Here is a 57,671-nt window from a genome sequence, read left to right on the forward strand (position 1 = left end):
TATTACTGTAGCAATTCTAGGTACAGTGATTGTGTTTGCATTATTGCAGTATTTCCTAAATCCGAGCATGAGATACGGTGCCGGATATAATATGGGTATCAATAGTGGCATGGGATATAGTGTGGGAATCAATGGTAGTATGGGATATGGTATGGGCAGTTTAAATCCTATGCTAGGAGTGGCAGCACTTTTACCACTTTTAATTCAGATATTATCTTTTGTTCTTGTGGTAGCACTTATACTTGCAGTTGTTGCTTATTTAAAGAAACAATATGATGCGGGTATATTTAATTCTCAAAGGTCAGTAAATAATGAAGTGAATACAAGTTCTCCAATTCTTATCAGCGAGGATAATAAAGAAGAGTAAGGGAGAATTTAACCATGAAATTTAGGTTTGACTTTATTATGCACTGGTTGTGGGCTATAGTATTTTCAATATTAGCATTAAGTGGTCTTGCAATGGTAGGCGCAAGATATGGCTGGATTATGAATTATGACATAGCTTCGGCAGACTTAATCCATCGGATCTTTGCAGCAATATTTATACTGCTGACATTCATATCTATAGCTTATGAAGTTATGCGTGGGTTAAAGAATGATGAGAGCAGACTAGCTTGGTTTATTATCGGAAAAAAAGGTTATCAGCTTTTTACCTTTATAACAACACTTATCTTCATTATTACAGGCGTCATTATATGGGTATGTATGGATACGAATAAGCAAGCAGCTGCATTTGCCATGTATATTCATGAAAAGTTAACCTATATCGTGGTTGCAAGCGTGATATGGCATATTTATGAGAAATCCCATGCACTGGTAATATCTAAAAAGTCTAAAGCTAACTCTAAAACCAAAAAATTAAATCAAAGTAAACAGTTAACAAAGTAAAGGAGATGAGGAGATGCTACAAAAGCCGTGGGTAAAATTCATGATATGGTTTGTTTCAACTTCCTTCTTCTTTATGGGGGCTGGGATTATTATTTCGGTCTTAGGGCCACCGCCTACAGAAGGGCAGATTATGCAGTATATGTCAGGAATGATGGATGCTATGCATAGTTCTCTTATGGGACTTTCAATGTCTATAGAGGAGGATGCACAGTTAAAGCAACTCATTTTAAATGCTGCATCAGTAACTAGCCCATTAATTTTATTAAGTGTTGTTTCAGGGCTTTACGTAAGGCTTACAAGGAGGAAGAAACATGAATAAGAAAAAGCTACCATTTATTCAGTTGGCAGTAATATTTGGATCAATAACTTTAATGGTCTTACTTTATTCATGGGCAAGCAGTCCAAATACTGCATCAAACTCTAGTATGATGGAACAAAGTATGGGAAATATGATGAAAATGCATCTTAAAAATGTAACTGTAGCTGACCTTGTAAAGCCACAAAATGGACAAATAGAAATTTCACAAGGTGGGAATAGTATAGCCGGTCATCATAATGCACAATATGGTTTTCTTAAAACCATGCACTATTTAACCACAGCTACTATTGTCATACTGTTACCATTTATCATAGCTGGAACAGTATTTCTAGGGATTATTTGGCTAAAATAGTTGGAAATGGAGGTGAGATAGTGCAATTATTAGGTAATGTTGGATCTTTATATATGGTTTTTCTTATCTTACTCCTCATCTTGGGGTTAGGAATGTTAGGAATGGGATTCGTTAATTATATTGTAAATCCTAAAAATACAAAAAACAAAAAAAATATATTAATAAATGGAGGTACTTCTATGCAAAGTAATGGATGGTTAAAACTTGCTTTATTTTCTTTCGTAGGAATAATTATTTCAGGAGTAGTATTACAATTTATGACTCCGGCACCAAATACAACAGGATATCATGGAACACAGCAGTCAATGCCAATGCAGCAACAGTCAATGCCAATGCAGCAGCAATCGATGCCAATGCAACAAGGTACTATGGGCAGCATGAGTGTGATGGGCAGCGGTCAGATGGATTTCAACATAGTTATTAACCGTTTAGATCAAATGCAAATGCAAATCAATCAAATGCAGCAAATGATGAATAATGGTATGGGAAATATGCCAATGCAATCAATGCCACAAGGTAGTATGCCAATGCAACCAATGCCACAAGGTAGTATGCCAATGCAATCAATGCCAGCAGATCCAGCAGCTGGAATGTCTGGCGGATCAGGCGGCGGAATGGGAATGGGCATGATGGGCGGAATGATGTAATCTAAGCATTATTATTAAAGGGATTGATAGAGAGAAATAGAATGTTAAATATATTTAAGTATAGAAAGTAATTCAGTAAGAGAAGTGGCCAATGTGACTGCTTCTCTTACTTTTGATACTATTACAAATCCTATTAAATTATTTAATATTATGTAGGAACAAGAAAAAGAAAGGTTAATCAGTGCTGCGCGTTTAATTAGCAGATACTAGATTAACCCTAAAAAATTAATACTTTTAAAATTGAAAATTAGTGAGACATATTTTCACATTCTGAAGCACAGCGATTGCATATATCTGCACATTTCTGGCAATGTTCTTGAGGAAATTTAGCACATTCTTCACCACATGCTCGGCATATTTCGGCACATAATGAACAGAGTTGATGTGAAAACTCACTGTCTCTAGCCATAAATTGTGCTGATAAAATACAGATATCAGCACAGTCTCTGTCAAGTTGAATACACTTGGCCATCATTTTAGGGTCAGGTTCACGTAAGCAAGATGTTGCACAAAATTCGCAGACTTGAGCACATTCTAAACATACATCAATACATTTTTGATACTTTTCATTTGAAGTTAAATTTAAATTCATAAGCATACTGGTAAATCTCCTTTATGTCGCATATTTTAGTTCATAAATATTATGGCCTATATAATACTTTTTATTCGTAAGCTCTAAAGCATCTATACTTTAAGTACCTTTATATAAAATTATGAATTATTTATTGATAGACAATAAAAATAACTAAAAATTAAATATCGAAAGGAAGATAGAAAATGACTAAATCTAAACTTATAAAATTTATGGCAAGTTCAGCAATATTCACCTTAGCTTTTACAGGTTGTGCGAATGCACCAAATAATAATGTAAAGCAGCCTGATACGGTTCAAGTACAAGAACAAACACAAGAGACACAAGTACAGGAGACACCAGCACCAACTCCTGCAGAAGTAAAATTAACTTATTATTATACTGCAAATGAAAGTGGCAGTATTTCAAAAATAGATAGTATCACTAATAAAGTTATAGATACTATACAGGTTGATGGATCTCCTCATAATATACAGATTTCATCAGATGGGCAGATAGTTGCTTTTACAGTAGCTGAAAAAATGACTGAAGAAGAAGAAAAAGATGAAAATATGGAAATGAATATGGATATGAAAGGTGAAGTATTCTTTTATGATACCAATACAAGAGATCTCGTTAAGCAAATGGAACTTGGCAAACATCCAGCTTATATAGTATTTACGGAGGATGGTAAGTATGTACTAGTAACGGATAGTAAAGATAATAATGTATCTATCCTTGATGCAAAAACATATGAGGTCCTTAATACTATAGCAGTTGGTAAAGGTCCAAACGGATTCCGAATATCTAAAGATAGTAAGTTTGCATATATTGCCAATATGGAAGAAGATACAGTAAGTGTTATTGATATTGAAAATAGCAAAGAAATTAAAAAGATAACTGTAGGAGAGACTCCTGTAACAACAGCAATAACAAGTGATGGTAAGACTTTACTGGTAACTGTTAGTTCAGAAAATGTATTAGCAGTTATAAATTTAGCCACAGATGCTATAGAAAAAATTGCAGTAGGAACTAACCCTGCTCAAGTTTATTTGCAATCCGATGATCAATATGCTTTTGTAGCAAATCAAGGTACAAAGGAGAGTCCATCAAATACTGTTTCGAAGATAGATATGGGAACTAAGACTGTTATAGCTACTACTGAAACCGGTAAAGGTGCACATGGGGTTGTAGTAACTAATGATAATAAATACGTATATGTAACAAATAAATATGAAAATACTATCAGTGTAATTGATAATACAACAGGTCAAGTCATTAGCACTGTACAAGTAGATGAGGGGCCAAATGGAATAAGTTATAGAGAATAAAAAAGTGGCATTAGCCACTTTTTTTATAATCCTTTTTTGTTGGTTTTTTGGGGATGTCATTTGTAAATATGATAAGTCATATAAGATGACCACAGTTAGAGATGATTAGAAGTTTAAGGTAAGAATTTTAATTGAAAAGAGGGTGTAGCGGTCTATGAGAATAAAATCATTAATGGGATACTTTTCTATATACAGTCTAATTGCATTTGTAATAACAGGGATCTTATTATCATGGGTTATTTCAAATCATATAAAAAATGATCGCCTTAATAGTTTTAAGGGCATTGCCAATATTATAGTAAATAGCACAATTAAAGATACCTTAAATGAATCAGATTATAAAGATGCAATAAAGGGTGCAAACAAAATACATATTCTCAATGATTTAGAATATGTAATAGATTATTATAAGCTTAAATCTGTAAGTATTATAAACAGAGAAAATATTACAATTCTATCTAGTGATAATTTATTAATAGAAAAAGAAATTACTGATACAGATATTATTAAACAAGTCATAAAGGGCCAAATCGTTAGTACAAAACCATATAAGTTTGAAACTTTATCTGCTGATACAGATGTAAGTGAAGTTTTTGATATATATGCTCCTATTAAGTATAAGGGTAAAAATGTTGGTGTTTTTAGAATGATTGTACCTTATAAAGAAATCAGTATGCATACTGATATGTTAATTTCGATCATATCTAAAACTCAATTCTTCGGCTTATTTATATTATTTTTTCTGCTGCTGAGAATTATACATAGTGCATCAAAGACATTAGTAAATCAGAATAAGGAACTAAATGAAAAGAAAATTAAGCTTGAAGAATCCTATAAGAGGCTTAATAAATCTTATCTTAATACAGTTATCTCACTTTCTAATGCAGTTGATGCAAGAGATCCCTATACAGCAGGTCATTCAACAAGAGTAGCAAAAATATCACTTGAAATAGGGGGCGTCTTGGGATTTTCAGAAGATAGACTTAAGGCCTTAGAATATTCGGCGCTATTTCATGATATAGGGAAGATAGGAATTCCTGATTATATACTAAATAAAAAAGATAAGCTTACGGATAAAGAGTATGAAATTATAAAAAAACATCCAGATATAGGTGTCAACATACTACAAACAATTGATTTTATGGCTGGTAACCTAAGTATAATACGACATCATCATGAAAGATATTCAGGAGGAGGATACCCAATGGGGCTAAGTGGTAAAGAAATCCCTTTAGAGGCAAGAATTATTGCAATTGCTGATACATATGACGCTATGACTTCCGACCGGCCTTATAGAAAAGGACTTCCAGAAGAAGCAGCACTAAATGAAATCATAAAAAATAAAGAAATACAATTTGATGGTAAGTTAGTAGATGCCTTTATAGTAGCAAAGTCTAAACTTAGCTTACATAAGGATTAAAAATACTTTTATCCATAAGAAATCCATAAATGTATGGTATATTTATATTATCAACACACTAAAGAATAATTAAAAAATAAATAGTATATCTATATCGTTTAAATCATTTAATAGGAGGGATTTTAATGTATTCAGGTAGAAATAATAACCAAGATCAGGATAAAGATAAAAAACTCAAGGGGCATAGTCCTTTGAAACATATAGGCATGATGGGCGCTTGTTGCTTACTTCCTATAATAATAGTAGGTATTTTACCACTATTAAAGATTAATAATTTAGGAACTAATACACTAATAGTAGGAATATCCTCTTTGATTTGTCCAATAATGATGGTCGTTATGATGATAGGAATGTTTAGGAGTGGAAAAGATCATAGTTGTTGCTCACATAATAAAAAGGAAGAAGTTAGTGAAGATAATAAGTAAATTAATAGATGATAAAAAATAAGGAGGAATGCCTATGTCAAAGAGAATACTATTTAAAAGTATCAAATGTGAACATTGTGTGGATCACATAAAAAAAGCTTTAGAAAAACTAAAAGGGGTCATGAAAGTTGAAGTAGATTTACAGACACAATCAGCTCTTGCTATAGGCCTTTCGAGTAATGAAGAAATAAAGGAAGCAATAGAAGAAGCTGGATATAATGTGGTAAGTATAAGTAGGATATAATAAACTGGATTTGTATTGAGCTCCTAAATTTGGGAGTAATATAAATACACCTGATGTGTTGACTAACAGGCAGAAATGCCTATATAAACACAAGGGTGTATTTTTATTTCAATCCATTAAAAATCCATACAGTTTAGGTATGATTATACCATATTAAAACATATAGAAATAAAGCTTAAATAAAACTAATGGGGAGTAAATATTATGGATATTAATTCTAAAAAAATACTTATAGTTGAAGATGAAGAAAAAATAGTTGAGTTTATAGAATCCTACCTGCTTAACAGTGGTTATGAAGTATATAAGGCGCTTAGAGGTTACGATGCACTCAAGCTGTTTAATAGCCAAAATATTGATCTTATCCTACTAGATTTAATGCTTCCAGATATCGGTGGTGAACAAATATGCAGGGAAATAAGAAAAACATCTCAAGTTCCTATTATCATGTTAACTGCTAAATCTCAGGAAGAGAGCATTCTTAATGGGCTTGATATCGGAGCGGATGATTATATCACTAAACCTTTTAGTCCACGGCAGATGATCGCTCGAGTTAAAGCACTGCTTAGAAGAAGCAGCGTAGAAAATGGAAATCCAGATGTTTTACTATTCAGCAATGGAGACTTAATTATAAATGTAGATGATTATACTGTGGAGAAAGCCCATGAATTTGTAAATTTAACGCCTTGCGAATTTAAGATATTACTTACTTTAGCTAAACGTCCAAACAAAGTTTTTACAAGAGAAGAACTTATCAATGTTGCATTTGAGGGGGATTATTTTGGCTATGATAGAACAATTGATTCTCATATTAAGAACTTGCGCTCAAAAATAGAGACTGATTCGAAAGATTGTAAATACATTTTAACTGTTCGTGGTATTGGGTATAAGTTTGGAGGTGATTAAAGTGAGATATTCTTTAAGAAGTAAGTTAACTCTCTCATATATACTTATTGTTGTTATTGTTGTTGGACTCATTAGTTTAGTAGCCAATATCTATATTAAAACACAGTTCCAAAGTTATGTTATTAATAGACAAGAAAAACAAACCAATGAAGTAATTGACCTTATAAACATGCAGTACGAAGAAGATAAGGTATGGGATACAACCTATCTAGAAAGAATTGGGATGAATGCTTTGCAAAATGGCATCATTATTGAGGTTTTAGATGAAGAGAGCCAACTTGTGTGGTCTGCATCTGAACATAATAATGGTTTATGCGAACAGATGATAGTTAGTATGCGAAACAATATGTATAGCTACTCGACTAATTGGAAGGGAGAATATCAGGAAAAATCATATGACCTGATCCTCAATGATATAAAGATTGGAACACTTGTAACAGGATATGTTGGTCCTTATTACTTTAATGATGAAGAATTAGTTTTTATTAAAGCATTTAATACCCTTTTTATTATCATCGGGATTGGATCATTAATTTTAGTGTTTATACTAGGGTTAATAATTTCCTTAAGAATAAGTAAGCCACTTAACAAAATAGCAAAAAAAGCATCATTGTTATCTGAGGGAAAATATAAAGAAAAGTTAAAAGATGTTTCTAACACTAAAGAAATTGATGTACTAATAGAAACCATTAATAATTTGTCTGAAGCTTTAGAGAATAAGGAAAAATTGCAGAAGCAACTTACACAAGATGTGGCACATGAACTAAGAACACCATTAACCTCTGTACAAGGTCATATGGAAGCTATGATTGATGGTATATGGGAGATGACTAAAGAACGACTTACAAGTTGTTATGATGAAATTATTAGAATGAGACGCTTAATTGGTAGTATCGAAGATTTATCAGGAATTGAGAATGAAAATGTACTCATCCATAAAGAAGATTTTGATATTTCAAAGCTTATTACTAGATTATTGAATAACTATGAAAATGAGTTTTTTACTAAGCATATTAGGGTGAAATATAATCCAAAAGAGGTTTCTATCTATGCTGATCAAGATAAGATGAGTCAAGTAGTTAATAACCTTATAACAAATGCTTTAAAGTATTCAGATAATAACGGGGAAATTTCAATTGATATAGCCAATCACCAAAAAACGACAGAAATAAGGATCAAAGATACAGGGATAGGTATAGATGAATTGGATCTACCACATATATTTGAACGTTTCTATAGGGTAGATAAGTCAAGAAATCAAAAAACAGGCGGAGTAGGAGTAGGGCTTACTATTACCAAAGCAATTATTGAAGCGCATGGGGGAACAGTAACTGTCAATAGCAAGATAAATGAAGGAACAGAATTTGTAGTTAAAATCCCGAGAAAGATTAATGTTCAATTTAATCCTATGTTTAATTTCTAAACAAATAACTTCTAAAAGTTTAAATAAAGTGTTTGTTTAACTAGATAATAGTATTCTAAGTTTCACGTTTAAGTCTTTTAAATAAGGGAGTGAATAATACATGAGTAATCAAAAAATAATGATATTGACATTTATTGCAATGATTGTTGTTGCTTTTGCAACAATGGTAGCTTATAAAAACAAACAAAGGATGTCTGCTCAAGAAGTGTCAGCAGTGCAGGAACAAATTGCTTCATCGGAAAGTATGGACATGGAACAACCTAAACAAAATGCAGATAATATTCTTGATAATGCAGAAAATATCATTCAGCCAAAAGATGGGCAGCCTATTAAAAGGTTCACTCTGAATGCCATGGAGGCTAATCTACAAGTTAAAGATAATCTAAACATTATGACGTGGACTTACAATGGAACAGTGCCTGGTCAAGAAATTCGTGTTAAGCAGGGAGATTTTGTTGAAGTTGAACTAAGAAATAATCTTAAAGAGCCTGTAACTATTCATTGGCATGGTTATCCTCTAAAATCTTCTATGGATGGGGTACCAGGTTTGAATCAAGATGCTGTGAGACCAGGAGAGACTTTTACCTATGCTTTTTCGGCTGATGTTGCTGGGACTTATTGGTATCATTCTCATCAAGAAAGTTCTAAGCAAGTTGACAAAGGGCTATATGGTGTTTTAGTTGTAGAACCAGAGAATTGGGTGAAACCTGATAGGGACTATACACTTATATTGGATGAGTGGATGGAAAATCCAGAAGAAGGAATGGATGCAATGAATGGTATGAAGATGTCTAGTGAAACTACTAAGGATCTTGTAATGGAAGAAGAGGAAATGATGTCTTCTATGTACAATATTTATACTGTTAATGGAAAATCATCTAGCCTAATTACTCCTTTAGAAGTTAAGAAAGGTGAACTCGTAAGGTTAAGATTTTTAAATGCAGGTTATCGAGAGCATGGCATTCATATACCTAATCAAGAGATAAAGATTGTTAGTACAGATGGGCAAGATATCACTAATGCTGGCATAATCAAGGATAAGATTATCATGATTGCTCCAGGTGAGAGATACGATATTGAATTTGTTGTTAAGACTGATGAAAATTTTGTTATTGATACACATGACGATAATAAGTATAGTGACCAAATTAAAATTCCAGTTAATATCATTGATGGAAATGGTAGATACTTAGAAGAGTTAAACAATGCTGAGTTTCAGATATTTGATTTTGCAAGCTATGGAAGCGGAGGCAATGCACGATTTACCTTAGAAGAGACATATGACATTGATTACCGTGTTGATCTAAATACTGATACAAGTAATGATGAGCTAAAGTATACAATAAACGGAAAGGTATTCATGGAACTTCCGCCATTGAAAATAAAGACTAATGATACTATTAAGATGACCTATGTTAACAATAGTAAAGTAGATCATCCAATGCATCTGCATGGACATTTTTTTCAAGTGCTTTCTAAAAATGGAGCGCCTTTAACAGGAGCTGTCATTATGAAGGATACACTAATGATAAAGCCCGGAGAAGAGTATGTGGTTGCATTCGAGGCAGATAATCCAGGAGATTGGGTACAGCATTGCCATGAACTGCATCATGCCGCAGCTGGAATGATGCAGCGTATAGAGTATGCAGACTTTACATCTAATTACACACCAGATCCAAGCGCAACATTTAATAAGCCGGAATAGATAGATGAATTAATACGTCAGAAAGGATCCTATAATGATCGGAATAACTAAATTGTTATGCGGAAGTGAGAACTTTGGTGATAGCCTTCGGTATACTCATGGAGCAAAAGATGAAAAATATGGTGTAAGCAGAGGTAAGGGGCCGGTAGTTGTATGGAATTGCACCAATACATGTAATTTAAGCTGTAAGCATTGTTACGCTGATTCAAAGCATTGTCAGTTTGAAGAAGAATTAGATACTAAAGCAGCTAAAGCACTTATTGATGATTTAGCAAGCTTTAAGGTCCCAGTACTACTTATTTCAGGGGGAGAACCTCTATTACGAAAAGATATATTTGAACTCTTAAAATATACAAGGGAAAATAACATACGAAGTACAGTTTCAACTAACGGCACTTTAATAGATAAAGAAGTAGCAAAAGACTTAAAACAAAATGGCGTGAGTTATGTAGGTATTAGTTTAGACGGCATAGGTATTAGAAATGATGCATTTAGAGGAGTGCACGGCAGTTTTGATAAAGCAGCAACCGGTATTAGAAATTGTTTAGATATTGGGCAAAAGGTAGGGCTAAGATTTACGATTAATCGCAGTAACTATGATCAATTAGAGGATGTTTTTTATTTTATAAAAGAAGAGGGTATACCTAGAGTATGCTTTTATCACTTAGCTTATTCTGGAAGAGCAAGCCAGATGATTGAAGAAGATATCACGCATGAAGAAAAGCGGCTGGCAATGGATTTAATTATGAAAAAAGCAATCGAATTCGGAAAAAAAGTTGAGATTTTGACAGTAGACAATCATGCAGATGCAGCCTATTTATATCTTAAGGTTAAGGAGAATCATCCAGAAATTGCTGATAGAGTCTCTAAGTTGCTGCATATGAACGGAGGTAATAGGTCAGGAATGGCCTTTGCAAATATCGATTTTAAAGGTAATGTTCATCCAGACCAATTTACCCAGCACCATACTTTTGGAAATATTAGAGAGAAAAAGTTTAGTGAGATATGGAAAAATCCTACAAGTTCTCTTGCATTAGAATTAAGAGATAGGAAACCATTATTAACAGGAAGGTGCAGCCTATGTAAATGGCTCAGCATTTGCAATGGCAACCTGCGTGTAAGAGCAGAAGCCGTAACAGGTGACTTTTGGGCATCTGACCCTGCGTGCTACTTGACAAATGAAGAGATTGGGGGATTGCCATTTTGATTATATCATGGAATACTACAAATAAATGCAATATGAGCTGTAAACACTGTTATAGAGATGCTGGAGAAGTATACGATAAAGAATTAAATACGCATGAAGCCAAGGAACTTATTGAAGAGATTGCAAAAGCAGGTTTTAAAATCATGATATTTTCTGGCGGAGAGCCTTTGCTTCGGTCGGATATATTTGAGTTAGCAGAACATGCGGTTAAGTATAAGTTGAGGCCTGTACTTGGCAGCAATGGAACCTTAGTCACTAAAGAAATAGCTTACAAACTTAAAGCAGCTGGTGTAATGGGAATCGGTATTAGTTTAGACAGTATGGATGGGGCTAAACACAATACTTTTAGAGGTTTAAAAAATGCTTACGAAGATACACTTCAAGGCATTCATAATTGTAAGGCTGCTGGTTTAAGCTTTCAAATCCATACTACGGTTATGGACTGGAATTATAATGAAATCCTTAACATCACAGATTTTGCGGCTAGGGTAGGGGCAGTTGCACATCATATTTTTTTCTTAGTCCCTACTGGTCGCGCAGTTAATATAAAGGATGAATTTTTAAATGCCAAGCAGTATGAAGAGTTACTTACCGATATTGTGCTCAAACAAAAAGAAGTGAATATAGAAGTAAAACCTACCTGTGCACCACAATTTATGAGAATAGCGTCGCAGCAAGGCGTTAAGGTTAGATTTTCGAAAGGATGTTTAGCAGGTATTAGCTATTGCATTATTAATCCTAAAGGTGATGTGCAGCCTTGTGCATATTTAGATAAGCCTATTGATAATATAAGACACACGCCTTTTAGTGAGATTTGGAGAAACAATCCTATACTTAAAGAGCTGCGAACTTCAGATTATAAAGGGAAATGTGGGCTCTGTATATATAAGCATTCATGTGGTGGCTGTCGTGCCAGAGCAGCGTTCTATAATGAGGGAGACTATATGGAAGAAGAAACATTATGCGTGTTTAATGGAGGGATGGACTAAGATGGAAGATAATGCTAGAAGGTTACTAAACAAGCTGCAAATAGATTTCCCTTTAGAATCCAGACCCTTTTTAACTATAGCTAAAGAGCTAGATATGACAGAAGATGAGGTTATCCTTCTTATTAACCAACTAAAAAATAAAGGCTACATTCGTAGATTAGGTGGGGTTTTTGATTCTAAGCGTTTGGGCTACTCAAGTACTTTATGCGCTATGGAGGTACCCGAAGATCGAATTGAAGAAGTAGCGTGTATGATTAACAGCTATCAAGGAGTTACCCATAATTATTTAAGAAGTCATGGCTATAATATGTGGTTTACTTTAACTGCCTTAGATATAAATTCAATTAGGGATATTGTAGATGAGATAAAGTATAAAACTAAGATAAATCATGTAATGGTTTTAAGTGCTGTTAATACCTTTAAAATTCGAGTGAACTTTAATATAAAGGGAGAATAAATATATGAAAAATATATTAGAAAGGGCTATTGTCCGAAGGCTTCAAGAAGATTTGCCTTTGGTACCAGAGCCTTATAAATATATAGCAGATGAATTAGGTATTTCAGAACAAGAATTATTAGATAAGTTAAAAGAGATGCAAGATAAGAAATACTTACGGAGAATAGGATGTATCCTGCATCATCGCGCAGCAGGGTTTAAAGCTAATGCAATGGTTGTATGGGAAGTACCAAAGGATAGCATATTTGAAGTAACTGATATAATAACCTCATTCCCACAAGTTAGTCATTGTTATGAGAGAGAAACATTACCCGACTGGTCATATAACATTTATTCCATGATTCATGCTGAAACCTTTGAAAAGTGTGAGGCTATTATTGTACAAATTATAAGTAAAGTATCCATCTATAAATATGAAGTACTCTATAGTACGAAAGAACTTAAAAAGAGTAGTATGAAGTACTTTGCTGAAGCAAAATATAACTTTTAATAAACAAAAATACGCATAAGCATGGAAGATGAAAGAGGGGGTGTCACAAAATCAGTTTCTAACTAGTTTTGTAACGCCCCCAATTCATCAACCTAGTAAACTTGACATTGAATTTCTTTTTTCCTTAACTGAAGGGACGTTTGAGGGTTCTTGTATCATAACGGGTACTATTTCGGATTGTATAGTAACAGGTGTTACTTTAGGGGGTGCTGTATCTTTTGGTACATCATGCGGTGCTGCTATTATCAATAAATCTTTTAAAGCTGTTGCAACGTCGGGATATAGTGCCATCATGTCAGGATTTTCTCTAAACATTTGAGCAATTAATGTGTTTTTTATATATTGACCGCGGGATGTCATGCGATGTTTATTTAAATGATTGTATAGTGCGACTTCTATTGGGGAGGTCTTCTTAAATGTTAACGGTATTTGCTTCGGCTCATCTAATTTTTCCATTCAATCTGGTCTCCTAATTTTTCAAATCCTTTCACATTTAAAAACATATTATCATTGAATACTTGCATTTTGTATTCAGAGTGTTGCTTTAAATATTGAGTAACATAAGGCTTTAATAAATCAAGTCCGCCACCAAGAACATATATAGGGGTTGTCAATCCCTCATATTGTTGGGTTAGAGTTTTAAATATTTCCTCAACGTATGGTATAAAGTGGGTGATGCGATAGGGTTCAAGATCAATCTTACCTTGTGAGTTTTGGAGATGATCGTTTACTAACTTTCTATACATCTGTGTTGTGGTAAGATTAAGACGATAGTCTGCGTTAACTGCGCTTGTTATATCTGCAACTAAATTTAAAATACCTTTTGGTATACTACCTCCTTTAACATATAAACCATCTTGGAACAGTGCCATATTACCTGATAAACCACCAACGTCTAAAAGTATGTATTCAATCTGTGGGACATCCTCGGGTATTGCCAAACTTGCCCCTGCACATTCAGGTGCAACTTTAACTTCTTTTACAATAATGTGCCTGTCTGCTCCACCAATTTTAAAAGTGAAGTTCCCCTCTAACTTCTCAATTAACTCGTCCCTATTTGAAACTTGGTTAATTGGCAACCCAACCACTACGTTGATGACTTTTAAATTTTCAGGTACTGTTTTACCCAATGCGTATAGAAATAGGGGTAATACTTCTTTTCGACTCTTACTAAATTCAGTGTCAAACTCACCCTTTTCTATATAATACTTTATGCCCTTGTATTCTATAGTTTTATCAATCCCGCCCGTTGTACCGTCCTTTTTGGGTGTGCATGTTGCTCTGAAAATTGTTTTATTGCTTGTCTTTACGTTGAAATTACCTAAGTCGATCGCTATATGTGCCACTTGTCATTCTCCTTTTCATATGTATTTTTGCTTATATAAAAATAACATATTTTTCCAATTATGTCAATGCGAGTTTATATGTGTTCGTATATAAACATATATGAAAAATCTTATTTTTATATGTTTACGCATACGTTTTCTATTGAGATATCCTGTGTTTTACCAGGAGATGTACATATATGTTAATATAAGCTAGTATGAATTAATACGTTTTTATACGAGAGCTCGCACACTCATTTTTACGATGAGGGCTATTGATGCCAACCTATTTTAGCAATATTTTTCAGTCGCTATACGGTAGCGCAGACAATAAGAATTAATCCATAAGAAATGTATAGGGTTATGGGAAGAATGGGTATATAATAGATACAACGAAAGTTTAAAGTGTTATATAGAGAAGAGGATTTAATATGTCAATAAATTACAATCAAAAGATACCTAAAGATGTACTAGAAATTATAGTTGCTATCGAAAAAGCAGGTTATGAAGCATACATTGTAGGGGGCTGCGTAAGGGATATGCTTATGCATAGAGAACCTCATGATTTTGATATTACAACTTCTGCAAAACCAGAAGCTATCAAAAATATATTTAAGAGAACTTATGATACAGGAATTAAGCATGGTACTGTGACAGTCATTTTAAGCCATGAACATTATGAAGTTACAACCTATCGTATTGAAGGGGAATATAAGGATTTTAGAAGACCAGAAGAAGTGAGTTTTGTAGAGGATATTACTTTAGATTTATCAAGAAGAGATTTTACGATGAATGCCATAGCCTATCATCCAGTAAGGGGCTTTATAGATCCTTATAAAGGGATAGAAGATATAAAGCGTAAATGTATCCGCTCAGTCAGGGATGCGAGTGAGCGCTTCACAGAAGATGCACTTAGAATACTTCGTGCGATTCGATTTTCAGCACAGCTGCAATTTGAGATAGAAGAAAGTACACTAAAGGGCATATCAGAATGTAAAGATTTGCTTATGCATATTAGTAAAGAACGTATCCGCGATGAATTCATTAAGATAGGTATCTCACCTAGCCCAAGCCATATTCATAAACTCTATGAGTTAAAGCTGCTTCAATATATTGTTCCAGAATTTATAGGTGCATATCAGACACCTCAAAATCATCCTCATCATATCTATAATGTAGCCGAGCATACAATAGTTGCTATGGAGCATACTCCGCCGGATGTGTTTTTAAGACTAACACTCTTTTTACATGATATAGGTAAGATAAATACACGGACTACAGATAAAAAAGGCATAGATCATTTTTATAATCATGCAGAAGAATCTGTTAAGATCCTCAAAAAGGTATTGAAAGACCTGAGGCTGGATAACCATACAATAAGGGATATGTCCTTGTTGGTAGAATACCATGATTATCATCTAAGGAACAAAATATCTAAAATTAGTATCAAAAAGCTACTTAGTATTATGGGGCCAGATTTATTTGATCAGCTTATGATCGTACAATTTGCGGATGTAAAGGCACAAAATCCGCAGAAGTTAGCACCTAAATTAGAAATGATTGAGCAGCAAAAGGCTATTAAAGAAGAGATTCTTAAGAATGGAGAATGCTATAATAAAGCAATGCTCACCATTACGGGACAAGATCTTATAGAGGGTGGTATTCCTAGAGGAGAAGTTATAGGGAGACTGTTAGAAAAGGCGCTTGATTATGTGATTAGAAAACCGGAAGCTAATAAAAAGAGTGGGCTGATTGCATATTGTCTGGAGCAGTATGAGAAGAAAAAGAAGTGATATGAAGATAGATAATGAGCCTCTAGGGCCGCAGGGGAATTTTAAAATTCCTCTGCGGCCCTAATTCAAATGACATATAACCTCAACTACTTATCATACATATGCGCATCAATAATAACCCCATTATCAATCGAGATAATCCGATCCGCCACTTTCTTCGCAAATTCCATATCATGGGTAATAATAAGCATCGACATGCCCTTACCGCTTAAACTCTTAATCACCTTCGCCACCTCATCCGTTAAAGCAGGATCAAGTGCAGAAGTAGGCTCATCAAAACACATAAGCTTAGGTTCAAGTGCAAGCGCCCGTCCTATGGCAACCCTTTGCTTTTGCCCCCCAGAGAGTTCAAAAGGATAGCTGTTTTCCTTATCAGCAAGCCCTAAAAAGTTTAAAATTTCCCGAGCTTTTGGGATAGCTTGTTCTTTGGTCATCCCCAAAACTTTAAGTGGTGCCTCTATAATGTTTTCTAAAACAGACATATGAGGAAACAGGTTAAAACCTTGAAAAACCATCCCAATCATTTTGCGAATTTCTTTAAGTTCAGCTTTATTTGCATAAACACCGTTATGCACTAAGTATTTGCCCTCTATAGCAATTGTCCCAGCGTCACATTTTTCAAGACAATTAATGCTTCTTAGAAGTGTAGTCTTACCCCCGCCAGATGGTCCTACTATAACTAAGATTTCACCTTTTAATAGCTCTAAGTCTACTCCTTTTAATACCTGTATATTGCCAAAGCTTTTGCGTAAACCTTCTATTTTTAGCATAAAACCCTCTCCTTACTTATAGTAGTCATACTTCGTTTCAATATGCGTCATGAACTTAGACAGAACATAAGTTAATACAAGGTATACAAAGGCGATGATGACTAAAGGAAGCAGCGTTGCATCTCTGTTAGAGGCTATCTTACCAACTTTTAGGAGTTCATCGAGTCCTAAGATATACACAAGAGCCGTATCTTTAACTAATGTTACTACCTCATTGCCAACAGGCGGCAATACACGTTTGAGAGCCTGTGGAAATATAATTCTAAAAAAGGTATCTTTACGGGATAAACCAAGTACTTCAGCCCCTTCGTATTGACCGCCGTCAATAGAATGAATACCCGCTCTAAAAATCTCGGCAAAATACGCCGCATAATTAAGTGAAAAAGCAAAAAGAGCAGCAGGAAGCCTGCCAAACTTAATACCAATCAGCGGAAGTCCAAAGTAAATAAATACAATCTGTAATAAAAGAGGAGTGCCTCTCATTATTAGTATATAGAGCCCAGTAAGTTTATTGAGAATTTTAAACTTAGATAACCGACCCAGTGCAACAATAACGCCGAGTGGGATAGAAACGATTAAAGTAAGTCCAAAGATCTGTAAGGTTACGAGTAACCCATGTAAAACTTGAGGCATAAGCATACTAACGTATTCTAAAAAATGCATCATACTGTCCAATCTAACTCCTCCTTATATAGGTTTTGGTCATAGAGAAAGGGCAACTGGAGAATACTAAGATCTCCTTGCGGCCCCATTTTGTTTATTTAAAATATCTATAGCTTATTATGTTCTAAATCTCTATGTAGATTAATTAGTAATATCTTCAGCAAACCATTTTTCAGAGATTGCTGCAAGTGTACCATCTGCTTTTAGCTCGCCGTAGGCTGCATTAAATGCATCTACCATCTTTTGATCATCTTTTCTCATACCCACGCCGTACTCTTCATCACCAAAGTTTTCTTCAAGTACTGCGAACTTTTCTTCACCTTTTAAGGCAATGTAGTATCTAAGTAAGATTTCATCAGCTACAACAGCATCTATCCTGCCAGCTTCAAGATCCATTAAGGCTTGGTTATTATCTTCAAAAGTAACGGCTTTACCACCTTTAAAAGAGTTATAAAGATCTGCTTCTTTTTCCATAGCAGTAACAGCACTAGATTGATTTTGTGCCCCTACGTTTTTATCTGCTAAATCAGCCTTAGTCTTGATAGCAGAGTCAGCTAAAGTAACTATAACTTGCTTGTTATTTAAATAAGGAATAGAGAAGCTTACTTTTTCTTTTCTTTCATCCGTAATCGTATAACCATTCCATATAAAATCAATGTTACCAGAGCTTAACTCAGTTTCTTTCATAGACCAGTCTATCGGTTGAAGCTTAATTTCTTTCCCAAGTTTTTCGCCGAAAGCTTTTGCAAGGTCTACGTCAAAACCAACAATTTCACCTTTTTCGTCTCTAAAACCCATAGGTGCAAAAGAATCATCAAGTCCAACAATCCAAACATTCTTGTCAAGAGTACTTTCACCAGATGTTTCAGTTTTATTATTAACATTACTAGTATTTTGGCCACCGCAGCCAGTAAATCCAAGAGCAAGAACTCCGGATAATGATAAAAGCAAAGCTTTTTTAATTAAATTTTTCATAATATAGATCCTCCGATATAAAAAATATTTACTAATGTAGCACATAACTAGTTTAGCTCGCTAAAGCGATAAAGTCAATACTTTTTTTATGTTATCTATTTTATTATTCAGAGAGTATATTTGGAGGAAATTCTGTTTCAATATTTTCAATCTTTAAGAGCGATAAATCAAAATAGGGAATAGTAACAATACTGTTTGACCCATTAACTACAATGTAACATATGTTTTCTTCTTTTATAACATTACCTATAACAGCAGTTAGTACTTCTCCAGATTTTAATGTGATTTCAGCCGAGAGAGTAGGTGTATCAAATCCATATGCCCTAAGAAGATTAGGGGAAGCTATGTCTGTAATAAAATTTTTAACTTTGCAAATCTCAAAAAAATCAATGAGATTATTTAAAACCTCGGTATCTAATCCTTCAGACTCAAATAAAGTTGTTTGATCAGCTTGAGTGGGAAGAAGCGTATAAGTGTTCTCTTTATAAGTTAGAGTTATGTAATCTATATCTTTCTTATCAAAGTTTAAAAGGTGCTTGTCGCGCCATATGGCAAGGTCAGTATTTATGTTATTAAACGCCGACTTTGGCATAGTATAAATAGTATGTGCCATAGGTGAATAGACATAATAGTTAGATGGATCAGCAAGTGTTCCACGCATGAGCTCGTAAGTATGATTATCCTTGGTATAAAGTGTAATACGCCCCGAAAAGTCATCTATACCATAATTTTTTAAATTAACGGGGTCAATGTCAATGACCTCAGTTAAAGATGGTTGCTTAAAATTTAAAAGAATACTATAGATTAAAGAATGATCTGCTCTTGCAGCAAGAGGCTGCGATAACTCCCAATCATCTGCAATTCTTAGCACTTCTATTTGATGGCCCGATTCACTAAATTGGATCTTATTAATATTTACTGAAGACTCAGACCATAATATAGGGGGCAGGCTGGTCGGAGCAGCAAATGAACGAGAATCTTGGCGCTTTTGATAAAAAATTAATCCTGTTAAAGATATGAAAAAAAATAAGATAGGGACTAACCATCCTTTACGTTTCATGTGTTCACCTCTGTAGTCTAAGTAGTTTTATACAACATGAGTATTATACCATATGTGACAACATATGGAAGTGCAAATTATTAGGAGGTCAGTAAAAAATAAAACTAAAATAGATATTTTTTCACTGTATATATCATATAAATAAAAAGACGAGAATTAACTGAATGCGTATTTAAAATGATTATTGCATGAAAAGGGGGGAGAAAGTGAGACCATTAAATAAAGAGATTATATCTCAATATGATATAAGTGTAAGAAAATACCAATATATACGAAGTGCCTATTATTTAGAAACGAATAAAGGTAAATTCTTATTAAGAAAAGTAGATCTGCCTAAAGATCAAATCATATTTGATTATGAGGTAGATACACATCTAAAACATAGTAATTTTAAAAGTATAAATGCCATATATACTACGAAAAAACGAGTCCCCTATGCTGTTTTTGGAGAACAGTGTTATATCATGCAAGGTTACATAGAAGGTGAAGAAACTGATTTTAAGAACTTTGAAGATCTCAAAAATACTATTTATGTCTTGGCAGAATTTCATAGGGCTGCAAAAAATGTTTCAAGTAAGGTAAAAGACATAGATAAGATAAGCATTAAAAATATTTATGATTATTATACGAAAAGAAATATTCAAAATACTAAATTAAAAAAAAGTATTACTGCCCTTAAGCAAAAATCAAAATTCGAAATTTTGTTTTTAGATCATTGTGATGCCTATACATGCCTTGAACAAATGGCATTAGGAGGCATCAATAGAGAATTAGCAGATAGGCTTGTAAGGCGAGTAAAAGATGAGCAGACGATAGCTCATAAAGACTATACGTATCATACAGTCAATAAAACAAGTATGGGGCAGTACATGATTAATAATCTAGATACATGTAGTTATGATATTCAAATTATTGATTTAGCCTATATTCTGGGAAGAATTATGCAAAAAAATGATTGGAATATAGAAATATTGTACGAACTTATTAAGGCCTATGATAGTAGAAACACACTATTAAAAGAAGAATTTGAAGTTTTAAAGGCCATGATGATTTATCCAGAGAAATATAATAGCATATGCACCAAATACCTAGGCTCAAAAAGAAGATGGAATTATAATATGTTTGAGCAAAAATGGCAGAACATGATTGTGTATATGGAGCATCAAATAGAAGCAGCTAAAATTATAAATTCATGGTAACTAAGTCCCTAGCAATAGGGGCTTGTTTTAGTGAGGAATGAATGGGAAAGCCAGTAAAATAAGTAAGTTTATTGACATTTCGTACTAACACGTTAAAATGAATATAGAGCGTTATAAATCATACCGCAAAAAGGAGTGATTGTGTGAGAAGAAACAATAAGACATTTGTTAAGAGTATGATTATTACCTCTATTATAGGTTTTAGTGTACTTATGGTAATGATGTTTACAGGTATTAAATATTATGTTGATAAAAGTGGTACGAGCTCTCATTTGCAAGCAAGTAATATCATAAATGCGCCACAACCAAAAGTAGAATATAGTTCTACGATTATTGCGTTAGTAAAAAGAGTCAGTAAAGAAGAACTTGTAGCTTTTGATATAGAAAAAAAACAAGACATCACTAGAAGTATAGCATCCTCAACAAAAATTAGTGATGGATATGGCGGGATAATTCCTTTAAGCTCAATAAAAACAGGCGATTTGGTAGAAGTTATTTTTCAGCCAGATAAAGAAAATATATTAGCTATTAATAAAACGTTACGCACCTGGGTTAAACCAGAATTAAGTGGTGTAATCATTAATCCTTCTAAAAATGAAATTATTATTGGTAAAAAGGCATATAACTTTACAGATGACATCATGATGTTTAAAGAGGATGGAAGAGGCATTAAGGCAGCTTTTATAGGTGAATATGATATTTTGGAGCTCCAAGGGGTAGAAGACACTGTGTGGAGTGTACAGGTGCTGCAAAGTGCAGCCAGCATTGAATTAATAGATCTTCCAAGTTTAGAAGGAAGACTTGAAATAGATAGGACAAGAATGATTGCTTTAAAAGACATTGTAGGACCTATCAGTCTTACACCAGGGAAACATAAACTCCTTGTCGATATTAAAGGATATGAGCCTATTACAGAAGAAGTGGAACTTGCTTCAGGAGAGCATCTTGAAATTACTTTAAAAGATGCAAAAGAAGCTTTTACAGAGCTAAATGTTGTTGTAATGAATCAAGGCGTGGATTATAGTGTACAAGTAGGCGACCAGACATTTAAAAAAGGACAACCCATTTCAGTAAAACAGGATAAGTATACTATTATAGTAAGCGCCCAAGGTTATAAAACTTGGGAGAGAGAGCTTGAGCTTGATAGAACTGCCTTTGATCTAAATATTACCCTCGAAAAAGAAGAAGATGAGGTTGTATCTCCTGTAGGGAGCGAAAGTAATACTTCTAATAATAGTAATAATGGCAATACAAACAATAATAATTCAAGTAGTACCAATAATACAAATACTTCTAATAACACATACACCATCAATATTTCTTCAGACCCCTCGGGCGCATACGTTTATATTGGCGGTATCTATAAGGGGCAAACGCCTTTTAAAACAACACTTCCAGTTGGGGATTATGCGATTTCACTCGAAAAGGCAGGCTATCAAAACTATTATACGAACATTATTATTGACAACAGTGATAATCAGAATAGCTTTTTATATGTATTAACACCAGATTAATAACATAATCTATGTAAAGTAATTAAAGACATGATGATATGGAGGGTGATGTTAGAATGAGCTATAAGAATAAGTATAAAAGTTGGCTAGAACATGAGTATTTTGATGTAATAACAAAAGATGAATTAAGAAATATTGAAAGCGATGAAAAAGAAATAGAAGATAGATTTTATACAGAACTAGAATTTGGGACAGCAGGACTTCGCGGGGTAATCGGTGCGGGCACAAACCGTATGAATATCTATGTTGTAAGAAAGGCTACTCAAGGATTTGCTAATTATTTGACCAAAGTAAGAAATAGTAAAGAACCTAAAGTAGCTATTGCGTATGATTCAAGGAATATGTCTTATGAATTTGCAAAAGAAGCTGGCGCAGTATTTGCGGCCAATGGTATTCATGTTTATATCTTTGAATCCCTAAGGCCAGTACCAGAGCTGTCTTTTGCAGTCAGGGAGCTAAAGTGTCATGGCGGCGTTGTTATCACAGCCAGTCATAATCCACCAGAGTACAATGGCTATAAGGTTTATGGAGAAGATGGCGCACAGGTTATTGCACCCTATGACCAGATGATTATAGAAGAAGTGAATAAGATCACCGATTTTAATGATGTTAAGCATATGTCAGAAGAAGAAGCTGTAGAGGCTGGATTACTTACGTGGATAGGACAAGAAGTTGATGATAAGTATATAGAGCAGGTAAAAAAACAGGCGATTAACTTAGAGGTTATTCAAAGGGTAGCAGATGATTTTAAAATCGTTTACACGCCTATTCATGGAACAGGTAATAAGCCTGTCAGACGTATATTAAGTGAAGTAGGTTTTAAAAATGTCTATGTAGTTGATGAACAAGCTGAGCCCAATGGAAACTTTCCGACAGTAAAAAGCCCAAATCCAGAGGATACGAATGCCTTTGCGCTGGCGATAGAACTTGCCAAAAAAGTAGGTGCAGACATTGTCATGGGAACAGACCCCGATGCAGACCGGGTAGGTGTGCTTATAAGGGATCAAAAAGGTGAGTATGTTGTGCTTACCGGTAATATGATGGGAGCAATGCTTGCCGATTATATCGTATCTCAAAAGAAGTTAAAGGGAGAACTGGCACCTAATAGTGTTATTATTAAAACGATCGTTACAACAGAAATGACACGGGCTATTGCAAAAAGCTACGGGGCAGAAGTTATAGAAGTGCTTACTGGCTTTAAATATATTGGTGAACAAATCAGGCTTTTTGAAGAAAAAGGCGATAAGACTTATGTTTTTGGTTTTGAAGAAAGCTATGGGTGTTTAGCTGGAACTTATGCAAGAGATAAAGATGCAGTAGTCGCTTGTATGCTGTCAGCAGAAATGGCAGCTTATTATAAAGATAAAGGCATGACCCTTTATGAGGCGCTTATCTCACTCTATGAAAAATATGGTTATTATAAAGAAGGAATCCTATCTATCACATTAAAAGGTATAGAAGGCATGGGTAAGATAAAAGATATTATGGGGAACTTGAGAGCGCTTAATATAAGCACGATAAGTTCTTATACAGTGCTTGCTAAAAGAGATTATGAGACAAGTAAGAGATTAGAACAAGATTTAGGCGAAGAAGACATTTTACTTCCAAAATCCGATGTTCTATATTATGAGCTTGATGATAATGCTTGGGTGTGCATAAGACCATCCGGAACAGAGCCTAAAATTAAATTTTATTTTGGGGTAAAGGGCAGCAGTATAGAAGATGCAGATGCCAAAGTAGAAACACTCGAAAACGCTGTAAAACAAATTATAGAACCCTGGTTATAAAATTAAAGCAGCTCGTATAATCGATAGATTGTACGAGCTGCTTTAATTTTATCATTGCTATGCTGCCCGCTGCAGACTGTCCAAAAACTGACTCAAGCCTAAAATTCCCCTGCGGACCTATAGAAAACTATAACAGATAGTTTTCAGTCACTCTAGAGGGATAGAGTGCTTCAAAAGATAAAACCAAAAAAGTAAGAATATAACTTACTTCAACATAATAAACATAGTAATAAATGAGCGCTTAAAGAGGTGTAAAACTATGTTCAATATAGGGGATTATGTTGTTAGATTATCCTATGGGAAAGATATATTATTTCGTATAACATATATTTCACCCAGTCAAATAGCTCGGTTAAAAGGCATATCTTATAGAGTAATAGCAGATGCCCCAATCAAAGATCTTGAGCTTGCAGATGGGATGCGATTTACAAATCAAGAGACAAATATCATGAATACTATTCAGCAAAATGTAGAAAGAATCATGAGAGAAAGAGAAGAAAATAAGAAAGGAAAATTACCTAGATTTCAAAAAACAGGGACAGTTCTCCATATAGATGGAGACGCTTTTTATTTAAACCTATGTCTTAAATACTATAAAATCTTAGATATACCCGCTATTGGTGAACATGTTATGGAATCAGAGCAACCTAAAAAAGTACGTTATTTACTGGAGAAGTATTCTCCAGATATATTAGTACTTACAGGCCATGATTCACTTAATAAGCATTATAAAAGTTTATATGATGTTAATGAATATAGAAATTCTAATTATTTTATAGAGTCTGTGAAAAGAGCTCGGGCAATAAATCCAAGTATGGATGACTTAATTATATTTGCTGGAGCGTGTCAATCATATTTTGAAGGGATACTTGCAGCAGGTGCTGATTATGCAGCATCGCCAGGAAGAGTACTTATTCATGCACTAGACCCGGTGTTTATTGTAGAAAAGGCAGCTCAATGTCCATTTCATAAGGTGCTTTCCATAGAAGATGCCCTAGAAAATACGATTACCAAATTTAATGGATTAGGAGGTTATGAGATTATAGGTAAATGTAGAAGAGGAGGTCCTGTGGTAGAAGAACAAAAAGGAAAAAACAAGCAAGTAAAGCCAAGTATGAAGGTGGAGTATATTAAGGATCTCGATATTGATAGTATGACAGAAGAAGAACTAGAAAGGGAACTCAAAAAACCTATTTTCACAGATACAGATAAAGAGTTTGAGGAAAAAATAATGTACTATATGGGAAATACAATACCACTTAAATAACAAGGACCCCTTAAGGTCCTTATTCTTAATGATTTCATACAAAAAATTTAAAGAACCGTCCGCAAGAGGAATATTATTAAGTAAGAGAGAATATATATAAAATTAGTAGTAGTTAGTCCAATTTTTAAGGAAAGTCATATTACTTAGAGATGTATACATAAACTTGTATATATAATGCTATAGGAGGGGGAAATAAAATGTCAGTAGAACTGATAAGAAAGCCAATCACATTAGATGAAATGACAAGAAGAGAAAGTGTTCAAGTGATCAAAGAACGTGACATTATTGTACCAGATGGAAAACCTGACATGAAAAGAATACTTCAATTAGACGGCAAGGTCAATATAGATCAACTAGATGTAAGTCAAGATAGGATTTTGTATAGAGGTAAAATAGATATTTTAGTGCTTTATACAACAGAGAACAATGAAAGTAATGTCTATACTATGAAGGGGAATATTCCGCTCGAAGATTTTGTGATCTTAGAAGGTGTAGATAAAGATCAGCGTATAGACTTTGAATATGATATAGAACATATGAGCTATAACATATTAAATGAGAGAAAGCTAAATGTTAAAGCTATTATGCAGCTTGATGCTGCTGCAACAAGAAGTAAACAGACCACAGTTATCTGCGGCATAGATACAGAGGCCCCTATTCAAACAAGAGAAGAAGAAATTGAAGTGATTACTTTAGGTACTGAAAAAGAAGATAGAGTAATAGTCAGAGAAGACCTAACTGTTATGCAGGCAAAACCTAGTATCGCAGAAATTCTAAAAAGCTATGTTCAAATTCAGGAAGAGCAAGTTAAAAGAACAGAAGCAGAACTTATGTATAATGGGATTCTCGAAGTTAGTACAATGTATAAAGCTGGAGGCGGCGAGGATACAATAGAGATTATTAATCATAGAATTCCTTTTGAAGGAAGAGTAGACCTGCCAAAAGATGATGGGGAAGTTTTTTGGGACTGCACACTAAGTGTTGCGCCCTCTTATATGCAGGTTGCACCAGATTATGATGGCGAAGATAGAGTGATAGAGTCAGAATTTATTGTTACCGCAAAATACTATAAGTTTAATAAAACTGTTCAGCCAACTATATGTGACTTACATTGTCCGGGCAAAAAAGTATCCACGAGTGATAAAGTTTTAGAGTATATGAATCTTCATAATAGAGTGCATCTTTCTATTCCTAAAAAAGAAGCTATTATGATAGAGAATTTTATACCAGAAAACAATGAAGTCTTTAGTGTAGTAATAAGGCCAAATGTAGAAGAGAAGCTAATAGCAGATGACAAGCTGACAATTAAAGGGGTACTAGAAGTAAAAACTATCTACATAGCAAAAGAAGTAGGCAGTGTAATAGATACGGCAGTTAATATTGTACCTTTTGCTCAAGAAATAGAAGTTAAAGGTATCGCAAAGAAGGCGAGTGTAGTACCTAGAATTATGGCAAAAGATGTTAAAATATATTCTCAAGGTAAAAAAGAAGTCGTAGTAGAATATATGCTCGATAGTACAGCAGAAATATATACAAAAGGTAACCTAAACGTACTTGAAGAAATAAGTCTGGAGGATATGACGAAAGAAGAATTAGATCAATATCCAAGTATGACTGTTTATCAAGTTAAAAAGGGAGATAGCCTCTGGGAGCTTGCAAAAAGGTTTAACACATCTGTTAAAGATATACAAGAAATAAATGGAATAGATATGCCGGATGCACTTCATACAGGGCAAAAGATTATCATTCTTAAAAAAGTAAAGTTTTAACTTCTATATTAAAGAGTTTTAAGTACTTCTATAGTACATTAAAACTCTTTATTTTTTTGAAATCTATAGTATATAAAAAAACATTACTAAATAAATAAAGAATAAATGGATTTTGTATACAGTAAATGCATTTTAATTGACTTTAGGATTTAGCTAAGTTTATAATAGAACAAATAAGCAACATACACGAGGGAGGGTGCTATGAACTCAATTATATTAAAAGCAAGGGGCAAAATTAATCTAACATTAGATGTAGTTGGGAAAAGGGACAATGGCTATCATGACCTACGTATGATTATGCAAACAATAAATTTATATGATACTTTATATATAAGAAAAACTAAGGTATCAGGTATTAGACTGCAAGCAAATTATTCATGGCTTCCAACCAATGAAAAAAACATAGCCTATCGTGCTGCACAAGTTTTTTTGGAAGAAGCAAACATTAATACAGGCGTTGCTATAGAACTTACAAAAAGAATTCCTGTAGCCGCAGGTCTTGCGGGTGGGAGTACAGATGCTGCTGCTACACTTATAGGATTAAATAAGCTATTTAATACAAGGTACAATAGAGAAAAGCTTATGGAAATGGGGCTTAGGTTGGGTGCTGATGTACCTTTTTGCATATTAAGAGGAACAGTGCTGGCAGAAGGGATAGGAGAAGTACTAACACCACTTTCACCCATGCCTTATACGCATGTTGTGCTAGTTAAACCGCCTATTAGTGTATCGACCGCTGTTGTCTATAAAAACCTAGACATAAATAATATTCATTTGCATCCAAATACAGAGGCAGCGATAAAAGCAATACAAGATAAAAATCTGCACAGTATAGCAACAAATATGGTTAACGTATTAGAAGGGGTTACAATTCCTATGTATCCAATTATACAAGATTTTAAAGAAGATCTTATAAGACATGGGGCAATAGGGGCTATGATGAGTGGTAGCGGCTCAACAGTTTTTGGGTTATTTGAAAGTAAAGAAAAAGCATATGCTGCAGCAGGCTATTTTAAACTGCAGCGCAATGTACGCGATGTGTATACAACTACTACTTATTCTAAAATGCAAAAAGGGGTGCATGTTAATGATAGAAGATACTTATAGCATGAAAATAAATGAGTATTTACCATTAAGAGATATTGTATTTCAAACACTAAGAAAAGCAATCTTAACAGGTGAACTAGAACCCGGCGAAAGGCTTATGGAAATACAGCTGGGAGAAAAACTAGGTGTAAGCCGCACGCCTATTAGAGAGGCCATAAGAAAATTAGAACTAGAAGGTCTAGTGATTATGGTACCAAGAAAAGGGGCACAAGTTGCGCAGTTTACTGAAAAGGATATACAAGATGTATTAGAAGTGAGAGCTGCACTAGAAGCGCTTGCTGCTAAAATAGCCTGTAAGAGAATGGATGACCGTGCGTTCTTAAAATTGCAGCTTGCAATAACAGAGTACGATTATGCAGCAAGAGAAAAAGATATAGAGACTATGATTGAAAAAGATGTAGAGTTTCATGAGACAATATTTAATGCTTCACAAAATGATAAGCTTATTCAGCTCTTTAACAACTTAAGAGAACAAGTGCATAGGTACCGTATTGCGTATCTTAAGAATACAGGAGAAAGTGAACTGGTTCACGCAGAGCATTTACAGCTCCTAGAAGCGCTTCAAAGAAGAGATGAAGTTTTAGCTGAAGAAATAGCAGCTAAGCATATACAAACACAGTGTGTATCTATTATGCGTTTTATTAAAAGTAAAGTGACAGAAGAAAACTAACGATTGTATAAGGGCCATTTTCTATAAAGAAAAATAAGGCTCTTTTTTTATTTTTGGGAATTTATATTATAGAATTATAAGTTAATTGGTGTTAAAATGAGGAAGTTAAAAGACTACGATATCTGTGTTTAGGAAGGGGATAAACATGAATTATAAAGCTATGTATCAAATGTGGACTCAGCATGCTGCAGTTGATATTTCAACTAAGAATGAATTAGAAGCACTAACAGATGAAAAAGAGATAGAGGATAGATTTTATAAAAACCTTGAATTTGGTACAGGGGGCCTTAGAGGTAAGATTGCAGCAGGAACCAATAGGATGAATATTTATACGGTTGCAAAGGCAACAAAAGGACTTGCAGCGTATTTAGTGACTAACTTTGAGAAACCAAGTATTTGTATTGCCTATGATTCTAGAAATATGTCAGATATATTTGCCGAGACTGCAGCAAAAGTATTAGCAGCAGCTGGTGTTAAGGTGTACTTATATGAAAGTCTTAGACCGACACCCATATTGTCTTTTGCCGTAAGATATATGAAAGCAGAAGCGGGGATTGTTATTACAGCTTCGCATAACCCTAAAGAATACAATGGCTATAAGGTATATGGCAATGATGGTGGACAGATTACAGATCAAGCAGCCAAAGAGGTCTTAGAGTTTATAGATAAAACAGATATTTTTACAGATATCAAACAAATGGCATTAGGAGAAGCCGAGGAAAAAGGACTTCTTGTTTACATAGGAGAAGAAGTTGACAAGGCTTATTATGAAAAAGTAGAAAGTCTCGTTATTAGAAAAAGTCTTGTAAAAGAAAGAGCGAGTGAACTTAAAATCATCTATACGCCTATACACGGAAGCGGCAATGTACCTATAAGAACAATGCTTAAGAACTTAGGTTTTACAGATGTAACAATTGTTAAAGAACAAGAAGAACCAGATGGCAATTTTCCAACAGCACCTTACCCCAATCCAGAAAACCCACAAGTATTTAATATTGCAATAGATATGGCAAGGAGAGTCTGCCCAGACCTCATATTTGGAACTGATCCAGACTGTGATAGAATAGGTGTTGTAGTCAAAGAAGCAAATGGAGAATATAAAGTTTTAACAGGCAATCAAGTAGGGATACTTCTATCAGAATATATCCTTAATGCAAGAGCTGGAGAAGGTATTTTAAGCTCAAAAGATACGATCATTAAGACGATTGTTACAACAGAGATGGTTAGAAGAATTACAGAGAACTACGATGTTCAGCTTATGGATGTACTGACTGGATTTAAATATATAGGAGAAAAAATAGAAGCATTTGAAATGACGGGTTCAAATAATTTTGTTTTAGGCTTTGAAGAAAGCTATGGTTATTTAGCCGGCGGATTTGTAAGAGACAAAGATGCTGTTATTGCCTCTGTACTTATTGCAGAAATGGCACTTTACTATAAAACAAAAGGCAAGAACCTATCAGAAGCGCTAGAGGATTTATTTAAAAAATATGGTTACTATAAAGAGCATCTTATCTCTCTTGAAATGGAGGGTAAAGATGGGCAAGAAAAGATTACAAGTATTATTGCCAATCTAAGAGATCATGCACCAAGAGTAATCGGGGCTACTAAGATTGTAATATCAGAGGATTATCAGCTTTCTCAAAGATATAATGCAGATGAAAACAGTATAGAACTTATTAATCTTCCAAAATCAAATGTTATCAAATTTATTTTAGAAGATAACAGCTGGTTTGTAGTAAGACCATCAGGAACAGAGCCTAAGATTAAGATATATACTTCAGTCGTAGGCCAAAATCTAGTAGATGCAGAGCAAAAAACAGAGGCATTTGTTAAGGATATCAATAGTTTGCTTAATATGCAGTAATATTTGGAGGAGAATATGTTAAAATTAAACCCAGTATTTAAGGACTATATCTGGGGTGGGGATAAGCTCAAAACACTTTATCATAAAAAAAGTGATTTAGAGGTTATGGCAGAAAGTTGGGAGCTCTCTACCCATAAAGATGGTCAGTGCAAGATAGCAGAAGGGGCACATGAGAAAGAAACATTAGCCAATTGGATTAAGGGCAAGAATTTTCTAGGGAGCAAAGCTGCCTCACAGGATGATTTACCTATTCTTATCAAGCTTATTGATGCAAAAGATAATCTTTCTGTACAGGTGCACCCTGATGATGACTATGCACTCACAAATGAAGGAGACTTCGGCAAAACAGAAATGTGGTATGTCTTAGAAGCTGAAGAAGATGCAAGGCTCGTTTATGGTTTCAAAAAAGATATATCTAAAGAGGCATTTGAACAGCATATTATAGATAATACCTTAACAGAGGTGCTAAATAGTGTGCCTGTAAAAAAAGGAGATGTGTTCTTCATTAATCCTGGGACGATGCATGCAATAGGCAAGGGTATTATGATCGCAGAGATTCAGCAGAGCTCTAATGTCACTTATAGAGTATACGACTATGGAAGAGTAGGTGTAGATGGTAAGCCAAGAGAACTGCATGTAGAAAAAGCACTCCAAGTAACCCATTTGAAAAAAGCAGATAAAGCCAAGGTAGACTATAACTTAGAAAAACATGAGGGTTATTCACGAGGTGTTATTGCTGCTTGTAAATACTTTACGGTAGAACTGGTGGAGATTGAAGCTGAAGCTGTAATGCATGCAGACCATACAACTTTTCATTCACTTTTAATATTAGAAGGAGACGTTAGGATTTATTCGCATAAAGACACATTATATGCTGCAAAAGGTGAGTCTATTTTTATTCCAGCAAGTTATGGTGACTATAAGATAGAAGGCAGCAGCAAAATTATTTTATCAACGCTATAAATACATTAGAATCATTAGACATAAAGCCACAGTATGCATACTGTGGCTTAAAAAAATCAAAAGTGTTTAAGAACCTATCTAAAAAGAGAGGAAGTAGGTCATGAAAGATATCTTTCGTTCAGAACAAAGCTTATTTAGGGATGTAGCAAAAGAAAAGCATAAAAAGCTCTCCTCAACCTTTTTTATTTTGATTATGCCAGTTATTGTACTAGTAATAGGCGGTTTTGGCGCCGCAATATTCATTCGAAGGATGGGATTATTTTATCTAAAAGACTGGTTTGACCCTGCATTTTACCTGCCAATAGAGTTAATGATTGGCACAGGATTTGCTATTGTATTGGTTTTTTTAATTGTAAAGTTTAAGGAGAAAAGAAAGATAAGTACACTGGGACTTTCTATCACTACTTATAGTCTGGGGCAGTATTTAAGAGGGTTTGTATTAGGCATAATGATGTTTGGTAGCTCACTTGCAATTATTGTTTTAAGTACAGATGGCGAGGTAAGTTTTCAAGGTATCAGCTTAAGGAGTATGCTTCCCTTCCTATTTATGCTTCTGGCGTGGGTGATACAAGGGGCATCAGAAGAGATACTGCTAAGAGGGTATATGCTACCTGCACTTGCCGTAAGAAAAGGAGCAAAATTTGCAATCATTACCTCCTCAGTTTATTTTGCAGCACTGCATCTAGGTAATAGTGGGATTAGCTTCATAGGATTTATGAATATTATATTAGTTGGGATCTTTACCACGTTGTATGCAATATATGAAGATAGTATCTGGGGAGTCTGCGGCTGGCATAGTGCATGGAACTTCGCACAGGGTAATTTATTTGGATGTTTAGTAAGTGGCATAGAGCTAGGTGGGAGCAGTTTATTCATAACGTACTTACCAGAAGAGTCCGAGCTGATTACAGGAGGCAACTTTGGCCCTGAGGCGAGTATCATCGTGACGATTATCTTTTTGGGTGCTGCTTATAGTCTTTATAGGTTACTTAGAAATGCTGCTTTTATATCATCACATTGATACTTTTGATGAATTATAGTGAGAATCCTAAACATGTTTAGAAAAAACCTTTAAATATTTTGAAATATATTATAACACAAGAAGAATGCATGCGTCTTTGTATCTGTAAAACCTTGAGACCTCTAATAGTACAGACAAAGTAAATTAGCTATCTAAAAGGTCGGTTGTAATGCCCACTTGTTGATAGAGGATCAGTATTTGAAGTATTTATATCTGTATCTACATTTTTTAAATGATTTGTAGATACAGATGCATTTAAATGCATCTTATTTGAAATTAATTCAACTGAATTATACTTACTTAAATTATTTACCTTAACATCTAATATGTATTTATAAATATTTTCCATTTTGAGAAACCTCTCCTTCTATAAATAAAATTATTAGAACTTTATGTAAGTTATATATTATTTTTATAATTAAGTCGAAAAATAGGAGAATTTATGTATTGATAGAATTTATAGCAAAAAAAGGAATATTTACAATTATATTATAAATTTATACCTTATGTAATTGTCTGTTTACAGAACTATTTGAAAAAAAGCTACCAATAGTATTTAAGATATATCTTTTGTAAAAGACAATATAAAAAGACTATGCTGATATTAAGAAATGGTAACTGCATTGAGTAGGAGTCATTCTTTTTAATTCCCAATGATAACGATAGTAATTATAATAAATCATATATTAGTCAATCTCCAAATTTAATTCTTATAGGGCTTTTCAGGATTTTATCTTTATTTCATCTTGCTTAGCCTATACTTTTAGTTAATTATACAAAGAAATACCCTATAGGATAGACTCTTTATGTCAGTCTACGCTGTAGGGTATTTTTTATTTAAAATTATTGTTAGCTTTCAATCTTTTATATTCTTAATTAATTTTTCCACATCAAATCCCACAGCAGATAAATTCTCTATTAATTTCTCCACTTCATTAGGTTTTAGATTATGGGGATAGCTCTTGTGAATTTCTATTTCTATAATATTACCATCTTTCATTCCCGAATATATTTTAGAATCTCTATGTTCTGTACGTCCTAGTAAGTAGTCTGTTGTACAATTGAAAATATCAGCTAATTTATCTAATGTCACTGTTTCTGGAATTCTATTTCCATTTTCCCAATTTGAAACGGCAGTAACAGTAACTCCCATTTTATCTGCTAAGTCTTTTTGATTATAACCTTTCTCAAGTCTTAATTTTCTTATATTTTCATGTATTTTAAGCACAATAAGCACCTACTTTCTTGTATAAATTATACACTATACAAATAATCAATTCAAATAAAAAGCATAAATAAAGACACATTATAAAGTTATAAAGATAAATAATTAAAAACTTATTGAAATTTATCTTAAAGATAAGTAAAATATTATCATAAAGATAAATTATGATAATATCTAAAGATAGCTACTTCAAATTTCTAGAATAGTATGTAAATCATAATGTATATATTATTATCAATTATACTACAAGATAAAAAGGAGAAATATCGTCAATGAATATACTCTATTTACAACAGATAAGAGAGAAAAAAAAACTTTCTAAGGTGCAATTAAGTTATCAATCAGGCATTGCGAGAGGCTATATTACAGAACTTGAGAATGGAAAATATGATAATCCTAGTGTGAAGATAGTATGTAATCTATGCAAGGCTCTAAAAGTCACACCAAACGATTTAATTAATGAGGATTTGTATAAAAGCTAGATAGAGAATGATGAGAATATATTCTATTCTTAAAAAGATTTTACTAAAGAATACAATGTGAAAGAGGGGACACATAATGAAAAAATACAAAGAGATAGAAGATATGTTATATGGATACAATGATATCAAAGCGGAGATTAGGGATATTGAACTGGATATAGAGTCATTTGAAAATGAATATACAGGGCTAAGTGCAGGCTGCCTTACAGCTATCAAAGCAAGTACAAGCACTTACAAGTTTAATAGCATAATAGAAAATGAAGTTATTAATAAGGAACAAAAGTTAAATTATCTTAAAAAACTAAGAAGAGGCAAAGAAATACAGCTAGAAAAAATAGATAATATGCTGACTATGTTGACAGAAGAACAGTCGGAACTGATAGAACTTAGATATTTTAAAAAATATAAAATAAATACGGTAGCTTATAAATTGGATGTAAGTGAAGAAACAGTTAAAAAAAACAGGGTAATCATACTTAATAGACTAAATGATTTTTTATATAAGCGGAGTTATACCTAAAAAATACCCTATTTTTATATTTTTAGTGTACTGAAAAATACCATTTAGAAGTGATACTATGTTAATGTAGACAAAAACAAATATTAACAGCTAAAATTTTAGTTTTGTCTTTTATAACTATACATAAGACCTAAAAGAATGGAGTAGTAACAATTCAAATGTGATGCAACCACCTAAAAAGCGTATTGGAGGAAAAGTAAAATGAAAAAATTATTAGTTGATTTAGGAATAGATCAAGAAATCATTAAAAAAATCATAACAGGTATGAAGCGAGCTAAAGTTTACACCACCTCATTAGAACGAGCTGATGAGCGATATACTAAACTAAAAAAGCAATATGAACTGTTAAAAAAACAACTAGAATTAGCTAATTCTGAAATAGATAGATGGCAGAAGCTTAATGACTATAATGAAATTCTAAAGGCTGAAATAGATGCCTATAGAATGAAGATAGACACAATAAAAATAGACTATGATTCCCAGCTATGCAGTCTTATTTTTGACAATGCCCTGAGCAAAAAGCTCGAAGATTTTGATGCTAAATATCATCAACTGCTAATAAACGCATTCAATAAAGATAAACTAGTGTTGGAGGAAGATGGATCTATTAAAGGCTTGGATGAGCAATATGAAGCAATCAAAGCAAAGTATGCAGAATTTATTATTACAAGTTAAGCTAATCAACTAAGATTCTAAGAGCTTTAATAAAAATAAATATAGCAGGAGAATGGGGTGAATAACCAGTATGATTAGTCAAATTAAGTCATGTATTAGGACAAAGTTACAGATACTGTATCCACAGACACCAATATATGATATAGAAATTCCCTCAACTTCCCAAACACCGTCATTTCTAATACAACTAAAAAGTCAAACCTATAAAAAGTTGTTAAACACTAGATTTAGCAGCTTTTTATCATTTGACATTACTTATTCATCTGATATAGCACAGGATAAAGTGGCTATAGATTTGATTCAATTAACTCTTTTAAAAGAGTTTGATCTATTGGAGCAAGATAATTTTAAGGTGAGAATCAAAAATAAGAAGTGTAGCCTGGAAGAAGGAAAAATACACTTTGCATTTGATATCAGCTATACAGAAATGATAGAAGAGCCATTAAATCGTATGAGAGATATAGAACAATTTGAACTAAGGAGTGATGTAAAGTGAGTGGAACATGGACTTCACAAAATAAAGTATTACCAGGGGTATATATTAATTTTTTGACTAATAAGCCACTTTCGATTATGCCAGGGGACCGTGGGACTGTAGCTTTGGCAGTGGAGTTAAGTGTAGGAGAAAAAGGTGATTTATATTATGAGACAGCTACATCGAGCGAACTTAAAGAAAAAGCACCGACAGCAGCAGACTATGAACTAGTGACTGAAGCACTTAAGTGTGCACAGTCTGTTATCGTCTATAATTTAGGTGTTTCACATACCATAGAGGACTTGGACGCTTGCCTAAATGTTTTTAAAACAGAAGATTTTAATGTATTTGCTTATCCATTTGACGGAGACAACTTTGCAGCAAATAAAGCGACTGTTACTTCATGGGTAAAAGCTCTAAGAGCAGATGAAGGCAAATATGTACAGGCTGTTTTAGCTAATTATAAAGCAGATGATGAAGCTATCATAAATGTAGTTAATGGGGTTAAACTTTCGGACAATAAGATTTTATCAGCAGCACAGTGTACAGCTTGGGTAGCCGGAGCGACTGCTGGTGCTAGAATCAATCAGTCTAATACGAACAAAAAATATATAGGAGCTATAGATGCTGCACCTAAAATGACAAAAACTCAGATGGAAGCAGCAGTTAATGCTGGTGAATTTATCTTTAAATCTGACTTTAACCAAAATGTAACGGCAGTGTATGATATCAACTCGTTTACAACTTTTACAGCAGATAAAGCAAAAGACTTTAGAAAAAACAGGGTAGTTAGAATTATTGATAATGTCAATAATGATGTAACAAGCATCTTCGAAGCCAGCTATATGGGTAAAGTAAATAACAATGATGAAGGCAGAAGTCTTTTAAGAGCAAGCCTTATTGATTATTTCAAGGAGCTTCAAAGACTACAGGCGATTCAGAACTTTACGCCGGAAGATGTAACAGTCTTGGCAGGGGCGGACACAGATGCCGTTATTATCAATAGTTATATTCAGCCGGTAGACAGTGCTGAGAAATTCTATATTACAGTGAACTTAAAATAAGGAGGATAAATCATGGCAGATAATTATGTAAAATTAGTGGACACAATATCTTCTAAAGAAGGCAAAGCATTTATTACAATTAATGGACAAAACAGAGAACTTTTTGAGATATCTAACTGCAAAGCACAGTTGGATATGAAAGTACAAAGCAGACAGATGCTGGGGCACAGAATGGCTCAGCACAAGATTGTCGGAGCTGAAGGTACAGGAAGCATGACAATGTATTTTATGAACTCAGATATGCTGAAATTAGCTATAGAGTATATCAAAAATGGAACTTATGGCGGAATCAAGTTACAGATTAAGAATGAGGATGCACAAAGCAGTATCGGCAAGCAGGAAGTCATTCTAAATAACATCATACTTGCAACGATCCCGGTAACGGTGCTTGATGATCAATCAGAAGATCCGATCACGATTGATACGGACTTTACATTTGATGATATCGAAGGGTTGTCATTTTTTGATTTGCCTGCAAATTTTAGATAGAAGGCGAGGGCCTGGTGGCCCTCTTTTAAAGAATATCAATAAAAGAGGATTGAGTAAATTATAAGCAAAACAAAGGAAGGATAAAAAGTCAATGAAAAGTTTAAAGGCATTTTTAAATCCAATTCAAGTAGAAAATCAAAAAATTATAGTATCTAAACGTTTTTTAGAAGACGGCAAACCCGTTGAGTGGGAAGTAAAAGCTATTACGAGTGAAGAAAATGAATACCTTCTTAAAAAGCATATGAAAAAAGACAAAAAAGGAAATGAAACGTTTGATAAGTTAGCTTATATGAATGAAATGGTGGCAAGCTGTGTGGTTTATCCAGACCTGCTCAGTGCAGATTTACAGAAATATTATGGTGCAATGGGGGCGACTCAGCTTTTAAATAAAATGCTTCTAGTCGGTGAATTTGCAGTATTATCACAAGCTGTACAAGAAATTAGCGGATTACAGACAGAAAATGAGTTAATTGAAGAGGCAAAAAACTAATAAAGGAGAGTAATGTCGAGTTTGTAATCGCTCATTATGCTCTCCAGAAGCTACATATAGTGCCTTCTCAAATAGTCAATATGACAGCAAGAGAAAGGGCATTTTTTTATGCCTCTATTTTGCATAGGATTGAGGCCGAAAAGAAAGAACAGGAAAAACTGAAACGTATAAAAAGTTCAAGGAGGAGGTGATTTAAATGTCAGTACAAAATAATATGGCGGTTATTAATAATAAAGCTATTTTATTAGCTGAACAATACAATACAAGCATTAAAAATGTAATTAATGTTTCCAAGCTCTTTGAAAAAAACATAAACAACATAAATAATACAACCAATCATTTTAATATTCAGTTAGTTAATGCGTCAAATATTACAAATAATTTTAATAATGCCTTAAGTAAAACAGCCAGTAAAGTGAGTATCTTTGATAAGATGAAAGACAAACTAAAAGAACTCATATCTGTCCAGACCATAGTTAAAAAGGGATTTGAGTTGATGGGTAAAGGCTTAAACACAGCCACAGAACTGCAAAAATCAGAACAGTTAATCGGCGCAGTATTAGGTGATACTAAGGTTGGATCAAGGTTATTTAATCATATATCTAAACAAGCAAAGGGATCTTCCTTAAGTATTGATGAGATGGCTGCCAATACCCAAAAGTTTTTGGGGGTGACACGAAGTGTTGAAGACATAGATCAGCTTAATAGTATGTCTGAGAAGCTTGCAAAATTAAATATAAGCGGACAGGATGCCAAGGGAGCAGGAGATGCCTTAAAAAAAGCTATGCAGGGAGATTATTCAGATTTAACTAAAAGCTTTAATATAGACGCAGGGGCGATAAAAGGCAGTGGGCTTGAGAATGCTGTTAGTATGGGGAATATGGCAGAGGCTGTAGACATTTTGGATGATCTTATAAGTAAATCCGGCTACTCCCAAGAGGCATTAGATAATATGGTAGGAAATTTATCTATTCAGTGGGGGATGTTTACAAAAAAAATATCAGAAGATTTCGGTGGTGCTATGAGAATAGTTGCCGATACACTTGCTCCAATAGTTACAAAATTTAATGAGTTATTAAAAAGTGGAGCTTTTCAGCCATTTATAGATATATTGGTTGGCGGGTTTAATCTCATTGCAATAGGCTTATCATGGCTTGTAAATGGGTTTATATGGCTTGGAGAAGTGATTGGTTCAAATTGGGATATTATACAAGCAGTGCTTGGCGGCGTCGCTGCGGCTTTAATGGTTATAGGTGTTACATATATCCCCATGCTTATAGGCAAGTTATGGATGATGATACAACCTTTATTAGTGCAGGCTGCCACATGGATTATGATGAATCTGCCGATATTTATGTTTATTGCAGCAGTAGCCATTGTTATCTATATATTAGGGCAGATGGGTGTGACATTCGAACAGATTTTTGAAGTTGTAGGCGGGATATTAGGCGTATTTGTCGGATATTTTTACAATAGTTTTATATACCTGTGGAATATAGTAGCTGCATTTATCAATTTCTTTGGGAATGTCTTTAGTAATCCAGTAGCAGCCGTCCAGAAGCTATTCTATGATTTAGCTGTAAATGTTTTAAGCTTTATAGAAAAAATTGCACAAGGCATTGAAGATTTACTTAATGGTATTCCTGGAGTTAAGGTGAGTCTCACATCGGGCATAACAAATCTTAAGAATAACCTGGCAGCTAAAGCAGGCAAAATAGCTGATGAAAATCAACTAAAGGAATTTGTAAAAAGTAAGGAGTTTGTTGATTACTCTGACGCATTTACCCAAGGAGCTAGTACAGCAGGAGACTTTTATAAAGGCATCAAAACAGGTTTGGGTAGTATCCTGCCGAATAGTTTAAGTATACAAGATGGTAATCTAACGCTACCTGGGTTAAATAATAAAGATAACCTGTCAGCTGGCAATCCATTTAATATGACGAACAACGAAAGTATACCGGTCAGTGGACCTAACGGCGGTAATGTACCTGTGGATGTGTCTGATGATGATGTACAGTATCTTAAGGATATTGCGGAACGGGATTACATCAATAAATATTCATCGGCGACCCTAGCTCCTAATATTCAGGTGAGCTTTGGGGATGTTAAGGAAACCGCTGATGTTGACAAGGTTGCTCAACGTATCCAATATATTTTACAGGAACAAATTGCAATAGCAGCAGAGGGGGCGTATTAATGAGTTTTAATATATTTTTTAATTTTAATGAGGATGTTATGCGTCTACCGGTCAATCCACAGGAAATTAAGATAGATAATCCACAGGCTAATGAAAAGTATGAAGTTCTTAAATTGGGACAGATAGCTCTGCCAACGCACATGGCTAATAGAACCATTCAATTTGAAGCAGAATTTCCCAGTAAGACTTATCATTATGTAAATAATCAAAGAGGCTTTGATAAAGCGGGGAGCTTCAGAAATGCTAATGGATATCTTGAAATACTCCAAGAATGGCGGAGAAACAACAAGCCTATAGGTTTTAAAGTAAGTGATGGCATCAATGAAGAGATTAATACACAGATATTGATTGAAAGTATCACGATCACAGAAAAGGCTGGAGAAGAAGGGGATTACTATGTTGATTTCAAGCTTATAGAAACCGTCAATCTTATTAGGATGGAGGAGGTAAAGGAAGATCCTGTAACAGGGACAATAACCAAACAACAGGTAAAGGGAAATACAGAAAGCCCTAAAAAGCCGGAGAACTATACCATTGTAAAAGGTGATACATTATGGGGGATTGCAAAAAGGTTTTTAGGAGATGGAGCCAGATGGATCGAACTTCACAAGCTAAATGCTACAATCAAAAATCCGAATCTTATTTATCCAGGGCAGGTGATTAAGCTCAGATGAGTATACAGTTTTTAGTTACAAACAATATAGATCACAAATTATATGATATCACAAACTTAATTATAAAGATAACATGGACAGATGTACTTAATAATGGCTGCAGCAAGCTTGACTTTAGTCATATAGACGGTTATGCAGAAATAGGCAATGGGTCGGTTATACAATTTCTATATGATAATCAAGTGTTATTTTATGGATTTGTATTTAAGACAAGAAGAAATTCCAAAAAAGAAATACAGGTTACAGCCTATGATCAGCTTAGATATCTTAAAACCAAAGATTCAATTGTTATAAAAGATATGACATTGGGAGCTTTGATTAAAAATAGTTGTAAGTATTTCAACCTTAAATGGGGGATTATAGCCGACACAAAATACAAGCTGATTCCCAGTATTCATACAGATAAAACCTGGCTGGATATTTTTTATAGCAGTATAAAAGATACATTATTGGCTACAGGAGAAAAATACTGTGTACGAGATGAAGCAGGCCATATTGCTCTTCGCAATCTAAAAGAGTTGAATCTGTCTTTAGTAATAGGCGATAGTAGCTTATGTTACGATTATGATTATGAAAAGTCTATAGATGATGGAACCTATAATCTAATCGTATTGACTAAGAAGGATGAAAAAGAGCCTGTTATCGCCAAAGATGAAGAATCCTTTAAGGCCTATGGTATTTTGCAGTATTTTGAATCAGTGGATCAAAATGTAAATAACGCCCAGCTTCAGGTAAGGGCCAATGAGATGCTTAGATCATATAACCGTGAAAAAGAGACCTTACAGCTAAAATGTATTGGAGATACAAGGGTAAGGGCAGGTAATAGGATTTTTTCAAGTATGGAAGATCTAAGGATGAATAGGAGATTAGTAGTTGATAAGGTGACGCATACCTTTAAAGAAGGAAGTCATACAATGGATTTGGAGCTTATATTATGATTAATGAGATTAAAAAAATAATAGTTAATTATTTAAACAGTGTAAAGATGACTCAACTGATGATTGGGAGTGTAGAAACGGTTAATCCGCTTTCAATTAAAATAGGGGATAAACTTATTATTCCTTATGAACTCATTACGGGTAACCAGAAGGCAAACCTGATACACTCTGAACAAATAGGGTCAAGGCTCAGACTTATATGTAATTATGGAGGTCAAGAATATTTTATACTTGAGGTGATAAATGATGTTACCTAATGAAGCTATAAACATACAAATAGACGAAACGCCTCAAACCAGCAATACCTATAGACTGGGTATAGAAACAATACAAGGAATCATTGATGGCGTGGAGGCACTCAAGCAAGCTATCCAAAAGATATTAAATACAGAAAGATATCATTATCCAATCTATTCCTTTGACTATGGACTAGATATGGAACAGCTGATAGGCCAGGACATAGAATATGTAAAAATAGCTGTTAAGGGACTCATCAAAGAAGCACTTTTATATGATGACAGAATCAAAGATGTCACCAATTTTTATATTGAGAGTAACACCGATCAGCTGATATGTTCTTTTGATGTAATCAGTATTTATGGGACAATTACAGCAGATAAGGAGGTGATGATGTGAATTATAATGAAATTTTAGAACGTATGATGAGTAAAGTACCAAGTAATGTAGATAAGCGTGAAGGGAGTATCATCTATGATGCATTGGCACCTTGTGCTTATGAACTTGCTCAAATGTATTTTAGGCTTGATAACTTTCTTAATCTAGTATTTGTAGACACATCTATACAAGAATATTTAACACGTTTTTGCAGCGGATTTGGAGTGGAACGTAAAATGGCCACTAAGGCAATTAGAAAAGGAATATTTAATATAGATGTGCCTATTGGAAGCCGTTTTTCAATACAAAACATTATCTATAAGATAGTAGAGAAGATAGATGCAGGCGTATATAAACTAGAATGTGAGCAGCCAGGAGTAATAGGAAATCAATATAGCGGAAGTATGCAGCCAATAGATAATGTTAGCGGTCTTACTAGTGCTAAACTTACAGATATCTTAATAGATGGAACCGATACAGAAACGGATGAAGCTCTGAGAAAGAGGTTTTACCTAAGAGTACAAATGCCTTCGACAAGCGGAAATGAATATCATTATAAACAATGGACACTTGAAGTAGAAGGAGTCGGAGACTGCAAAGTATTGCCCCTGTGGAATGGCAATGGAACGGTCAAGATACTTATCGTGGACAATGAGAAAAATCCTGCAACAAATGCTCTTAAGACGAGTGTGCGAGAGTATATTGAGAAATTTAGACCTATTGGAGCCACCATTACAATTGATACGCCAATAGCCAAAGAAATAAATGTTGGCAGCATATTAACAATTAACAGCAGTGTAACATTAGAAGAAGTTACTACAGAGTTTAGACAAAGATTAGCTGACTATTTAAAAGGAATGACTTTTGAGAAAAACTTTGTAAGTTATGCAATCGTCGGCAGCTTGCTTTTGCAATGCAAGGGAGTTATAGACTATAATCATTTGACACTTAACGAAAATACTGAAAATATAATAGTAACAGACAGTGAAGTTCCTAGAATAGGAACTATTTCACTTAGTAAGGGGTGAGTTGTATGTTAATGGACTACTTACCCCTTTACTATGCTCAAAATAATACAATGCTGGAGCTGCAGACCATACTTGATCAAGAAGTTACTCTAACGGAAGCACAATTGATTGCTGCAGTTGATAACTGTTTTGTTAAAACTTCCACTGAGTTGTTAAGCAGGTGGGAAAAGATTTTAGGACTACCTATTGATATTACAAAAAGTAATAACTTCAGAAGAGAACGGATCAAGGCTAAAATATTAGGAGTTGGAACGACTACGAAACAAATGATAGAGGAAACAGCCAAAGCGTATTCTAATGGTGAAGTAGAAGTTATAGAGGATAGTGAAAACTACCGTTTTATCATTAAGTTTGTAGGAACTGTTGGTATGCCGCCTAATATGAGTGACTTAACACAGACACTTAAGGAGATTAAGCCTGCTCATTTAAATTATACTTATGAATATATATTTAAAACCCATGGTGGCTTAAAACCATATACTTATAGTTATTTAAAGCAATTTACTCATAGACAATTAAGGGAGAGTGATATAAATGGAAGTAACTCCTAATTTAGGCCTAAAGAAGCCTAATGACAATGAATATTATGATATACAAGATCAGAATAGCAATATGGACGTTATAGATGAACGAATAAGTGGCTTATCGGAAATTGCTACAATATCGAAAAATGGACTTATGTCCAAAGATGACAAAGTAAAATTAAATGCACTAGATAATCAAATAGGTAATTTATCTGCACCTGCGACAGCAAGCAAGCTTGGGCCTATTAAGGTAGGAGCTAATCTATCGATAACCCCAGAGGGATTATTAAGCAGCTTGGCCGCGTATAGTCATCCAACTACCAAACAGTGTAGTTATACTGCTCCGGTTACCAGTGTAGCAGGTAGAACGGGAGCAGTAACACTAGCAAAAGCAGATATAGGCTTAGGTAGTGTAGAAAACTATGGAATAGCAACTTTGGCAGAGGCACAAGCAGGAGCCAGTGGGACCAAATATATGACTCCGGAAAGGGTAACGCAAGCAATACAGGCATTAGTTCCTAGTGGGCCTGCATGGAATACAATAACTTGGGGAAGCTGTTCATTATCACAAAAACAAGAGGATACACTACCTTTTTCGCAAGTACAAGGTAATGCACATACGACTTATTCTGGCAATGTAATAACATTTAAACAAGCTGGTACATATATGATTGCATTTGAGACTAGCTTAGCATGGTCAGGATCGATTGGGTATGGAGAGTTGGATGTTGGACCATATGCATTGTCTATTAAAACAGGCAATACCATTCAAGGGTTTGCATTTGGATTTTTTCCTCTATCTGGGGCAGTTAAGATCTGCAGGTATAATAATTTATCATCAGGAACTGGAACCTGTAATTTTGGTGTAACACGTGTATATATAGTCAGGTTGTCCCCGTGATAATAAGTTATATATATGAATATAGATATTGTGTAAGTATATAAGATACATATAACAAAGGCGTACTTTATTATTTTAATATTATATGAATAGAAGCATAACATACGTAATAGTATTAGCAAAATTATATGTAGTTTTTAAACAGTGGATTTAAAAATGTTTTTATAGAAGACTAGGTGATATCTGTGGAACTAGATGACTTCATTATATTTATAGGATTGCTATTAACATGTCTAAACATAGTAGCCTTTTTTATTGGTCGAGCAAAGGATATTAGGGAGTGTACTAGAGATGAAAATAAAGTCTCTACAGACCTTGAAATTGTAAGACGAGGTAACGGTAATATACTTATTAAGCTTGATAAAATAGACACTAAGATGGACAATATGCAGGAAAGATTAGTAAGAGTAGAAGAAAGTACAAAACAGGCACATAAACGTCTTGATGAGCATCTTATTCAGGATAAATAAGCTAAGTAGCAAAGCTTTAGTGAGAAATTAAATAGAGCACAAACAATAAAATACGATAGTAAAGGAGAAAGAAAGCTTATGATTGAATTTTTAGAAGCTGATATAGGCAATATTTTAGCACTATTTCTATTTGCAGTAGCTTGCATTCTGCTTATAAAAAATGGCTATCGAGAAAAGGTCAGGAAAATACTTTTTTTCCTTGTGTGCAGAGCTGAAGATACATATGGAAGCAAGACAGGAACGCTAAAGTATGCGGCCGTAACGACGTGGTTATATGAAAAGTTACCTAGTTTGATTAAACTGATCTTTTCTCAAAATGAAATAGATAGAATGCTCGAACAGGCTGTCGAAGAGATGAAAAAGTATCTTTCAGAGATAAGAGCAGATAACTAGGCGGTGAAATGATGAAAATAATGATTGATCCTGGGCATAGAAATAATATCCTTGATTATGGGGCCTGTGGCAATGGACAAAAAGAGTCTTATCTAGCTTTGCAAATAAGCCAAAAACTTAAAAAAGAGTTAGAAAAGCATCATATAATATGCTACATGACCAGAGAAACTGAAAAACAGACAATAAGCATATTAGAAAGAACCACTAAGACATTGAATCTGAAATGTGATTTATTTGTAAGTATACATATTAATAGTGCAGCTAACAATAATGCTAGTGGGATAGAAGTACTTTATAAAGGAGAAAAAGAGCTTGCTGAAAGTGTGAGTCAGGCAATGAGCACTTCAACGGGAGCTACAAATCGTGGGGCTAAGCAGCGAACTGATTTAGGTATATTAAATGGATTTGAAAAAGCTATACTTATTGAATGCGGATTTATCAGTAATGCAAAAGAGTGTAAAAAACTAACAGAAACTTCCTATCAAGAGAATCTTATCAAAGCAGTAGCAAATACTATTGTAAAAAAGTATAAAATAGTGATAGATAATATTGATTTAGAGTTAAAAGATGCAGTTAATAAACTCATTGTAAAAGACGTAAAAATTAATGCTGTATCTTGGAACACACTTGAAAAGATGAACTTAAGGTACACAGAGGCACTGGTGGAAAAAGTAGGAAGGGCAGTATTTAATACTGGAAATTATGCAGATACAATAGAAAAGCTAAATAATATAGAAGTTATTTCAAATAAAATCCTTTGGACTGAAAAAAGATTTACTAAAGAAGCTGTTCGAAGTCTTATAATAAAAGTAGCTAATAAAGTATAATACAAAAGAAGCTGTCCTAAAAGGTAAATAAAGTTTACTTTTTATAGGGCAGCTTCTTTTGTAGTATAGAGAAAAACAAATCTGATTTAACAAGTTGGAAAATTGATTTATAAGGCAAGGAAGGCTATGGTAAGAATGAAGTATTCGCATAAAAGTTAATTTTGGAGGGATTATATGGGATTTATCAAAACAACAATGAATGCTATCGGTGGAGGACGTAAATTTTAAATAATAAGCATTAGTCCCTTAAAAAGGCAGCAGAACTAATAAAAAACTGCTGTTTTTTTGTAGACTCATTTAAGTACTATTTGCGCAAAGTGAAAGAGAATAAATGTAATTTTCAACATATGTCTAAATCCTTTGACAAATCAAAAAACTAAAGTACAATAAAAAGAGGGGATAAATGTTAAAATAGATGGAGGGTAGAGCATTGTGGCTGAATTTAATTATAGGATATTGATTGTAGATGATAATCATAACAATTTATTTACGCTTAGGGAACTAATTAAACAGTATATTAATGCAGAAGTAATAGAAGCAGATTGTGGACAAGATGCACTTAAGCTATTATATAGCAGAACTGTAGATTTAATTATTTTAGATATACAGATGGAAGGGATGGACGGTTTTGAAGTAGCAGCCCTTATTAAAAAAAGAAAGAAGACAAAAGATATACCCATTGTATTTCTTACAGCTGCTTATAAAAGTGAGGAATTTAGAAAAAGAGGATTTGAAATAGGTGCAGTAGATTATTTAGTAAAGCCTATCGATGAATACCAACTTATTAATAGGATTAATGTGTATCTTAAACTTATCGAAAAAGAAAGAAATATGAATCTGATACTCGAACAGAAAGTCAAAGAACAAACTGAGGAACTTAGGCAGGCAAAAGAACAGGCAGAGGCTGCAAACGAGGGCAAAAGTACATTTCTAGCAAATATTTCTCATGAACTCAGAACGCCTTTAAATATTATATTAAGTTCTATACAACTCATAGAGTTATATCTTGATAATGAAACCCCGATAGAAAAGAAAAAGTTTAGAGAAAAGGTACATATACAAAAGCAGAATTGTTATAGACTCTTAAGACTCGTAAATAACCTTATAGATATTACAAAAATAGATACAGGGCACTTTACGCTCAATTTTAGAAGATGTAATATTGTAGAGCTTGTAGAGTCTATTACTATGTCTATTGCTCCCTATATGAAAAATAAAGGGATGAATCTTGTATTTGATACGGATATAGAAGAGAAAGATGTATACTGTGATTTAGATGCAATAGAGAGAATTGTGCTTAACCTGCTTTCCAATGCGATAAAGTTTACACCGGTGGGAGGCACTGTTTATGTGCAGTTAAAGGATATAGGAGATGCTATAAGTATTTCTGTAAAAGATACAGGGATAGGTATACAAAAAGATATGTTAGATAAGGTTTTTGAAAGATTTAAACAAGGGGATAATTTGCTCACTAGAAGAAATGAAGGAAGCGGCATTGGCTTAAATCTAGTCAGGTATCTTGTAGAGTCTCATGGTGGTCAAATCACAGTAAGGAGTGAGTATCAAGAAGGCAGTGAATTTGTTGTTGAAATGCCTGTAAACGATGACAAGCATAGAGAGACAATGGGTGGAATGAGTTATGATTATAAAGTAGATAATAATGTTGTTCAGAAGATTAGCATAGAGTTCTCGGATATTTATATGTAATAATACTTAAAACTTAGACAAGAATTAGGAGAGCATATAATGATCAAATTTAAAAATATTAGTATGCAAAGAAGATTAATGATTATTCTTTTGATATGGATAAGCATTTTTATTAGCTTTGGTATTTTTGCGATCAGACAGATGAGCTACTTGGGTAATGCAACAAGGTTCATATACAATGACTCACTGCAAGTCTCTAGTGCAGCGATAGAAATAAGAGTAGACATCATTAAAATTCAAAGAATTACAAGAGACATTATTTTATCAAGAAATGAAGAAGAACTCCAAAAGGGTATAAGTGATATACAGATATTAGATAACAGAATCTTACAGAGTCTGGATGTCATAAAAAATCAAGCTGCCGAGTCAAAGGTGATGGATCTTGAGATAAGGATAAGGAAGGATTTTTTAGGTTGGCAGGCTGAAAGAATGGAAACAATTAATTGTATTCAAGAAGGTAATATGCAAAAAGCTATAGATCTCGCTAAAAATGATTTTGCTTTTATGGTGAATGGATTAGAAAATCTGCTAGTTGAACTTGAGAATAATTCTAAAGAGAAGGCTTATGAGCTTGTTATGAAGTCTAGAGATTTAGAAGTCAATCAGATACATATGCTTGTAGGATTAATTGTTTTTTTAAGCTTCGTTTTTTTTGCCCTGTTTATTGTGATGATAAGAAGTATTTTAGTGCCGATTAATGGTTTAAAAGATGCAATGAATGAAAGCATTAATACAAATAAGCTCGCCTTTGCGGATATCGATGGAAAAAATGAAATAGCTGAGATGTCAAATTTTTACAATAGTCTTATTAGAAAACTTAAGAATGTATTTTGGATTAAAGATCATAAAAATGCACTTAATCAGAAATTATCTGGATATCATACATTAGAAGAGCTTGCTCAAAATACAATGAATAACTTATGCCGAACAATATCTGGGGGTACTGGTGTCTTTTATATGTATGAAAAAGAGCATAATGTATTAAAGTTAATAGCGTCTTATGCTTGTTCACATAAAGATGAGCTGCCAGCAGAACTTTTACTGGGAGAAGGCATAGTGGGACAAGTTGGTCTCGAAAAAAAATCTTTTTTATTGAAGCCCGTTAGAGACGAAAATGCAATGGTTCGTTCAGTGTTTATCAATCAACAACCAATAAATGCTTACATTTTTCCTATTATTCATGAAGAAGAGCTTTATGGGGTTATTGAAATTGCTTCGATGGAAGTTATTAGTGAAATACAGCTTGAATACTTAGACGAAGCAAGCACAACAATTGCCGTTAATCTCTATGCGGCTAAACAAAACGCCAAGGTATTGGAACTGCTTCATGTATCTGAAAAAGCAAGAGAAGAACTAGATAAAAAGGCAGAAGAATTAGAAGAGGCAAACAAAGTACTTCATAGCCAACAGCGTATTTTAAAGCAACAGGCAAAAAAACTGCAGGAAACTAATACAGAACTTGAAGAACAGCAACATTTATTGCAGCAGCAAACGATGCTTTTAAATGATCAGAATATAAAACTAGAAGAAGCAAAAGAGGACGTAGAATTATCTAACAAATATAAATCAGATTTTTTAGCAAATATGTCACATGAACTTAGAACGCCATTAAATTCAATTATCTTATTATCAAAACTGCTCTTAAACACTAAGAAAGAATCTATAAATCTTAAAGATCAAGAAAAAATACAGGTGATCCATAAAGCAGGAGAAGAGCTTTTAAGATTGATTAATGATATATTAGATTTATCTAAAATTGAATCTGGCAGAATACATGTAGAAAAGGATTTTTTTCATTCAACGCTATTTATAGAAGAACTAAAGGATATGTTTAAAAGTTTAGCCAAGGAGAAGAACTTAGAATTTAAAATTGAAGATTATGTATCTGAAAGATTATATGGAGATGAACATAAAATTGCTCAGATATTAAGGAACTTTATTTCTAATGCCATAAAGTTTACGTCTAAAGGATCTGTTATAGTGGAAATTAAGAAAGATAAAGAAAATACATCGGAAGTTTGTTTTGTAGTAAGAGATACAGGCATAGGTATTTCAAAAGAACAACAAAATATCATTTTTGAAGAATTTCAGCAAGGTGACGGATCCATTTCTAGAAAATATGGAGGAACTGGACTTGGCTTATCTATATCTAAGAAGTTGGCTGAGGCAATGGGCGGCCGTATAGAAGTAAATAGTAAACCTGGGCAAGGCAGCGAGTTTATTTTACATATTGCAGATACAGTTGCTGCTGAAGATGAAGAAGCCTTTGTTTTAGAACATACAGAAGATAAAATTACAGCAGCAACTGTTCCTGTACGTGCCTATTTAGAATCCCTGGAAGAAGTAGATAAGAGTATTTTAGTTATAGAAGATGATAATGTTTTTGGTGAATATATTACAAAAGTTATTGAGAACATGGGATTTAATGCAGTTTTAGCTGAGAATGGCAGACTGGGATTAGAGCTTGCCAAAAAATATAGGCCAAAGGGCATTTTACTTGACTTAGGACTGCCGGATATACATGGCATGGATGTCCTTAGAGAATTAAAGAGCATTAAGGAACTAAGGAATATACCTGTCCATATTATTTCGGTTTATGATAAGAATAATAAGCCACAGAAAATAGGCGCATTAGGTTATCATCAGAAGCCTATAGAAGAAAAGGAAGTTATTAATCTTGTTTCAGGAATGATTGGCTTTTCTGAGAAGATGCCTAAGACAATCCTTCTTATAGAAGATAATAAAGATAGGCAACAGCAAATAAAAGATTTCATAAGTTACAGTGATGTGAAAATAAAGGCTGTTGATAAAGATGATGATGCAAAAAAAGAGCTTGATCAAGAGAAGTATGATCTTGTTATACTTAATTTGGAGATAGAAAAAGGTAAAGGACTAAATATATGCAGGTTTATTGGAGAAAAGAAAATAGATATACCGGTTATAGTTTATACAGGTAAAAAACTAACCTTAGAGCAAGAAAAAGAGGTTAGAAAGTTTTCAGATAGTATAGTTGTGAAGACCGCTCATTCAGCTGAAAGATTACTTGATGAAGTGACGTTATTTTTGCATAAGGTCAGGCTGGATACCAAGTCGAGAGGAAATGACCCAGCGAGTACAAATGAAGATCAGGGTTTAAGTCTTAAAGGTAAGAATATTCTTATCGTAGATGATGATCCAAGAAATGTGTATAGCCTTGCTTCGGTACTTGAGAATTATAATGCACATATTATAGAAGCCTATAATGGTAAAATTGCGCTTGAGACGTTAAATGAAAAACAAGTAGATTTAATTTTGATGGATATTATGATGCCTGAAATGGATGGCTATGAAGCCATAATAGCAATTAGACAGGATAGCAGATTTAAACATATTCCTATTATAGCACTGACTGCCAAGTCTTTAAAGGAAGATCGGGAAAAGTGTATTTCAGTTGGAGCAAATGATTATATTTCTAAACCTGTAGATTATGATAATTTAATAAGGGTTATTAAGGCCTGGATATTAAAGGACTAACTAATAATAAGGTGAGACGCAGATGAATATAGAGAGATATGTTGATAAAAACAAAATTAAGCATATAGTTATAAGCGGAGAAGTTCATTCTAAAGAAGAAATAAATAGATTTTTAGACAGTGTAGATGATGCCAAGAAGCAAGTATTAAGTATTACATTCTTTGATGCAAATATGCTTCCAAGACAGATCGTAGAAAAACTTTATAGTATAGAAAAGACTAACGCCTGTAAGATATATGTTTTTAAAATGTATTTATACACGTATCTTCATACCTTGGGAATAAACTGCAAATACATGAAGGTCAGATGTATAGAGAGTAGACAATGTACAAAATATCAAGATGATATGATCCCAAAAGATAGGTTAATTGCATTTTTAGAGAAGTTGTACCATATATATGGCTATGATTATACAAGATATCAGTTAAATTGTATTAAACGGCGTATTAAAGTGTGTATGCTCAAAGAAAGTATTAACAGCTTTACAGATTTTTGCAGTGCAGTGTTTGAAGACCCTAATATTTTTGATCAGCTTTTTATAGATTTTTCTATTAATGTAACAGATTTTTTCAGAGATCCTGAAGTGCTACTTGCAATTAAAAAAAGAGTATTAGCTTATCTGAGTTCTTATACGCACATTAGAATATGGTGTGCAGGGTGCTCAAATGGAAAGGAAGCATACTCAATTGCGATATTACTTGATGAACTTGGACTTCTTGACAGGGCACAGATTTATGCTACAGATATTAATCCTTATGTCATAGAAGAAGCAAAAAATGGACTCTATTCAATTCAGAATATTGATCAAGATATTCTAAATTATAAGCATGCTGGTGGGGAAAGAAGTTTTATGAGTTATTTTGAGCTAAAGGGAGATTATATAAAGGCAAAAGATTACTTAGGTAAAAAGATACTTTTTTTTCAGCATAACCTTACTGAAAGCGGAAGCTTAAATGAATTTGAACTTATTTTATGCAGAAATGTAATGATGTATTTTAATACAGAACTTCAAAATAATATATTGAAAAGTTTTCATTGTTCACTTAATGGCAGAGGGTTTCTAGTAACGGGTAAGAATGAAGGGATGCTGCTTGGTGCAGGAGAGCAATATTTCAGCTTCTATATGCAAAAAGAAAGGATTTATAAAGCGAAGCCAACTTGATTTAAGGGGCCTTTTGGCCCCTTAGCTTATATTCTAAAAGTCTTCTTATTATAGATAAAATAGGTAGCTATGAGTGAGAGTATGATGATAGAAAGAGAAAGGATGATATAGGGGCTGTGGAAGCCCTCTTTAATGACCTTGGAAGGTACTGCATAATTTATCATTTTTTTACTAGTGCTTTATAATAGGTATATTAGAGATGTTTTCGTTTTTTAGAGAAATATGAAGTTCGTGCTGCTCATTAATGGAAGCGAAGAAGATGTCTTTTATATCAGTAATTTCTTGGTAGCGTAATTTTTCATGAAGCCATGCTTCGCTTAGATTAAAATAGCTTAAAAGATCTGAACAAATTTCCCCTTCAATAATGATAGGATAGGCGATAGAGGAATTTTTTTTGACTAATTTCATATCTTCTAGGGTTACTGTATTTTTACGAGGCTTCTTCAATACACTTAAGTTACCGCTTGATTCAATTAAGGCGGTCTCAACATCATTGATATCAAATATATCCTTTTCTCTAAGCAACTGAAGAATATTATCAATAGAATACCTGATTTTTTTAAGATTTTTATTTAATAACTTACCATTCTGAACAACGACAGTAGGTTCAAAGGTAATGAGTCTGCCTATTTTGCGATTGGTGATTTTGAGATTTGCAATGATTCTTTGCAAGATTGCAATACCTATTATAGCTACAACAGTTGGAAGATGTTTGATGTTTGGGTCAGCAATATCAGCGCCTACCACTGAACCTAGTATGAGAATAACTAAGAAGTCAAATATGGGAATCTCACCGATAGTGCGTTTTCCCATATAAAGCGTAGTAAAGAGTATGAGGGGTAAAATGGTTATTATTCTTATGAGAACTAGAGAGGAATCTTTAATAAATTCAAACATTTGATTTGCTCCTTTTAAATATTTTAAAGAATGAAAAAGCACATAACTTCAACTTATTTCCTTGGAAATTTAGTAAAGTTATGCGCCAAAGATCAGTTGTAGAGGTCTATGCAGAAACAACATATAAACTTGTGTCACTCATCACTATAAAGTTGTTTTTCAGAATGATTTCGCATCCTATATTATTGCAACTAATTAAAATTTAAAGATGTATTAATGTTTTATAACCGGGGTAAGTATTTGGGTTTCATCCCTTAAAGAAATATGAAGATCATGATTATGATTAAGAGATGCAAAGAAGATACTTTTAATATCAGTTACTTCCTGATAAGCAAGCTGCTCATTGAGCCACTTTTCATCTAAATTGAAATATTTCAGTACATCAGCATATACTTCACCTTCTATGATGACTGGAAAGGTAATACTAGATATTTTTTTGGAGATTTTCATATCTTCCAGTGTAACAGTATTTTTTTTAGGTTTTTTTAGCACACTTAAGTTACCACTGGATTCTATAATAGCTGTCTCGACTTCACTGATATCAAATATATCTTTTTCTCTAAGCATCTGAAGGATATTATCGATAGAGTAGTGAATTTTCTTGAGACTTTTATCTAAAAACTTACCATTTTGAACTACAATAGTGGGTTCAAATGTAATGAGTCTTCCTATTTTGCGATTGGAAATTTTAAGAGATGCGACTAATCTTTGAATGATGCCGACACTTATTATTGCTACGGCTGTAGGAAGATGTTTGATCTCAGGATCCGCAATATCGGCACCAACTATAGCACCTAAGATAACGATGATTAAAAAGTCAAAGACAGGTAATTCCCCAATAGCACGTTTTCCCATATAAAGCGTAATAAACAGTAATAGGGGTAAAATAGTAATGATTCTTCCAAGAACAAGAGCCGAGTCATTAAGAAATTCAAGCATTGAAAGACTCCTTTCTAAATATTTTTATATTACCATCTTTTCCAATGTTTTATTTATCAATACATGAATAAAAAATAAAGCAACCTTACTGAAGGATATTCTTATGAATGTTGAATAAATGATTTAATCATTTAATAAATATTATATAGAGAATTAACTCAAAAAGTTTATCTATTCATCTACACAAAGTTGTTTATAGAATAATTTCACATCACACATTGCTTAAAATAAGTTCAATTACTAAAGGCAGCAGAAAATAAACTGCTGCCTTTAGTAAATAAATTTGATACAATAGAGTATGTTCATGTTAGTTTTATTTATAATAAGTAATAACCTCTTTATTCCTTGAAGGAACAGGGGGGACCTGACCAGCCTTATACCCAAGAACTACGCCGCAAATAGGGTTATATCCATTAGGGATACCTAAAGATTTTTTAATTACATCAGCTTTACTAGAGGCAAAGATAAAATTGGACATAGTCATAATACAAGAGCCTATATTGAGGGACTCTGCTGCAAGGGAGATATTCTGAGCAGCTGTCCCGGCTTCGATTTGAATAAATTCATTTGCCATGTCTCCGCTGATAAGAATAATTGTTGGCGCCTTATAAAAGGGATGGTAGCCTGGGGAACTCACCATATTTACCAGCGCTTTATTATTAAAATTAATAACATTTTCTATAATACTGTCTGCAAGTTGATCAAGCATTGATTTATTCTGTATAACAGTAAAGTGCCAGCTTTGCCTATTCATTGCATTTGGCGCGTATAATGCAGCGTTTAATATTTCTTGTAATGCTGAATCTGATATTTGATCTGGATGATAGTTTCTAATAGCTCTTCTATTTTTAATTGTTTTTAGTGTTTCATTCATCTTTATTTCCCCCTCTTCTTATGTATGACCTACATCGATCCTTTAACTATAATTAAATGATATACTAAATAAAACAACTTTGCTAGAGCAATACTTTAATATATTTTTTGATACTCTGTTTTGGGGAAGTCATCTTACGGGAGGTCGATAGTATGGAAGGAAAGAAAGTTGTACTTATTACTGGCGGTAATGCAGGAATGGGAAAGGCCGCAGCTTCCGAACTTGCAAAGCTCGGCAATATAGTGGTTATTATTTCTAGAAATAAAGAAAGAGGCGAAAAGGCATTAGAAGAAATTAAAAGGGTAAGTGGCAATGATGAAGTTGATTTAATGTTGTGCGACTTAGCGGACTTACCTAGTATAAGACGTTTAGTAAGTGAATTTAAAAAGAAATATAATAGGTTAGATATACTTATCAATAATGCAGGGGTAATTGTGCCCAAAAGACGTCAAACGAAGGATGGGTTTGAACTACAGTTTGGTGTTAATCACCTCGGACACTTTCTTTTAACACATTTACTCCTAGATACCCTCATAAAAAGTGCACCGGCTAGAATTATTAATGTTTCTTCAGGAGCACATAAAATAGGCAAGATTCACTTTGAAGATATTCATCTTAAAAAGCATTATAACCTTATTAAAGCTTATGCACAGTCAAAACTTGCCAATGTTCTTTTCACTTATGAACTTGCAGATAGGCTACAAGGAAAAGGGGTAACGGTAAATGCGCTTCATCCAGGTGCGGTAGCCACTAAAATGGGGGTTGATAGAGAGACTGGATTTGGAACATTTATAACAAGTCGATTAAAGCCATTTTTTCAAACACCATTAGAAGGGGCCCAGACAGCTATTTATTTAGCTGTATCCAAAGAGGTTGAAGACGTCACTGGTAAGTACTTTTATGATAAAAAGGCTATAATGTCCTCGAGGCTGTCTTATGATAAAGCTATTGCAAAAAGACTATGGGAAGTCAGCATAAATCTTGTGCATTTAGCTAAAGAGAATTAATCTGCTAGCGAATGAATAGTTAATGTTGTTTCTCTATAGAAATAAGATATAATATGAGTTAGCAAACTGTCATTTTAGGACTTAAAGTACGTAATAAATTAAAAATGATCTAACAAGAGAGGAAACTATAATGAGTACAAATAAAGAGGAAATACTTAAGGCAATTTTGAGTATCAGAAGACGATTAAGCCATATTCAATTGGGACTAACAAGAGAAATAGATATTTTTGAAGAACAAGTTAATAAGTCCTTAAGAAGAATAGATACAATAAGTTATTTATCTAAGAAATTTAGTCTGGCAGAGCTCATACAAACACAGAAGGCCTATGACGAACTTATGAATCCAACAGCCATATCAGAAGAAGAAAATAATAATTTTCAATAAAAAAATCGCTCTAGAAAAGTCTAGAGCGATTTTTGTCTATTTTCAAATCTTGGATTTACATGAACCATACAATGCTTTA

63 protein-coding genes (2 of these 63 only partly in view) are annotated in these 57,671 nt (G+C 33.7%); 50 read left to right on the plus strand and 13 right to left on the minus strand.

What is annotated here, in order from left to right; all coding sequences use genetic code 11:
- The 5 genes from BN3326_RS14705 to BN3326_RS21755 all read left to right on the plus strand — a co-directional run.
- Positions 1-367: the 3' portion of a hypothetical protein gene (locus BN3326_RS14705; RefSeq protein WP_070000007.1), read on the plus strand. Its footprint begins 347 nt before the window's first position; the window shows 367 of its 714 coding nt (coding positions 348-714); the start codon falls outside the window, past its left edge; the stop codon is at positions 365-367.
- A 14-nt stretch (positions 368-381) separates the two neighbouring features.
- A complete protein-coding gene (locus tag BN3326_RS14710; protein WP_070000008.1) occupies positions 382-888 on the plus strand; it encodes a cytochrome b/b6 domain-containing protein in 507 nt (168 codons plus the stop codon).
- Positions 889-901: 13 nt separating this feature from the next.
- The gene (locus BN3326_RS14715; RefSeq protein ID WP_070000009.1) at positions 902-1,207 is read left to right on the plus strand and encodes a hypothetical protein; all 306 of its coding nucleotides are present in this window, start codon (positions 902-904) and stop codon (positions 1,205-1,207) included.
- Positions 1,200-1,559 (plus strand): hypothetical protein, encoded by a 360-nt coding sequence (locus BN3326_RS14720; protein ID WP_070000010.1) that lies wholly within the window; start codon positions 1,200-1,202, stop codon positions 1,557-1,559. Before BN3326_RS14715 ends, BN3326_RS14720 begins: the two co-directional genes overlap by 8 nt.
- Positions 1,560-1,639: 80 nt before the next feature.
- Positions 1,640-2,206 carry a hypothetical protein gene (locus BN3326_RS21755; RefSeq protein ID WP_207646355.1) on the plus strand — a complete coding sequence of 189 codons (567 nt, stop codon included), beginning with the start codon at positions 1,640-1,642 and terminating at the stop codon, positions 2,204-2,206.
- Positions 2,207-2,453: 247 nt separating this feature from the next.
- Here the strand turns inward: BN3326_RS21755 and BN3326_RS14730 are convergent, their stop codons facing one another.
- A complete protein-coding gene (locus BN3326_RS14730) occupies positions 2,454-2,804 on the minus strand; it encodes a four-helix bundle copper-binding protein (protein ID WP_330389725.1) in 351 nt (116 codons plus the stop codon).
- Positions 2,805-2,983: 179 nt separating this feature from the next.
- On the opposite strand from BN3326_RS14730, the gene BN3326_RS14735 reads away from it, so the two are divergent.
- The 11 genes from BN3326_RS14735 to ahbB all read left to right on the plus strand — a co-directional run bounded on the left by BN3326_RS14735 (position 2,984) and on the right by ahbB (position 13,371).
- Positions 2,984-4,108, plus strand: a complete 1,125-nt coding sequence (locus BN3326_RS14735) for a YncE family protein (protein ID WP_070000012.1) — start codon at positions 2,984-2,986, stop codon at positions 4,106-4,108.
- A gap of 154 nt (positions 4,109-4,262) precedes the next feature.
- Positions 4,263-5,528 (plus strand): HD-GYP domain-containing protein, encoded by a 1,266-nt coding sequence (locus BN3326_RS14740; RefSeq protein ID WP_070000013.1) that lies wholly within the window; start codon positions 4,263-4,265, stop codon positions 5,526-5,528.
- 125 nt (positions 5,529-5,653) lie between these two features.
- On the plus strand, positions 5,654-5,953 hold the full coding sequence (locus BN3326_RS14745; protein ID WP_070000014.1) for a hypothetical protein: 300 nt from the start codon (positions 5,654-5,656) through the stop codon (positions 5,951-5,953).
- A 34-nt stretch (positions 5,954-5,987) separates the two neighbouring features.
- A complete protein-coding gene (locus BN3326_RS14750; RefSeq protein ID WP_070000015.1) occupies positions 5,988-6,197 on the plus strand; it encodes a heavy-metal-associated domain-containing protein in 210 nt (69 codons plus the stop codon).
- Between the two features lie 204 nt (positions 6,198-6,401).
- Entirely contained in the window at positions 6,402-7,100 is a 699-nt protein-coding gene (locus BN3326_RS14755) for a response regulator transcription factor (RefSeq protein ID WP_070000016.1), read from the plus strand.
- Position 7,101: 1 nt separating this feature from the next.
- Entirely contained in the window at positions 7,102-8,523 is a 1,422-nt protein-coding gene (locus BN3326_RS14760) for a sensor histidine kinase (protein ID WP_070000017.1), read from the plus strand.
- A gap of 100 nt (positions 8,524-8,623) precedes the next feature.
- Positions 8,624-10,228 (plus strand): multicopper oxidase family protein, encoded by a 1,605-nt coding sequence (locus BN3326_RS14765; protein WP_070000018.1) that lies wholly within the window; start codon positions 8,624-8,626, stop codon positions 10,226-10,228.
- A 34-nt stretch (positions 10,229-10,262) separates the two neighbouring features.
- Complete coding sequence (nirJ1, locus tag BN3326_RS14770; protein ID WP_070000019.1) at positions 10,263-11,435, plus strand: putative heme d1 biosynthesis radical SAM protein NirJ1; 1,173 nt, start codon at positions 10,263-10,265, stop codon at positions 11,433-11,435.
- Positions 11,432-12,424 (plus strand): putative heme d1 biosynthesis radical SAM protein NirJ2, encoded by a 993-nt coding sequence (gene nirJ2, locus BN3326_RS14775; protein ID WP_070000020.1) that lies wholly within the window; start codon positions 11,432-11,434, stop codon positions 12,422-12,424. The genes nirJ1 and nirJ2 overlap by 4 nt, the downstream gene beginning before the upstream one ends.
- Before the next feature lies 1 nt (position 12,425).
- Positions 12,426-12,881 (plus strand): siroheme decarboxylase subunit alpha, encoded by a 456-nt coding sequence (gene ahbA / locus BN3326_RS14780; RefSeq protein WP_070000021.1) that lies wholly within the window; start codon positions 12,426-12,428, stop codon positions 12,879-12,881.
- A 4-nt stretch (positions 12,882-12,885) separates the two neighbouring features.
- On the plus strand, positions 12,886-13,371 hold the full coding sequence (gene ahbB, locus BN3326_RS14785) for a siroheme decarboxylase subunit beta (RefSeq protein ID WP_070000022.1): 486 nt from the start codon (positions 12,886-12,888) through the stop codon (positions 13,369-13,371).
- 87 nt (positions 13,372-13,458) lie between these two features.
- On the opposite strand, the gene BN3326_RS14790 is transcribed toward ahbB, so the two are convergent.
- The gene (locus BN3326_RS14790) at positions 13,459-13,827 is read right to left on the minus strand and encodes a hypothetical protein (protein WP_070000023.1); all 369 of its coding nucleotides are present in this window, start codon (positions 13,825-13,827) and stop codon (positions 13,459-13,461) included.
- The gene (locus tag BN3326_RS14795) at positions 13,815-14,717 is read right to left on the minus strand and encodes a ParM/StbA family protein (protein WP_070000024.1); all 903 of its coding nucleotides are present in this window, start codon (positions 14,715-14,717) and stop codon (positions 13,815-13,817) included. The genes BN3326_RS14790 and BN3326_RS14795 overlap by 13 nt, the downstream gene beginning before the upstream one ends.
- A gap of 410 nt (positions 14,718-15,127) precedes the next feature.
- On the opposite strand from BN3326_RS14795, the gene BN3326_RS14800 reads away from it, so the two are divergent.
- On the plus strand, positions 15,128-16,489 hold the full coding sequence (locus BN3326_RS14800; RefSeq protein WP_070000025.1) for a CCA tRNA nucleotidyltransferase: 1,362 nt from the start codon (positions 15,128-15,130) through the stop codon (positions 16,487-16,489).
- 86 nt (positions 16,490-16,575) lie between these two features.
- Here BN3326_RS14800 and BN3326_RS14805 read toward each other — a convergent pair whose 3' ends face one another.
- From BN3326_RS14805 to BN3326_RS14820, 4 genes are all read right to left on the minus strand, one after another.
- Positions 16,576-17,259 (minus strand): amino acid ABC transporter ATP-binding protein, encoded by a 684-nt coding sequence (locus tag BN3326_RS14805; RefSeq protein WP_070000026.1) that lies wholly within the window; start codon positions 17,257-17,259, stop codon positions 16,576-16,578.
- Positions 17,260-17,271: 12 nt separating this feature from the next.
- On the minus strand, positions 17,272-17,925 hold the full coding sequence (locus tag BN3326_RS14810) for an amino acid ABC transporter permease (RefSeq protein ID WP_242876011.1): 654 nt from the start codon (positions 17,923-17,925) through the stop codon (positions 17,272-17,274).
- Positions 17,926-18,063: 138 nt separating this feature from the next.
- Positions 18,064-18,897, minus strand: a complete 834-nt coding sequence (locus BN3326_RS14815; RefSeq protein ID WP_070000027.1) for an amino acid ABC transporter substrate-binding protein — start codon at positions 18,895-18,897, stop codon at positions 18,064-18,066.
- Positions 18,898-19,000: 103 nt separating this feature from the next.
- Positions 19,001-19,957 carry a DUF4340 domain-containing protein gene (locus BN3326_RS14820; protein WP_070000028.1) on the minus strand — a complete coding sequence of 319 codons (957 nt, stop codon included), beginning with the start codon at positions 19,955-19,957 and terminating at the stop codon, positions 19,001-19,003.
- Between the two features lie 206 nt (positions 19,958-20,163).
- Here BN3326_RS14820 and BN3326_RS14825 point away from each other — a divergent pair, with 206 nt between their 5' ends.
- The 10 genes from BN3326_RS14825 (at position 20,164) to BN3326_RS14870 (ending at position 33,121) form a co-directional block, all read left to right on the plus strand.
- Positions 20,164-21,156 (plus strand): CotS family spore coat protein, encoded by a 993-nt coding sequence (locus BN3326_RS14825; RefSeq protein ID WP_070000029.1) that lies wholly within the window; start codon positions 20,164-20,166, stop codon positions 21,154-21,156.
- 143 nt (positions 21,157-21,299) lie between these two features.
- On the plus strand, positions 21,300-22,670 hold the full coding sequence (locus tag BN3326_RS14830; RefSeq protein WP_070000030.1) for a PEGA domain-containing protein: 1,371 nt from the start codon (positions 21,300-21,302) through the stop codon (positions 22,668-22,670).
- 56 nt (positions 22,671-22,726) lie between these two features.
- Positions 22,727-24,457, plus strand: coding sequence for a phospho-sugar mutase (locus tag BN3326_RS14835; protein WP_070000031.1), 1,731 nt, complete (start codon positions 22,727-22,729; stop codon positions 24,455-24,457).
- Between the two features lie 259 nt (positions 24,458-24,716).
- Positions 24,717-25,724, plus strand: coding sequence for a sporulation peptidase YabG (yabG, locus tag BN3326_RS14840; RefSeq protein ID WP_070000032.1), 1,008 nt, complete (start codon positions 24,717-24,719; stop codon positions 25,722-25,724).
- 197 nt (positions 25,725-25,921) lie between these two features.
- Complete coding sequence (locus tag BN3326_RS14845) at positions 25,922-27,493, plus strand: DUF3794 and LysM peptidoglycan-binding domain-containing protein (protein ID WP_070000033.1); 1,572 nt, start codon at positions 25,922-25,924, stop codon at positions 27,491-27,493.
- A 201-nt stretch (positions 27,494-27,694) separates the two neighbouring features.
- A complete protein-coding gene (ispE, locus tag BN3326_RS14850; RefSeq protein WP_070000034.1) occupies positions 27,695-28,600 on the plus strand; it encodes a 4-(cytidine 5'-diphospho)-2-C-methyl-D-erythritol kinase in 906 nt (301 codons plus the stop codon).
- Positions 28,581-29,270 (plus strand): GntR family transcriptional regulator, encoded by a 690-nt coding sequence (locus BN3326_RS14855; RefSeq protein WP_070000035.1) that lies wholly within the window; start codon positions 28,581-28,583, stop codon positions 29,268-29,270. The genes ispE and BN3326_RS14855 overlap by 20 nt, the downstream gene beginning before the upstream one ends.
- A 145-nt stretch (positions 29,271-29,415) precedes the next feature.
- A complete protein-coding gene (locus BN3326_RS14860; protein WP_070000036.1) occupies positions 29,416-31,137 on the plus strand; it encodes a phospho-sugar mutase in 1,722 nt (573 codons plus the stop codon).
- 15 nt (positions 31,138-31,152) lie between these two features.
- The gene (locus tag BN3326_RS14865) at positions 31,153-32,100 is read left to right on the plus strand and encodes a type I phosphomannose isomerase catalytic subunit (RefSeq protein ID WP_070000037.1); all 948 of its coding nucleotides are present in this window, start codon (positions 31,153-31,155) and stop codon (positions 32,098-32,100) included.
- Positions 32,101-32,200: 100 nt separating this feature from the next.
- A complete protein-coding gene (locus BN3326_RS14870; RefSeq protein ID WP_070000038.1) occupies positions 32,201-33,121 on the plus strand; it encodes a CPBP family intramembrane glutamic endopeptidase in 921 nt (306 codons plus the stop codon).
- Positions 33,122-33,269: 148 nt separating this feature from the next.
- On the opposite strand, the gene BN3326_RS14875 is transcribed toward BN3326_RS14870, so the two are convergent.
- Together BN3326_RS14875 and BN3326_RS14880 are read right to left on the minus strand one after the other, a co-directional pair.
- Positions 33,270-33,470: a hypothetical protein gene (locus tag BN3326_RS14875; RefSeq protein ID WP_070000039.1), complete on the minus strand. Its 201-nt coding sequence runs from the start codon at positions 33,468-33,470 to the stop codon at positions 33,270-33,272.
- A 507-nt stretch (positions 33,471-33,977) separates the two neighbouring features.
- Positions 33,978-34,349, minus strand: coding sequence for a helix-turn-helix domain-containing protein (locus tag BN3326_RS14880; RefSeq protein WP_070000040.1), 372 nt, complete (start codon positions 34,347-34,349; stop codon positions 33,978-33,980).
- Positions 34,350-34,618: 269 nt separating this feature from the next.
- On the opposite strand from BN3326_RS14880, the gene BN3326_RS14885 reads away from it, so the two are divergent.
- The 21 genes from BN3326_RS14885 to BN3326_RS14985 all read left to right on the plus strand — a co-directional run bounded on the left by BN3326_RS14885 (position 34,619) and on the right by BN3326_RS14985 (position 53,490).
- Positions 34,619-34,828: a helix-turn-helix domain-containing protein gene (locus BN3326_RS14885; RefSeq protein WP_070000041.1), complete on the plus strand. Its 210-nt coding sequence runs from the start codon at positions 34,619-34,621 to the stop codon at positions 34,826-34,828.
- A 76-nt stretch (positions 34,829-34,904) separates the two neighbouring features.
- The gene (locus BN3326_RS14890) at positions 34,905-35,348 is read left to right on the plus strand and encodes a sigma factor-like helix-turn-helix DNA-binding protein (RefSeq protein ID WP_070000042.1); all 444 of its coding nucleotides are present in this window, start codon (positions 34,905-34,907) and stop codon (positions 35,346-35,348) included.
- A gap of 201 nt (positions 35,349-35,549) precedes the next feature.
- The gene (locus BN3326_RS14895) at positions 35,550-36,023 is read left to right on the plus strand and encodes a phage scaffolding protein (RefSeq protein WP_070000043.1); all 474 of its coding nucleotides are present in this window, start codon (positions 35,550-35,552) and stop codon (positions 36,021-36,023) included.
- Between the two features lie 70 nt (positions 36,024-36,093).
- On the plus strand, positions 36,094-36,519 hold the full coding sequence (locus BN3326_RS14900; RefSeq protein WP_070000044.1) for a phage tail terminator family protein: 426 nt from the start codon (positions 36,094-36,096) through the stop codon (positions 36,517-36,519).
- A complete protein-coding gene (locus BN3326_RS14905) occupies positions 36,516-37,562 on the plus strand; it encodes a phage tail sheath subtilisin-like domain-containing protein (protein WP_070000045.1) in 1,047 nt (348 codons plus the stop codon). The genes BN3326_RS14900 and BN3326_RS14905 overlap by 4 nt, the downstream gene beginning before the upstream one ends.
- Positions 37,563-37,574: 12 nt before the next feature.
- Complete coding sequence (locus tag BN3326_RS14910; RefSeq protein WP_070000046.1) at positions 37,575-38,051, plus strand: phage tail tube protein; 477 nt, start codon at positions 37,575-37,577, stop codon at positions 38,049-38,051.
- A 91-nt stretch (positions 38,052-38,142) separates the two neighbouring features.
- Complete coding sequence (locus BN3326_RS14915; RefSeq protein ID WP_070000047.1) at positions 38,143-38,541, plus strand: phage tail assembly chaperone; 399 nt, start codon at positions 38,143-38,145, stop codon at positions 38,539-38,541.
- 196 nt (positions 38,542-38,737) lie between these two features.
- Positions 38,738-40,738, plus strand: a complete 2,001-nt coding sequence (locus BN3326_RS14920; RefSeq protein WP_070000048.1) for a phage tail tape measure protein — start codon at positions 38,738-38,740, stop codon at positions 40,736-40,738.
- Positions 40,738-41,412 carry a LysM peptidoglycan-binding domain-containing protein gene (locus tag BN3326_RS14925; protein WP_070000049.1) on the plus strand — a complete coding sequence of 225 codons (675 nt, stop codon included), beginning with the start codon at positions 40,738-40,740 and terminating at the stop codon, positions 41,410-41,412. The genes BN3326_RS14920 and BN3326_RS14925 overlap by 1 nt, the downstream gene beginning before the upstream one ends.
- Positions 41,409-42,350, plus strand: a complete 942-nt coding sequence (locus BN3326_RS14930) for an XkdQ/YqbQ family protein (protein WP_070000050.1) — start codon at positions 41,409-41,411, stop codon at positions 42,348-42,350. The genes BN3326_RS14925 and BN3326_RS14930 overlap by 4 nt, the downstream gene beginning before the upstream one ends.
- Complete coding sequence (locus BN3326_RS14935; protein ID WP_070000051.1) at positions 42,347-42,607, plus strand: DUF2577 family protein; 261 nt, start codon at positions 42,347-42,349, stop codon at positions 42,605-42,607. Before BN3326_RS14930 ends, BN3326_RS14935 begins: the two co-directional genes overlap by 4 nt.
- Entirely contained in the window at positions 42,597-42,986 is a 390-nt protein-coding gene (locus tag BN3326_RS14940) for a DUF2634 domain-containing protein (RefSeq protein WP_070000052.1), read from the plus strand. The genes BN3326_RS14935 and BN3326_RS14940 overlap by 11 nt, the downstream gene beginning before the upstream one ends.
- Complete coding sequence (locus BN3326_RS14945; protein ID WP_083258738.1) at positions 42,983-43,993, plus strand: baseplate J/gp47 family protein; 1,011 nt, start codon at positions 42,983-42,985, stop codon at positions 43,991-43,993. The genes BN3326_RS14940 and BN3326_RS14945 overlap by 4 nt, the downstream gene beginning before the upstream one ends.
- A gap of 5 nt (positions 43,994-43,998) precedes the next feature.
- Positions 43,999-44,544: a putative phage tail protein gene (locus BN3326_RS14950; RefSeq protein ID WP_070000053.1), complete on the plus strand. Its 546-nt coding sequence runs from the start codon at positions 43,999-44,001 to the stop codon at positions 44,542-44,544.
- Entirely contained in the window at positions 44,528-45,418 is an 891-nt protein-coding gene (locus BN3326_RS14955; protein WP_070000054.1) for a hypothetical protein, read from the plus strand. Before BN3326_RS14950 ends, BN3326_RS14955 begins: the two co-directional genes overlap by 17 nt.
- 185 nt (positions 45,419-45,603) lie before the next feature.
- A complete protein-coding gene (locus BN3326_RS14960; protein ID WP_083258739.1) occupies positions 45,604-45,888 on the plus strand; it encodes a hypothetical protein in 285 nt (94 codons plus the stop codon).
- Between the two features lie 78 nt (positions 45,889-45,966).
- On the plus strand, positions 45,967-46,281 hold the full coding sequence (locus tag BN3326_RS14965; protein ID WP_070000055.1) for a hypothetical protein: 315 nt from the start codon (positions 45,967-45,969) through the stop codon (positions 46,279-46,281).
- A gap of 11 nt (positions 46,282-46,292) precedes the next feature.
- The gene (locus BN3326_RS14970; RefSeq protein ID WP_070000056.1) at positions 46,293-47,108 is read left to right on the plus strand and encodes an N-acetylmuramoyl-L-alanine amidase; all 816 of its coding nucleotides are present in this window, start codon (positions 46,293-46,295) and stop codon (positions 47,106-47,108) included.
- Positions 47,109-47,540: 432 nt separating this feature from the next.
- Positions 47,541-48,815, plus strand: a complete 1,275-nt coding sequence (locus BN3326_RS14975) for a hybrid sensor histidine kinase/response regulator (RefSeq protein ID WP_070000057.1) — start codon at positions 47,541-47,543, stop codon at positions 48,813-48,815.
- Positions 48,816-48,854: 39 nt separating this feature from the next.
- Positions 48,855-52,328 (plus strand): response regulator, encoded by a 3,474-nt coding sequence (locus BN3326_RS14980; protein ID WP_070000058.1) that lies wholly within the window; start codon positions 48,855-48,857, stop codon positions 52,326-52,328.
- 22 nt (positions 52,329-52,350) lie between these two features.
- Positions 52,351-53,490, plus strand: a complete 1,140-nt coding sequence (locus BN3326_RS14985) for a CheR family methyltransferase (RefSeq protein ID WP_070000059.1) — start codon at positions 52,351-52,353, stop codon at positions 53,488-53,490.
- A 171-nt stretch (positions 53,491-53,661) separates the two neighbouring features.
- Here BN3326_RS14985 and BN3326_RS14990 read toward each other — a convergent pair whose 3' ends face one another.
- The 3 genes from BN3326_RS14990 to BN3326_RS15000 form a co-directional block, all read right to left on the minus strand.
- On the minus strand, positions 53,662-54,387 hold the full coding sequence (locus BN3326_RS14990; RefSeq protein WP_070000060.1) for a DUF421 domain-containing protein: 726 nt from the start codon (positions 54,385-54,387) through the stop codon (positions 53,662-53,664).
- A gap of 213 nt (positions 54,388-54,600) precedes the next feature.
- Entirely contained in the window at positions 54,601-55,326 is a 726-nt protein-coding gene (locus BN3326_RS14995; protein WP_070000061.1) for a DUF421 domain-containing protein, read from the minus strand.
- A gap of 313 nt (positions 55,327-55,639) precedes the next feature.
- Positions 55,640-56,200 (minus strand): nitroreductase family protein, encoded by a 561-nt coding sequence (locus BN3326_RS15000; protein WP_070000062.1) that lies wholly within the window; start codon positions 56,198-56,200, stop codon positions 55,640-55,642.
- Positions 56,201-56,352: 152 nt separating this feature from the next.
- Here BN3326_RS15000 and BN3326_RS15005 point away from each other — a divergent pair, with 152 nt between their 5' ends.
- On the plus strand, positions 56,353-57,207 hold the full coding sequence (locus tag BN3326_RS15005; RefSeq protein WP_070000063.1) for an SDR family oxidoreductase: 855 nt from the start codon (positions 56,353-56,355) through the stop codon (positions 57,205-57,207).
- A 130-nt stretch (positions 57,208-57,337) separates the two neighbouring features.
- Positions 57,338-57,592, plus strand: coding sequence for a hypothetical protein (locus BN3326_RS15010; RefSeq protein WP_070000064.1), 255 nt, complete (start codon positions 57,338-57,340; stop codon positions 57,590-57,592).
- A gap of 20 nt (positions 57,593-57,612) precedes the next feature.
- On the opposite strand, the gene BN3326_RS15015 is transcribed toward BN3326_RS15010, so the two are convergent.
- On the minus strand, positions 57,613-57,671 hold the 3' portion of the coding sequence (locus tag BN3326_RS15015) for a cation diffusion facilitator family transporter (protein ID WP_070000065.1). Its footprint extends 850 nt past the window's final position; the window shows 59 of its 909 coding nt (coding positions 851-909); the start codon falls outside the window, past its right edge; its stop codon occupies positions 57,613-57,615.

This window comes from Cellulosilyticum sp. I15G10I2, from assembly GCF_900095725.1.
GTDB lineage: Bacteria > Bacillota > Clostridia > Lachnospirales > Cellulosilyticaceae > FMMP01.

What these genes read in the sequence shown, in the direction of transcription:
- BN3326_RS14710 (WP_070000008.1), top strand. Translation starts at nt 382, where the DNA reads ATGAAATTTAGGTTTGACTTTATTATGCACTGGTTGTGGGCTATAGTA.
- BN3326_RS14715 (WP_070000009.1), top strand. Translation starts at nt 902, where the DNA reads ATGCTACAAAAGCCGTGGGTAAAATTCATGATATGGTTTGTTTCAACT.
- BN3326_RS14720 (WP_070000010.1), top strand. Translation starts at nt 1,200, where the DNA reads ATGAATAAGAAAAAGCTACCATTTATTCAGTTGGCAGTAATATTTGGA.
- BN3326_RS14730 (WP_330389725.1), bottom strand. Translation starts at nt 2,804, where the DNA reads ATGCTTATGAATTTAAATTTAACTTCAAATGAAAAGTATCAAAAATGT.
- BN3326_RS14735 (WP_070000012.1), top strand. Translation starts at nt 2,984, where the DNA reads ATGACTAAATCTAAACTTATAAAATTTATGGCAAGTTCAGCAATATTC.
- BN3326_RS14740 (WP_070000013.1), top strand. Translation starts at nt 4,263, where the DNA reads ATGAGAATAAAATCATTAATGGGATACTTTTCTATATACAGTCTAATT.
- BN3326_RS14745 (WP_070000014.1), top strand. Translation starts at nt 5,654, where the DNA reads ATGTATTCAGGTAGAAATAATAACCAAGATCAGGATAAAGATAAAAAA.
- BN3326_RS14750 (WP_070000015.1), top strand. Translation starts at nt 5,988, where the DNA reads ATGTCAAAGAGAATACTATTTAAAAGTATCAAATGTGAACATTGTGTG.
- BN3326_RS14755 (WP_070000016.1), top strand. Translation starts at nt 6,402, where the DNA reads ATGGATATTAATTCTAAAAAAATACTTATAGTTGAAGATGAAGAAAAA.
- BN3326_RS14765 (WP_070000018.1), top strand. Translation starts at nt 8,624, where the DNA reads ATGAGTAATCAAAAAATAATGATATTGACATTTATTGCAATGATTGTT.
- nirJ1 (WP_070000019.1), top strand. Translation starts at nt 10,263, where the DNA reads ATGATCGGAATAACTAAATTGTTATGCGGAAGTGAGAACTTTGGTGAT.
- ahbA (WP_070000021.1), top strand. Translation starts at nt 12,426, where the DNA reads ATGGAAGATAATGCTAGAAGGTTACTAAACAAGCTGCAAATAGATTTC.
- ahbB (WP_070000022.1), top strand. Translation starts at nt 12,886, where the DNA reads ATGAAAAATATATTAGAAAGGGCTATTGTCCGAAGGCTTCAAGAAGAT.
- BN3326_RS14790 (WP_070000023.1), bottom strand. Translation starts at nt 13,827, where the DNA reads ATGGAAAAATTAGATGAGCCGAAGCAAATACCGTTAACATTTAAGAAG.
- BN3326_RS14800 (WP_070000025.1), top strand. Translation starts at nt 15,128, where the DNA reads ATGTCAATAAATTACAATCAAAAGATACCTAAAGATGTACTAGAAATT.
- BN3326_RS14805 (WP_070000026.1), bottom strand. Translation starts at nt 17,259, where the DNA reads ATGCTAAAAATAGAAGGTTTACGCAAAAGCTTTGGCAATATACAGGTA.
- BN3326_RS14810 (WP_242876011.1), bottom strand. Translation starts at nt 17,925, where the DNA reads ATGATGCATTTTTTAGAATACGTTAGTATGCTTATGCCTCAAGTTTTA.
- BN3326_RS14815 (WP_070000027.1), bottom strand. Translation starts at nt 18,897, where the DNA reads ATGAAAAATTTAATTAAAAAAGCTTTGCTTTTATCATTATCCGGAGTT.
- BN3326_RS14820 (WP_070000028.1), bottom strand. Translation starts at nt 19,957, where the DNA reads ATGAAACGTAAAGGATGGTTAGTCCCTATCTTATTTTTTTTCATATCT.
- BN3326_RS14835 (WP_070000031.1), top strand. Translation starts at nt 22,727, where the DNA reads ATGAGCTATAAGAATAAGTATAAAAGTTGGCTAGAACATGAGTATTTT.
- yabG (WP_070000032.1), top strand. Translation starts at nt 24,717, where the DNA reads ATGTTCAATATAGGGGATTATGTTGTTAGATTATCCTATGGGAAAGAT.
- BN3326_RS14845 (WP_070000033.1), top strand. Translation starts at nt 25,922, where the DNA reads ATGTCAGTAGAACTGATAAGAAAGCCAATCACATTAGATGAAATGACA.
- ispE (WP_070000034.1), top strand. Translation starts at nt 27,695, where the DNA reads ATGAACTCAATTATATTAAAAGCAAGGGGCAAAATTAATCTAACATTA.
- BN3326_RS14855 (WP_070000035.1), top strand. Translation starts at nt 28,581, where the DNA reads ATGATAGAAGATACTTATAGCATGAAAATAAATGAGTATTTACCATTA.
- BN3326_RS14860 (WP_070000036.1), top strand. Translation starts at nt 29,416, where the DNA reads ATGAATTATAAAGCTATGTATCAAATGTGGACTCAGCATGCTGCAGTT.
- BN3326_RS14865 (WP_070000037.1), top strand. Translation starts at nt 31,153, where the DNA reads ATGTTAAAATTAAACCCAGTATTTAAGGACTATATCTGGGGTGGGGAT.
- BN3326_RS14870 (WP_070000038.1), top strand. Translation starts at nt 32,201, where the DNA reads ATGAAAGATATCTTTCGTTCAGAACAAAGCTTATTTAGGGATGTAGCA.
- BN3326_RS14875 (WP_070000039.1), bottom strand. Translation starts at nt 33,470, where the DNA reads ATGGAAAATATTTATAAATACATATTAGATGTTAAGGTAAATAATTTA.
- BN3326_RS14885 (WP_070000041.1), top strand. Translation starts at nt 34,619, where the DNA reads ATGAATATACTCTATTTACAACAGATAAGAGAGAAAAAAAAACTTTCT.
- BN3326_RS14890 (WP_070000042.1), top strand. Translation starts at nt 34,905, where the DNA reads ATGAAAAAATACAAAGAGATAGAAGATATGTTATATGGATACAATGAT.
- BN3326_RS14895 (WP_070000043.1), top strand. Translation starts at nt 35,550, where the DNA reads ATGAAAAAATTATTAGTTGATTTAGGAATAGATCAAGAAATCATTAAA.
- BN3326_RS14900 (WP_070000044.1), top strand. Translation starts at nt 36,094, where the DNA reads ATGATTAGTCAAATTAAGTCATGTATTAGGACAAAGTTACAGATACTG.
- BN3326_RS14910 (WP_070000046.1), top strand. Translation starts at nt 37,575, where the DNA reads ATGGCAGATAATTATGTAAAATTAGTGGACACAATATCTTCTAAAGAA.
- BN3326_RS14915 (WP_070000047.1), top strand. Translation starts at nt 38,143, where the DNA reads ATGAAAAGTTTAAAGGCATTTTTAAATCCAATTCAAGTAGAAAATCAA.
- BN3326_RS14920 (WP_070000048.1), top strand. Translation starts at nt 38,738, where the DNA reads ATGTCAGTACAAAATAATATGGCGGTTATTAATAATAAAGCTATTTTA.
- BN3326_RS14925 (WP_070000049.1), top strand. Translation starts at nt 40,738, where the DNA reads ATGAGTTTTAATATATTTTTTAATTTTAATGAGGATGTTATGCGTCTA.
- BN3326_RS14930 (WP_070000050.1), top strand. Translation starts at nt 41,409, where the DNA reads ATGAGTATACAGTTTTTAGTTACAAACAATATAGATCACAAATTATAT.
- BN3326_RS14935 (WP_070000051.1), top strand. Translation starts at nt 42,347, where the DNA reads ATGATTAATGAGATTAAAAAAATAATAGTTAATTATTTAAACAGTGTA.
- BN3326_RS14940 (WP_070000052.1), top strand. Translation starts at nt 42,597, where the DNA reads ATGTTACCTAATGAAGCTATAAACATACAAATAGACGAAACGCCTCAA.
- BN3326_RS14950 (WP_070000053.1), top strand. Translation starts at nt 43,999, where the DNA reads ATGTTAATGGACTACTTACCCCTTTACTATGCTCAAAATAATACAATG.
- BN3326_RS14955 (WP_070000054.1), top strand. Translation starts at nt 44,528, where the DNA reads ATGGAAGTAACTCCTAATTTAGGCCTAAAGAAGCCTAATGACAATGAA.
- BN3326_RS14965 (WP_070000055.1), top strand. Translation starts at nt 45,967, where the DNA reads ATGATTGAATTTTTAGAAGCTGATATAGGCAATATTTTAGCACTATTT.
- BN3326_RS14970 (WP_070000056.1), top strand. Translation starts at nt 46,293, where the DNA reads ATGAAAATAATGATTGATCCTGGGCATAGAAATAATATCCTTGATTAT.
- BN3326_RS14980 (WP_070000058.1), top strand. Translation starts at nt 48,855, where the DNA reads ATGATCAAATTTAAAAATATTAGTATGCAAAGAAGATTAATGATTATT.
- BN3326_RS14985 (WP_070000059.1), top strand. Translation starts at nt 52,351, where the DNA reads ATGAATATAGAGAGATATGTTGATAAAAACAAAATTAAGCATATAGTT.
- BN3326_RS14990 (WP_070000060.1), bottom strand. Translation starts at nt 54,387, where the DNA reads ATGTTTGAATTTATTAAAGATTCCTCTCTAGTTCTCATAAGAATAATA.
- BN3326_RS14995 (WP_070000061.1), bottom strand. Translation starts at nt 55,326, where the DNA reads ATGCTTGAATTTCTTAATGACTCGGCTCTTGTTCTTGGAAGAATCATT.
- BN3326_RS15000 (WP_070000062.1), bottom strand. Translation starts at nt 56,200, where the DNA reads ATGAATGAAACACTAAAAACAATTAAAAATAGAAGAGCTATTAGAAAC.
- BN3326_RS15005 (WP_070000063.1), top strand. Translation starts at nt 56,353, where the DNA reads ATGGAAGGAAAGAAAGTTGTACTTATTACTGGCGGTAATGCAGGAATG.
- BN3326_RS15010 (WP_070000064.1), top strand. Translation starts at nt 57,338, where the DNA reads ATGAGTACAAATAAAGAGGAAATACTTAAGGCAATTTTGAGTATCAGA.